Origin of the sequence: Streptomyces sp. NPDC006516, from assembly GCF_040611875.1 — a bacterium.
Classification (GTDB): Bacteria; Actinomycetota; Actinomycetes; order Streptomycetales; family Streptomycetaceae; genus Streptomyces.
In genome coordinates this window covers 114970-166077 of the sequence record NZ_JBEXPD010000015.1, presented here as the reverse complement: position 1 = coordinate 166077, position 51108 = coordinate 114970, and the positions used below count along the sequence as shown (strand labels likewise).

47 protein-coding genes and 2 pseudogenes (1 of these 49 only partly in view) are annotated in these 51108 nt (G+C 71.1%); 24 read left to right on the top strand and 25 right to left on the bottom strand.

Features of this window, described 5'->3' with window-relative positions; translation table 11 throughout:
- Nucleotides 1–121: 121 nt before the first annotated feature.
- Complete coding sequence (locus tag ABZY45_RS30635; protein ID WP_356745182.1) at nt 122–1069, bottom strand: serine hydrolase; 948 nt, start codon at nt 1067–1069, stop codon at nt 122–124.
- Between the two features lie 216 nt (nt 1070–1285).
- Nucleotides 1286–2185 carry a serine hydrolase gene (locus tag ABZY45_RS30630; RefSeq protein ID WP_356745180.1) on the bottom strand — a complete coding sequence of 300 codons (900 nt, stop codon included), beginning with the start codon at nt 2183–2185 and terminating at the stop codon, nt 1286–1288.
- A gap of 181 nt (nt 2186–2366) precedes the next feature.
- On the opposite strand from ABZY45_RS30630, the gene ABZY45_RS30625 reads away from it, so the two are divergent.
- Together ABZY45_RS30625 and ABZY45_RS30620 are read left to right on the top strand one after the other, a co-directional pair.
- The gene (locus ABZY45_RS30625) at nt 2367–3050 is read left to right on the top strand and encodes a GntR family transcriptional regulator (protein WP_356745178.1); all 684 of its coding nucleotides are present in this window, start codon (nt 2367–2369) and stop codon (nt 3048–3050) included.
- A complete protein-coding gene (locus ABZY45_RS30620) occupies nt 3047–4354 on the top strand; it encodes an MFS transporter (RefSeq protein WP_356745176.1) in 1308 nt (435 codons plus the stop codon). The genes ABZY45_RS30625 and ABZY45_RS30620 overlap by 4 nt, the downstream gene beginning before the upstream one ends.
- Before the next feature lie 113 nt (nt 4355–4467).
- Here the strand turns inward: ABZY45_RS30620 and ABZY45_RS30615 are convergent, their stop codons facing one another.
- Nucleotides 4468–5292, bottom strand: coding sequence for a maleylpyruvate isomerase family mycothiol-dependent enzyme (locus ABZY45_RS30615; protein WP_356745174.1), 825 nt, complete (start codon nt 5290–5292; stop codon nt 4468–4470).
- A gap of 200 nt (nt 5293–5492) precedes the next feature.
- Between ABZY45_RS30615 and ABZY45_RS30610 the strand changes: the two genes are divergently transcribed.
- A complete protein-coding gene (locus tag ABZY45_RS30610) occupies nt 5493–6284 on the top strand; it encodes a carbon-nitrogen family hydrolase (protein WP_356745171.1) in 792 nt (263 codons plus the stop codon).
- A 61-nt stretch (nt 6285–6345) separates the two neighbouring features.
- On the opposite strand, the gene ABZY45_RS30605 is transcribed toward ABZY45_RS30610, so the two are convergent.
- Nucleotides 6346–6852 (bottom strand): LURP-one-related family protein, encoded by a 507-nt coding sequence (locus ABZY45_RS30605; protein WP_356745169.1) that lies wholly within the window; start codon nt 6850–6852, stop codon nt 6346–6348.
- A gap of 64 nt (nt 6853–6916) precedes the next feature.
- Here ABZY45_RS30605 and ABZY45_RS30600 point away from each other — a divergent pair, with 64 nt between their 5' ends.
- On the top strand, nt 6917–8728 hold the full coding sequence (locus ABZY45_RS30600; protein ID WP_356745167.1) for an NHL domain-containing thioredoxin family protein: 1812 nt from the start codon (nt 6917–6919) through the stop codon (nt 8726–8728).
- 40 nt (nt 8729–8768) lie between these two features.
- Here ABZY45_RS30600 and ABZY45_RS30595 read toward each other — a convergent pair whose 3' ends face one another.
- From ABZY45_RS30595 to ABZY45_RS30585, 3 genes are all read right to left on the bottom strand, one after another.
- Nucleotides 8769–8990, bottom strand: coding sequence for a DUF6458 family protein (locus ABZY45_RS30595; protein WP_145810006.1), 222 nt, complete (start codon nt 8988–8990; stop codon nt 8769–8771).
- A 102-nt stretch (nt 8991–9092) separates the two neighbouring features.
- Nucleotides 9093–10391 (bottom strand): M18 family aminopeptidase, encoded by a 1299-nt coding sequence (locus ABZY45_RS30590; RefSeq protein WP_356745165.1) that lies wholly within the window; start codon nt 10389–10391, stop codon nt 9093–9095.
- 163 nt (nt 10392–10554) lie between these two features.
- Nucleotides 10555–12381, bottom strand: a complete 1827-nt coding sequence (locus ABZY45_RS30585; protein ID WP_356745163.1) for an acyl-CoA dehydrogenase — start codon at nt 12379–12381, stop codon at nt 10555–10557.
- Nucleotides 12382–12552: 171 nt separating this feature from the next.
- Here ABZY45_RS30585 and ABZY45_RS30580 point away from each other — a divergent pair, with 171 nt between their 5' ends.
- The 3 genes from ABZY45_RS30580 (at nt 12553) to ABZY45_RS30570 (ending at nt 15262) form a co-directional block, all read left to right on the top strand.
- Nucleotides 12553–12993 (top strand): SseB family protein, encoded by a 441-nt coding sequence (locus tag ABZY45_RS30580; protein WP_073750539.1) that lies wholly within the window; start codon nt 12553–12555, stop codon nt 12991–12993.
- 152 nt (nt 12994–13145) lie between these two features.
- Nucleotides 13146–14102: a pirin family protein gene (locus ABZY45_RS30575; protein ID WP_356745160.1), complete on the top strand. Its 957-nt coding sequence runs from the start codon at nt 13146–13148 to the stop codon at nt 14100–14102.
- An 89-nt stretch (nt 14103–14191) separates the two neighbouring features.
- The gene (locus ABZY45_RS30570; protein WP_356745158.1) at nt 14192–15262 is read left to right on the top strand and encodes an AI-2E family transporter; all 1071 of its coding nucleotides are present in this window, start codon (nt 14192–14194) and stop codon (nt 15260–15262) included.
- A gap of 73 nt (nt 15263–15335) precedes the next feature.
- On the opposite strand, the gene ABZY45_RS30565 is transcribed toward ABZY45_RS30570, so the two are convergent.
- A complete protein-coding gene (locus tag ABZY45_RS30565; RefSeq protein ID WP_356745156.1) occupies nt 15336–17456 on the bottom strand; it encodes a SpoIIE family protein phosphatase in 2121 nt (706 codons plus the stop codon).
- 184 nt (nt 17457–17640) lie between these two features.
- Here ABZY45_RS30565 and aspS point away from each other — a divergent pair, with 184 nt between their 5' ends.
- Nucleotides 17641–19458, top strand: coding sequence for an aspartate--tRNA ligase (gene aspS / locus ABZY45_RS30560; RefSeq protein WP_356745154.1), 1818 nt, complete (start codon nt 17641–17643; stop codon nt 19456–19458).
- A 276-nt stretch (nt 19459–19734) separates the two neighbouring features.
- Complete coding sequence (locus ABZY45_RS30555) at nt 19735–20490, top strand: hypothetical protein (RefSeq protein ID WP_356745152.1); 756 nt, start codon at nt 19735–19737, stop codon at nt 20488–20490.
- A 136-nt stretch (nt 20491–20626) separates the two neighbouring features.
- Here ABZY45_RS30555 and metG read toward each other — a convergent pair whose 3' ends face one another.
- A complete protein-coding gene (gene metG, locus ABZY45_RS30550; protein ID WP_356745150.1) occupies nt 20627–22231 on the bottom strand; it encodes a methionine--tRNA ligase in 1605 nt (534 codons plus the stop codon).
- Between the two features lie 69 nt (nt 22232–22300).
- Here metG and ABZY45_RS30545 point away from each other — a divergent pair, with 69 nt between their 5' ends.
- A complete protein-coding gene (locus ABZY45_RS30545) occupies nt 22301–22429 on the top strand; it encodes a helix-turn-helix domain-containing protein (RefSeq protein ID WP_356745148.1) in 129 nt (42 codons plus the stop codon).
- A 145-nt stretch (nt 22430–22574) separates the two neighbouring features.
- Nucleotides 22575–22743 (top strand): annotated as a pseudogene (locus ABZY45_RS30540) (two-component sensor histidine kinase); the annotation flags it as partial.
- Here ABZY45_RS30540 and ABZY45_RS30535 read toward each other — a convergent pair.
- Nucleotides 22677–24560, bottom strand: coding sequence for a VWA domain-containing protein (locus ABZY45_RS30535; protein WP_356745146.1), 1884 nt, complete (start codon nt 24558–24560; stop codon nt 22677–22679). The pseudogene ABZY45_RS30540 and the gene ABZY45_RS30535 overlap by 67 nt on opposite strands.
- Before the next feature lie 313 nt (nt 24561–24873).
- On the opposite strand from ABZY45_RS30535, the gene ABZY45_RS30530 reads away from it, so the two are divergent.
- Together ABZY45_RS30530 and ABZY45_RS30525 are read left to right on the top strand one after the other, a co-directional pair.
- Complete coding sequence (locus tag ABZY45_RS30530) at nt 24874–26934, top strand: PhoX family protein (protein ID WP_356745144.1); 2061 nt, start codon at nt 24874–24876, stop codon at nt 26932–26934.
- 90 nt (nt 26935–27024) lie between these two features.
- Complete coding sequence (locus ABZY45_RS30525) at nt 27025–27429, top strand: RNA-binding S4 domain-containing protein (RefSeq protein WP_356745142.1); 405 nt, start codon at nt 27025–27027, stop codon at nt 27427–27429.
- A gap of 67 nt (nt 27430–27496) precedes the next feature.
- Here ABZY45_RS30525 and ABZY45_RS30520 read toward each other — a convergent pair whose 3' ends face one another.
- From ABZY45_RS30520 to ABZY45_RS30510, 3 genes are all read right to left on the bottom strand, one after another.
- Nucleotides 27497–27742, bottom strand: coding sequence for a DUF2630 family protein (locus ABZY45_RS30520; protein ID WP_356745140.1), 246 nt, complete (start codon nt 27740–27742; stop codon nt 27497–27499).
- Between the two features lie 37 nt (nt 27743–27779).
- Entirely contained in the window at nt 27780–28718 is a 939-nt protein-coding gene (locus ABZY45_RS30515) for an NADP-dependent oxidoreductase (protein ID WP_356745138.1), read from the bottom strand.
- Nucleotides 28719–28924: 206 nt separating this feature from the next.
- Nucleotides 28925–29782: a hypothetical protein gene (locus ABZY45_RS30510; RefSeq protein WP_356745136.1), complete on the bottom strand. Its 858-nt coding sequence runs from the start codon at nt 29780–29782 to the stop codon at nt 28925–28927.
- Between the two features lie 127 nt (nt 29783–29909).
- Here ABZY45_RS30510 and ABZY45_RS30505 point away from each other — a divergent pair, with 127 nt between their 5' ends.
- The 4 genes from ABZY45_RS30505 to ABZY45_RS30490 all read left to right on the top strand — a co-directional run bounded on the left by ABZY45_RS30505 (nt 29910) and on the right by ABZY45_RS30490 (nt 32793).
- Nucleotides 29910–30320, top strand: coding sequence for a hypothetical protein (locus ABZY45_RS30505; RefSeq protein ID WP_356745134.1), 411 nt, complete (start codon nt 29910–29912; stop codon nt 30318–30320).
- A 172-nt stretch (nt 30321–30492) separates the two neighbouring features.
- Complete coding sequence (locus ABZY45_RS30500) at nt 30493–31464, top strand: ATP-binding cassette domain-containing protein (protein WP_356745132.1); 972 nt, start codon at nt 30493–30495, stop codon at nt 31462–31464.
- On the top strand, nt 31461–32318 hold the full coding sequence (locus ABZY45_RS30495) for an ABC transporter permease (RefSeq protein ID WP_356745130.1): 858 nt from the start codon (nt 31461–31463) through the stop codon (nt 32316–32318). The genes ABZY45_RS30500 and ABZY45_RS30495 overlap by 4 nt, the downstream gene beginning before the upstream one ends.
- A gap of 103 nt (nt 32319–32421) precedes the next feature.
- The gene (locus tag ABZY45_RS30490) at nt 32422–32793 is read left to right on the top strand and encodes a hypothetical protein (protein WP_356745128.1); all 372 of its coding nucleotides are present in this window, start codon (nt 32422–32424) and stop codon (nt 32791–32793) included.
- A 179-nt stretch (nt 32794–32972) separates the two neighbouring features.
- On the opposite strand, the gene ABZY45_RS30485 is transcribed toward ABZY45_RS30490, so the two are convergent.
- From ABZY45_RS30485 to ABZY45_RS30475, 3 genes are all read right to left on the bottom strand, one after another.
- Complete coding sequence (locus tag ABZY45_RS30485) at nt 32973–33395, bottom strand: universal stress protein (RefSeq protein WP_356745126.1); 423 nt, start codon at nt 33393–33395, stop codon at nt 32973–32975.
- 93 nt (nt 33396–33488) lie between these two features.
- Nucleotides 33489–34148, bottom strand: coding sequence for an FMN reductase (locus tag ABZY45_RS30480; protein ID WP_356745192.1), 660 nt, complete (start codon nt 34146–34148; stop codon nt 33489–33491).
- A 2-nt stretch (nt 34149–34150) separates the two neighbouring features.
- Nucleotides 34151–35248: an LLM class flavin-dependent oxidoreductase gene (locus ABZY45_RS30475; RefSeq protein ID WP_356745124.1), complete on the bottom strand. Its 1098-nt coding sequence runs from the start codon at nt 35246–35248 to the stop codon at nt 34151–34153.
- A 514-nt stretch (nt 35249–35762) separates the two neighbouring features.
- On the opposite strand from ABZY45_RS30475, the gene trpS reads away from it, so the two are divergent.
- Entirely contained in the window at nt 35763–36821 is a 1059-nt protein-coding gene (gene trpS, locus ABZY45_RS30470) for a tryptophan--tRNA ligase (protein ID WP_356745122.1), read from the top strand.
- 257 nt (nt 36822–37078) lie between these two features.
- Here the strand turns inward: trpS and ABZY45_RS30465 are convergent, their stop codons facing one another.
- Together ABZY45_RS30465 and ABZY45_RS30460 are read right to left on the bottom strand one after the other, a co-directional pair.
- Entirely contained in the window at nt 37079–39091 is a 2013-nt protein-coding gene (locus ABZY45_RS30465) for an NAD-binding protein (RefSeq protein ID WP_356745120.1), read from the bottom strand.
- 252 nt (nt 39092–39343) lie between these two features.
- Nucleotides 39344–39676, bottom strand: a pseudogene (locus tag ABZY45_RS30460) (hypothetical protein); the annotation flags it as partial.
- Between the two features lie 295 nt (nt 39677–39971).
- Between ABZY45_RS30460 and ABZY45_RS30455 the strand changes: the two are divergent.
- Nucleotides 39972–41045 carry a helix-turn-helix domain-containing protein gene (locus ABZY45_RS30455; protein ID WP_356745118.1) on the top strand — a complete coding sequence of 358 codons (1074 nt, stop codon included), beginning with the start codon at nt 39972–39974 and terminating at the stop codon, nt 41043–41045.
- Nucleotides 41046–41157: 112 nt separating this feature from the next.
- Here the strand turns inward: ABZY45_RS30455 and ABZY45_RS30450 are convergent, their stop codons facing one another.
- Complete coding sequence (locus ABZY45_RS30450; RefSeq protein ID WP_356745116.1) at nt 41158–41613, bottom strand: TerB family tellurite resistance protein; 456 nt, start codon at nt 41611–41613, stop codon at nt 41158–41160.
- Nucleotides 41614–41761: 148 nt separating this feature from the next.
- Here ABZY45_RS30450 and ABZY45_RS30445 point away from each other — a divergent pair, with 148 nt between their 5' ends.
- A complete protein-coding gene (locus tag ABZY45_RS30445; protein ID WP_356745114.1) occupies nt 41762–42322 on the top strand; it encodes a BlaI/MecI/CopY family transcriptional regulator in 561 nt (186 codons plus the stop codon).
- 11 nt (nt 42323–42333) lie between these two features.
- Nucleotides 42334–43278, top strand: a complete 945-nt coding sequence (locus tag ABZY45_RS30440) for a M56 family metallopeptidase (protein WP_356745112.1) — start codon at nt 42334–42336, stop codon at nt 43276–43278.
- Nucleotides 43279–43326: 48 nt separating this feature from the next.
- On the opposite strand, the gene ABZY45_RS30435 is transcribed toward ABZY45_RS30440, so the two are convergent.
- Nucleotides 43327–44574 carry a cation:proton antiporter gene (locus ABZY45_RS30435; protein WP_356745110.1) on the bottom strand — a complete coding sequence of 416 codons (1248 nt, stop codon included), beginning with the start codon at nt 44572–44574 and terminating at the stop codon, nt 43327–43329.
- A gap of 2 nt (nt 44575–44576) precedes the next feature.
- Entirely contained in the window at nt 44577–45047 is a 471-nt protein-coding gene (locus ABZY45_RS30430) for a TrkA C-terminal domain-containing protein (RefSeq protein WP_356745108.1), read from the bottom strand.
- A gap of 211 nt (nt 45048–45258) precedes the next feature.
- On the opposite strand from ABZY45_RS30430, the gene ABZY45_RS30425 reads away from it, so the two are divergent.
- Nucleotides 45259–45822: a Uma2 family endonuclease gene (locus ABZY45_RS30425; protein WP_356745106.1), complete on the top strand. Its 564-nt coding sequence runs from the start codon at nt 45259–45261 to the stop codon at nt 45820–45822.
- A 70-nt stretch (nt 45823–45892) separates the two neighbouring features.
- On the opposite strand, the gene ABZY45_RS30420 is transcribed toward ABZY45_RS30425, so the two are convergent.
- Nucleotides 45893–46660: a type 1 glutamine amidotransferase gene (locus ABZY45_RS30420; protein WP_356745104.1), complete on the bottom strand. Its 768-nt coding sequence runs from the start codon at nt 46658–46660 to the stop codon at nt 45893–45895.
- A 188-nt stretch (nt 46661–46848) separates the two neighbouring features.
- Here ABZY45_RS30420 and ABZY45_RS30415 point away from each other — a divergent pair, with 188 nt between their 5' ends.
- On the top strand, nt 46849–47940 hold the full coding sequence (locus ABZY45_RS30415) for a hypothetical protein (protein WP_356745102.1): 1092 nt from the start codon (nt 46849–46851) through the stop codon (nt 47938–47940).
- 33 nt (nt 47941–47973) lie between these two features.
- Here ABZY45_RS30415 and ABZY45_RS30410 read toward each other — a convergent pair whose 3' ends face one another.
- From ABZY45_RS30410 to ABZY45_RS30400, 3 genes are all read right to left on the bottom strand, one after another.
- Entirely contained in the window at nt 47974–49407 is a 1434-nt protein-coding gene (locus tag ABZY45_RS30410; RefSeq protein ID WP_356745100.1) for an SPFH domain-containing protein, read from the bottom strand.
- 83 nt (nt 49408–49490) lie between these two features.
- A complete protein-coding gene (locus ABZY45_RS30405) occupies nt 49491–50012 on the bottom strand; it encodes a hypothetical protein (protein ID WP_356745098.1) in 522 nt (173 codons plus the stop codon).
- 106 nt (nt 50013–50118) lie between these two features.
- Nucleotides 50119–50604 carry a peroxiredoxin gene (locus tag ABZY45_RS30400; protein ID WP_356745096.1) on the bottom strand — a complete coding sequence of 162 codons (486 nt, stop codon included), beginning with the start codon at nt 50602–50604 and terminating at the stop codon, nt 50119–50121.
- A 158-nt stretch (nt 50605–50762) separates the two neighbouring features.
- Here ABZY45_RS30400 and ABZY45_RS30395 point away from each other — a divergent pair, with 158 nt between their 5' ends.
- Nucleotides 50763–51108: the start of an alpha/beta hydrolase gene (locus ABZY45_RS30395; protein WP_356745094.1), read on the top strand. It continues 389 nt past the right edge of the window; 346 of the gene's 735 nt are visible here — the first part of the coding sequence; its start codon is at nt 50763–50765; its stop codon lies beyond the right edge, outside the window.

Sequence of the window (51108 nt, the reverse complement as noted above, 5' to 3'; positions counted from 1 at the left end):
CAGGAAAAGCAGTGCACGTCGCGTGCTACGCAAATGCTGTGGAGCGGGAAAGGTTTCTCGGGCCACCGATCGGTGGCCGCACCCCTCTGTTCGTGTCCAGCTGTGCGTGTCCGGTGCCGGATCAGTCGCGCTGTGCGCCCGGGGGCAGCGTACGCAGCTTCATGGTCGTCGCGGTGGTGGAACCGAAGCCGTAGTCCAGCAGCTTGGCCGCGTCGTTGTAGCGGTCGGTGCCGTTCAGGATGACGCCGACGTACGTCTTGTCGCCTCGGGTGGCGGCGAAGATGAGGCAGGGGCCTGCCGCGGTGCCGGTGCCGGTCTTGATGCCGACGGCGCCGCTGTAGGAACCGAGCAGCTTGTTGGTGTTGTACCAGGTGTACGTGCGCAGCGCGCCGGTGCTGGTCGTCACGGGGGTCACGTACTTGGTGGTGCTCATGATGCCGCGCAGCGTGGAGCCCCGCATCGCGTAGCTGGCGAGCTGCGCGAGGTCGCGCGGAGTCGAGTAGTTGTTCCCGCTCGACGAGATGCCGTCGAACGAGTCGAAGAGGGTGTTCGTCATCCCGAGCGAGGCGGCCTTCTTGTTCATCTGACCGATGAACTGCTTCGTCCGGGCTGCCCGGGTGGTGCCCACGCCGTAGGTGTCGGCCAGGGCGTACGCCGCGTCGCAGCCGGACGGCAGCATCAGGGCGTGGAGCAGCTGACGGACCGTGGCCTTGTCGCCGGTCTTCAGATCCGCCGTGCTGGCGCCCTGGGCCGTGACGTAGTCGCGGTAGGTCTGCGAGATGGTCACCTTGCGGGACAGATCGACGCCGGGCGTGTTGAGCACCACGGCGGCGGTCATGACCTTGGTGGTGCTGGCCATCTGCCGCTTGACGTCGGCGTTTTTGCCGTACTTCTTGACGCCCGTCGCCTTGTCCTGCAGGAACGCGCCCTTGGCGCTGAGTGTCGGCAGGGGGACGGCGGCCTCGGCGGAGGACATGAGGGGCGTGACCGCCAGCATCACGCCACCGGACACGACCGCTGCGACGACGGCGTTGCGCAGGCGCTTGCTGCGGGCCTTGTGGCCGGCCATGGGGCGGGTCTTGCGGCTCGATATCAATGAACGCTCCGAGTTCGCGAATGCGTAGAGGGGGCCGGGATATGGAGAGGCCCCGATACGAGACTCACGAGCGGCCCGCATGGATGTACGCCGATATGGAAAAGAAGCTGTCCGCGCACCCGTCCCGCGTGGGCCCGCGCGACGACCGCGCGGGCCCACCGGCCTTTTCCGCCTGCCCGGGGCGCGGGGTTACTTCTTGAAGCCGTAGTCCAGGAGCTTCTTGACGTCGGACGTCCGCGTCGTTTCGGACGTGGAGGCGAGGACCGCGCCGATCACCGTCCTGCCGCTGCGGGTCGCGGCGAAGACGAGGCAGTACTTGGCGTTCGCGCCGGAGCCCGTCTTCACGCCGATCATGCCGCTGTAGGTGCTGAGCAGCTTGTTGGTGTTGGTCCACGACATGTAGCGGTAGCCGCCGCTCTTCGTGGTCACCTTCTGCTTCGTCGACTTCGTCTTCACGATCGAGCGGAACGTGGAGTTCTTCATCGTGCTGCTGGCGATCTTCGTAAGATCGCGGGGCGTCGAGTAGTTCGAGCCATTGCTTATGCCGTCGAACGAGTCGAAGTGCGTGTTCTTCAGCCCGAGGGACTTGGCCGAGGCGTTCATCTTGCCGATGAACGACTTCACGCGTGCGGCACGGGTCGTGCCCGATCCGAACTTGTCCGCCAGCGCGTACGCGGCGTCGCAGCCGGACGGCAGCATCAGGCCGTAGAGCAGCTGACGCACGGTCACCTTGTCGCCGACGATCAGCCGGGCGGACGAGGCACCCTTGGAGACGATGTAGTCGCTGTACGCCTTCTGGATCGTGACCTTGGAATCCAGGTTGAGGTTCTTCTGCGCGAGCACCACCCGCGCGGTCATGATCTTGGCCGTGGAGCCCGTGGCGCGACGGGTGTCCGCCGCCTTGCTGTAAAGGGCCTTGGCCGTGCCGTCGTTCATCACGAAGCCGCCGGATGCGACGATCTTGGGAACGGCCGGAGTGGCGGCCTGCGCGGTGGAGGCGAATGCCGCGCTCGCGATGACGGCGCTCGCCGTCAGGGCGACCGTGGCCGCGACGGAAGCGCGGCGGGTGCCCGTAATGCCGTGTGTCAAAGTAGACGCTCCAAATGTCCCTGAGGGCTGTCGCACGGGAGTGCCGCCCTGACGTGAGACTCGCGAGAGCGGCGGATGGCTGTACACCCGAACGGGTGAGTTGGGGCGAGTTCGGGTGGTTCCGGCGTCCGGATCCCGGACGCGGCGACCGACGCACCCATCTTGTATCTATGCTGTGTGCATGCCTGCCGCACCCCCTGTCTCCCCAGCCGCCCGCAAGGCGGACCCCAAGCCCCCGCCCGCCGCCGAGCGCGTCTACACCCACATCAAGGAAGCGGTGCTCGACCGCCGTTACGAGGGCGGCACCCTGCTCACCGAAGGCGACCTGGCCGAGGCCGTCGGCGTCTCCCGGACCCCGGTGCGCGAGGCGCTGCTCCGTCTGGAGGTCGAGGGGCTGATCAAGCTCTATCCGAAGAAGGGTGCCCTGGTGCTCGCCGTCTCCGCCCAGGAGATCTCGGACGTGGTGGAGACCCGGCTGCTCGTCGAGGAGTTCGCCGCGCGCAAGGCGGTCCCCGCCCCGCCCCGGCTGATCGCCCGGCTCGAACAGCTCCTGGAGGAGCAGCGGGAACTCGCCGAGGCGGGAGACCTGGCCGCCGTGGCCGTCAAGGACCGCTGCTTCCACGCGGAGATCGTGAAGAACGCGGGCAACGAGATCCTCTCGCGCCTCTACGACCAGCTCCGCGACCGGCAGTTGCGGATGGGTGTCGCCGTGATGGAGGCGCACCCCGACAGGATCGCGGCCAACATCACGGAGCACAGCGAGCTGCTGGAAGCCATCAGGTCCGGGGACGCCGAGGAAGCCGCGCAGGTCGTACGGCGCCATGTCAGCCGGGTCAAGGTGCTGGTCCGGGGGGATGACCGATGAGCTCGGCCGCTCCCGCCCTCTCCCTGCCCGGAGACCCGCCCGGCGGCCGTCGCGCCGTGCGCGTCTGGGGCATCGGGGTCGCCGTCTACTTCGTCGCGATCATCTTCCGCACCAGCCTGGGTGTCGCGGGGCTCGACGCCGCCGACCGGTTCGACGTCAACGCCTCGGCCCTGTCGACGTTCTCCATCCTCCAGCTGCTGGTCTACGCGGGCATGCAGATACCCGTGGGCCTGATGGTCGACCGGCTCGGGACGAAGCGGGTCCTCACCATCGGGGCGGTGCTGTTCACGCTCGGACAGCTCGGCTTCGCACTCTCCCCCTCGTACGGGATGGCGCTCGCCTCCCGCGCGCTGCTCGGCTGTGGCGACGCGATGACGTTCATCAGCGTGCTGCGGCTCGGCGCCCGGTGGTTCCCCGCCCGGCGGGGGCCGATGATCGGGCAGGTGGCCGCGCTCTTCGGCATGGCGGGCAACCTCGTCTCGACACTCTTCATCGCCCGCGCGCTGCACGGGTTCGGCTGGACCACGACCTTCGTCGGCAGCTCGCTGGCGGGCGTGGTGGTGCTGGTCCTGCTGCTGCTCTTCCTCAAGGACCACCCGGAGGGCCACGAGCCGCCGCCCGCGGAGCACGCCGGAGCGACGTACGTACGTAAGCAGATCGCCGCGTCCTGGCGCGAACCGGGCACCCGGCTCGGGATGTGGGTGCACTTCACCACGCAGTTCCCGGGCATGGTCTTCCTGCTGCTCTGGGGCATGCCGTTCCTGGTGGAGGCGCAGGGGCTGAGCAGGGGCACCGCCGGCGAACTCCTCACCCTGGTGGTGCTCTCGAACATGGTGGTGGGCCTCGTCTACGGGCAGGTCATCGCCCGCCACCACGCGGCACGCGCGCCGCTCGCCCTCGGGACGGTCGCGATGACCGCGCTCGTCTGGGCGTGCGCGATCTTCTACCCCGGCGACCACGCGCCGATGTGGCTGCTGATCACGCTGTGCGTGGTGCTGGGTGCCTGTGGCCCCGCGTCGATGATCGGGTTCGACTTCGGCCGGCCGGCCAATCCGCCGGAGCGTCAGGGCACCGCCTCGGGCATCGTCAACATGGGAGGCTTCATCGCCTCGATGACCACGCTCTTCGCTGTCGGCGTGCTGCTGGACGCGACCGGTGACGACTACCGTGTCGCGTTCTCCTCGGTCTTCGTCCTGGAGACGATCGGCGTCGTGCAGATCCTGCGACTCTACGCCCGTGCCACGCACCGGGAACGCGACCACCATGTGGTCAGCAGGGTGGAAGCCGTGCACGTGCCCGCCTGAGCCGCTCCCTGCGGCGTGCCCGTCCCGGCCCCGCGGCGGGAGGGGCACGCCGGCCGGTGCTCGTGGCGCCGCGCGCCGTGCTCAGGGCGCCCCCTGCTCACCGGGCTTCCCGCTCAGGGGGTGACGGCGAAGTGGCGCAGGATCGCCCCGGCCAGCTCCTGATCACCATCGATCTTGATCCGGTCCTCCACGGCCGCCGCCCGGACCCTGCCGCACGCCAGCCGGTAGTACGTCTCCCAGTCCATCGCCAGCGTCGCCGCGGGGCCGAGCGAGGGGGCGCCGTCGACCGAACCGCGGCCCTCGGCGTCGACCCTGACGGTGCGCAGGAACTCCAGCGGGCCGTGCACGTCGAAGACCACGGCCGAGTTGGGCGGAGCGCCCGCGTCCTTGGCGACCACCTTCGGCAGTGCCAGCAGCAGGGTGTCGCGCACGATCAGGGCGCCGGGGGAATCCAGGTTGCCGGGCAGGCCCAGCGTCGTCCGCAGGTCCTGCTCGTGCACCCACACGTCGAAGGCCCGCATACGCAGCGCCAGTTCCAGCGTCTGCTCGGCGCCGAGGGGGGCCCGCACCATGGTCTCGGGGTCGCGTGTCTCGTTGCGCAGCTGCCGCATGCGCCGGATGAGCGTGTACTCCAGCTCGGAGGTCATCTCGGGCGCCGTGTGGTGGCGCCGGACGTCGACCTGCATCTCCATGTAGCGCTGGTGGTCGTTCTGCACGTGGTAGAGGTCGCGCGGCAGGGTGTGGATCGGGCGGGGGTCGCCGAGCTGTTCGCACTCCATGCCGATGACGTGCGAGACGATGTCGCGTATCGACCATCCCGGGCACGGCGTCCGGCCGTTCCACTGCCCCTCGGCGAGTGGCTTGACCAGCTCGGCTATCGACTCGACGGAGTGGGTCCAGGCATCGGCGTAGGTCTGGAGGCTGGGATGGACGGTCACGGGACCCCTCGTGCGGTTCTGCGGTGCATGGGCTGGAGAGCAGGGAGTGCGCCGGCTGGCGGCCGGCACCGACGGTGCTGTCTGCGGGCTGCGTGGGAGGTTCGCTCGCTAAGTTACGCTGCGAGCAGGCACCCCGGCAGTGCTTTCGTGTGACGATCGTAGGCCCGTGTTGACGGCTCTCATGCCAGGACGGTGGTAGTGTGCACGCCTCCCTCATCCAGATCGCAGTAAACCCGGATGAATCGGTCAATTCCCGTAGAGAGCGCGCGGCTTCACTGGTCGTGGCCCAGCGGGGTGCGGACCTGGTCGTCCTTCCGGAACTCTGGCCCGTCGGAGCGTTCGCCTACACCGCCTTCGCCGACGAGGCGGAGCCGCTGAGCGGCCTCACGCACGAGATCATGGCGAAGGCGGCTGCCGAAGCCGGGGTCTGGCTGCACGCCGGGTCCTTCGTCGAGCGGGCCGGGGACGGCACCCTCTACAACACCACGCTGGTGTTCTCCCCCGAGGGGGAGCGGGTCGCCGCCTATCGCAAGATCCACCGCTTCGGCTTCGACAAGGGCGAGGCGGTGATGATGGGGGCAGGAGAGGAACTCGTGACCGTCGCGCTCCCGGAGACCACCCTGGGGCTCGCCACCTGTTACGACCTCCGCTTCCCCGAGCAGTTCCGGGGCCTCGTCGACGCCGGGGCCGAGACCCTGGTCGTCTCGGCGGGCTGGCCGGAGCGCCGCCGCTCGCACTGGACGCTGCTCGCCCAGGCGCGGGCCGTGGAGAACCAGGCGTACGTCCTGGCGGTCGGCTCCGCCGGCACCCACGCGGGGGTCGAGCAGGCGGGCCACAGCATCGTCGTCGATCCCTGGGGCGAGGTGCTCGCCGAGGCGGGAGCGGGCGAGGAGGTGCTCACCGTGGAGTTCGATCCGGGGAGGACGGCCACCACGCGGGCACAGTTCCCGGCGTTGAAGGACCGGCGCCTGGGGCTCGCCGCACCCCGCTGAGCCCTGTGTCCGCCCAGCCTCCGGATGGCCCTGTTTCACGTGAAACAGGGCCATCGGCCTGTCAGTCCTCGCCGTGCTCCTTGTCGTGTTCGTTGTCGGCGAGGACGATGACGCAGACGGCCACCGCGAGCAGCAGCGGCACATCGGCGTCCTCTCGCACGACGTCGACGCCATAGGTGTCACGGACGGTCAGCCAGCGCCGGGAGATCTGGGCGAGCAGTTCGCCGTCGTAGTCGATGGCGAACTCGCGGTCCAGGATCTTCCCGCTGACGTCCAGCTCGGTGCCGTCGACCAAGGTCACCCGGTAGTGGTTGCGCAGCAGCGAGAGCCGCTTCCGCTTGATCCGGGCGAGCTCCCCGCCGTCGCGCTCGATGATCATCGTGTCGCGCAGGCTGATCAGCTTCTGGCGGATCTCCACCAGCACCCTGCCGCTCGTGTCCTTCAGCTCGAAGGTTTCGCGGAGCCGCATGGCCTTGCCGTCGACGAGGAAGAGCTTCCGCCCGTCGGCGTCCTCGATCCAGTAGTCGTCGCCGACGCCGAGCAGTCGCTCACGTACGAGAAGTCTCATGGATCACAGGTTCCCCGACGCCTGACCGGAATGCGTGCAGGCCACGGTGCTGTTGACTGGTGTCATGACAGCACGTGCACGCGTCCGCGCCCCCGAACTGATCGGCAAGGGCGGTTGGCTCAATACCGGCGACCGGCAGTACACCCTCGCTGATCTGCGAGGGCGCATTGTGATCCTGGATTTCTGGACATTCTGCTGTGTGAACTGTCTGCACGTGCTCGACGAGCTGCGTGAGCTGGAGGAGAAACACCGCGACACCGTGGTGATCATCGGGGTCCACTCGCCGAAGTTCGTGCACGAGGCCGAGCACCAGGCCGTGGTGGACGCCGTCGAGCGCTACGAGGTGCACCACCCCGTCCTCGACGACCCCGAGCTCGCCACCTGGAAGCAGTACGCCGTACGCGCCTGGCCGACGCTCGTCGTGGTGGACCCGGAGGGGTACGTCGTCGCCCAGCACGCCGGCGAGGGGCACGCGCACGCCATCGAGAAGCTGGTCGAGGAGCTGGAGGCCGAGCACGGCGCCAAGGGCACGCTCCGGCGCGGGGACGGCCCTTACGTGGCCCCCGAGCCGGTCGCCACGCACCTGCGCTTCCCGGGCAAGGCGCTCGCCCTGCCGGACGGCGGTTTCCTGGTCTCCGACACGACCCGTCACCGCCTTGTCGAACTGGAGGCGGACGGTGAGACCGTGCGCGGCCACTTCGGTACGGGTGAGCGTGGATTCGCGGACGGCGGAGCCGGTCAGGCCCGGTTCAGCGAGCCGCAGGGGCTCGCCTTCCTGCCCGACGGCCGGGTCGCCGTCGCCGACACGGTCAACCACGCGATCAGGGCCCTCGACCTCGCCACGGGGGTGACCAGCACCCTCGCCGGGACCGGCCGCCAGTGGTGGCAGGGCTCGGCCACCAGCGGTCCGGCCACCGAGGTGGACCTGTCGTCGCCGTGGGACATCGCCTGGTTCGGCGACCGGCTGTGGATCGCCATGGCCGGGGTCCACCAGCTGTGGACCTACGACCCGGAGCAGGGCACGGTGCGGGTCGCCGCGGGGACGACCAACGAGGGGCTCGTCGACGGGCCCGGGGACGAGGCTTGGTTCGCGCAGCCGTCCGGCCTCTCCGCGGCCGGGGACCGGCTCTGGGTGGCCGACTCGGAGACCTCCGCGCTGCGCTACGTGGACCTGGAAGGCGGCGTCCACACCGCCGTCGGGACCGGCCTCTTCGACTTCGGCCACCGCGACGGCCCGGCCGCCCAGGCGCTCTTCCAGCACCCGCTGGGCGTCACGGCCCTCCCGGACGGCTCGGTCGCCGTCAGCGACACGTACAACCACGCGCTGCGGAGGTACGACCCGGAGAGCGGCGAGGTCACCACGCTGGCCACCGATCTCCGGGAGCCGAGCGACGCGGTGCTCGTGGAGGGCGATCTGGTCGTCGTCGAGTCCGCACGGCACCGGCTGACCCGGCTTCGGCTCCCCGAAGAGGCTGTGCGCGTGGCCGACACGGCCCACCGCACGCAGCGGGCGGCCACCGAGATCGCTCCGGGCACGCTGCGGCTCGACGTGGTCTTCCAGGCCCCCGCCGGGCAGAAGCTGGACACCCGCTACGGCCCCTCGACCCGCCTGCTGGTCTCGTCGACCCCGCCGGAACTGCTGGCCGAGGGCGCGGGGCAGGGTACGGACCTGAGCCGTGACCTGGTCCTGGCGGACGGCCACGGCGAGGGCGTCCTGCACGTGTCCGCGATGGCGGCGTCCTGCGACGACGACCCGGAGAACGAGTACCCGGCCTGTCACGTGCACCAGCAGGACTGGGGCGTGCCGGTCAGTGTCACCGCCGGTGGCGCGTCCAGGCTCCCGCTGGTGCTGGCCGGGATGGACGAGCAGGCCTGAGCCCGTGGCGTTCCGGGGCGGCGTGTGCCGCCCCGGACGGTCACTGGTAGCGGCGCTCGTCCTCCGCCACCACCGTGGTGGTGGGCGGGACGACCATGCGCCGGCGGCGCGCGATGCTCACGTAGACGAAGACCCCGACGAGGCCGACGAGCATCATGATCCAGCCGACCAGGTCGACGTTGACGGTGTCCATCTCCCAGTCGGTGGCGAACGCCAGAATCGCCCCGGCACCGATCAGGAGAATGCATCCTCCGAGTCCCATGATTTCCGCCTCCTCGACGGCCCGGTGACTCCGGGCCGGTGTACGAGTCGCGTACCCGGTGAGGCAACAACCATGTCCATGAGGACGGTTGGGGCGGTGAGTTCAGCCCGCCATGAACGCGGCGAGGGCGTTGGCCAGGAGGTACGGGTCGTCGGCGCCGCAGAGTTCGCGCGCGCTGTGCATCGACAGGATCGCCACACCGACGTCGACGGTCTGGATGCCGTGCCGGGCCGCGGTGATCGGGCCGATGGTCGTCCCGCACGGCATCGCGTTGTTGGAGACGAACGTCTGCCAGGGCACGCCCGCCTTCTCGCAGGCCGCGGCGAACAGCGCCCGGCCGCCGCCGTCGGTCGCGTACCGCATGTTGACGTTGACCTTGAGGATCGGCCCGCCGTTGGCCACCGGGTGGTGCGTCGGGTCGTGCTTCTCCGCGTAGTTCGGGTGGACCGAGTGGCCTGTGTCCGAGGAGAGGCAGACGGTCCCGGCGAAGGCTCGCGCGCGGTCCTCGTACGTGCCGCCGCGGGCGAACACGGACCGCTCCAGGACCGTGCCGAGCAGGGGGCCGTCGGCGCCGGTGTCGGACTGCGAGCCGTTCTCCTCGTGGTCGAAGGCGGCGAGCACGGGGATGTACGGGACCTGGTCGTCCGGCTGCCCGGCCACGGCGGTCAGAGCGGCCGTCGCGGCGTGCACCGAGAGCAGGTTGTCCATACGCGGACCGGCGAGCAGCTCACGGTCGCGGCCCAGATAGGCGGGCGGCTCGACGGGGTGCGGCATGAGGTCCCAGCCGGTCACGTCCTCGGGGTCGACGCCCGCCTCCTCGGCGACGAAGCGGATGAGGTCGCCCTCCTGGACCTCGCCCAGGCCCCAGATCGGCTGCATGTGCCGCTGCCGGTCGAGCTTGAGGCCTTCGGGGTTGGCGGACCGGTCCAGGTGCACGGCCAGCTGGGGTACCCGCAGCAGGGGCCGGTCGATGTCGACCAGCCGGTGCGTGCCGTCGCGCAGCGAGAGCCGCCCGGCCAGCCCGAGATCGCGGTCGAGCCAGGTGTTGAGGAGCGTGCCTCCGTAGATCTCGACGGCGACCTGGCGCCAGCCGTACGCCCCCGTGTCCGGAAGGGGCTTGACGCGCAGGTTGGGGGAATCGGTGTGAGCCCCCACGATCCGGAACGGCGTGTGGGCCGAGGCGCCCTCCGGCACGTACCAGGCGACGATCGCGCCGCCGCGCAGGACGTACTTCCCGCCCGTGGAGCCGTCCCACGCGTCCGTCTCCTCGACCTGGCGGAAACCAGCCTTCTCCAGACGCGCGGCGGCGGTGGCCACAGCGTGGTAGGGGGAGGGGGAGGCCATCAGGAAGGCCATCAGATCGTCGGTGTGCCCGCGGTCGAAGCGGAGGGGAGAGCTCATGTTCTTCACTTTAACGACGGCGGACGGGGACGCCTCACCACGGACGGCGGCCGCCGTCCGGGGGTGTCCGGAAAGCAGCCCTGGCCTGTGCCGAAGGAGGCCCGGCGTACGACGACGCCGCCGCCCGGAGAGGCCCGGGCGGCGGCGTCGGGGGCGGGCGCTGCTAGAACGCGGCCTCGTCCAGCTCCATCAGCGAGTTGTCGACGGTCTCGGCGAGCGCGCGCTCGGTGGAGACGCCCGGCAGGATGTTCGCGGCGAAGAACTTCGCAGCGGCGATCTTGCCCTGGTAGAACGCCGCGTCCTTCGCGGAGGCGTTGCGCAGCTTCTCGGAGGCCACGGCTGCGCCCTTGAGGAGCAGGTAGCCCACGACGACGTCGCCGGAGGCCATCAGCAGGCGGGTGGTGTTGAGGCCCACCTTGTAGATGTTCTTGACGTCCTCGCCGGTCGCGGTGAGGTCGGTGATCATCGTGCCGACGATCGCCTCGAGGTCCACGGCGGCCTTGGCGAGGTTGTCCAGCGCACCGGCCAGCTCCTCGTTGCCCTGGGCGCCCGCGAGGAACTTCTTGATCTCCTCGGAGAGGGCGTTGAGCGAGGCGCCCTGGTCGCGGACGATCTTCCGGAAGAAGAAGTCCTGGCCCTGGATCGCCGTCGTGCCCTCGTACAGGGTGTCGATCTTGGCGTCACGGATGTACTGCTCGACCGGGTACTCCTGGAGGTACCCGGAGCCACCGAAGGTCTGGAGCGACTGGGCGAGCTGCTCGTAGGACTTCTCGGAGCCGTAGCCCTTCACGATCGGCAGCAGCAGGTCGTTGAGGCCGTTGAGCGCCTTGGCGTCCTCGCCGGCCGCCTCCTTGACCTGGATCGCGTCCTGGACGGAGGCGGTGTACAGCACGAGGGAGCGCATGCCCTCGGCGTACGCCTTCTGCGTCATGAGCGAGCGGCGCACGTCGGGGTGGTGCGTGATGGTGACCTTGGGGGCCGTCTTGTCCATGAACTGCGACAGGTCGGTGCCCTGGACGCGCTCCTTGGCGTACTCCAGCGCGTTGAGGTAGCCCGTGGACAGCGTCGCGATGGCCTTCGTGCCGACCATCATGCGCGCGAACTCGATGATGCGGAACATCTGGCGGATGCCGTCGTGCTTGTCGCCGATCAGCCAGCCCTTGGCGGGGTGCTGGTCGCCGAAGGTCATCTCGCAGGTGTTGGACGCCTTGAGGCCCATCTTGTGCTCGACGTTCGTCGCGTACACGCCGTTGCGCGCACCGAGCTCGCCGGTGGTCCAGTCGAAGTGGAACTTCGGGACCATGAAGAGGGAGAGGCCCTTGGTGCCGGGGCCGGCACCCTCGGGACGCGCCAGCACGTAGTGGATGATGTTCTCGGACATGTCGTGCTCGCCCGAGGTGATGAAGCGCTTCACACCCTCGATGTGCCAGGAGCCGTCCTCCTGCTCGACCGCCTTCGTGCGGCCGGCGCCCACGTCCGAGCCGGCGTCCGGCTCGGTCAGCACCATCGTCGAGCCCCACTGCTTCTCGACGGCGATCTCGGCGATCTTCTTCTGCGCGTCGTTGCCCTCGTCGAAGAGGATGCCGGCGAACGCGGGGCCGGAGCTGTACATCCAGACCGCCGGGTTGGCGCCGAGCAGCAGCTCCGCGTAGCCCCAGATCAGGGAGCGCGGGGAGGTCGTGCCGCCGATCTCCTCGGGCAGGCCCAGGCGCCAGTACTCCGAGTCCATGAAGGCCTGGTAGGACTTCTTGAAGGACGCGGGGACCGGCGCGGTGTTCGTCTCGGGGTCGAAGACCGGCGGGTTGCGGTCGGCGTCGGCGTACGAATCGGCGAGCTCGTTCTCCGCGAGGCGGGTCACCTCGTCCAGGATGCTCTTCGCGGTGTCGACGTCCATCTCCGCGAACGGGCCCGTGCCGTACAGCTTGTCGCGCCCGAGCACCTCGAAGAGGTTGAACTCGATGTCGCGGAGATTCGACTTGTAGTGCCCCATGGGAAGGCTCCGTAATCAATAGCAGTGGCGCGCAGCGCCCCGTGGAGGAGTGAGGTTCGGGCGACGGACGGCCTGGCGTGGGTATACCACCTGACCCCTACGATGATGCTACCCGCCAGTAATAAGACGCAACCCCTCGAGGCACAGATGTGTCCGATTACTCTTTGCGGCATGTATGGCTACGACCAGAACCCAGGCGCACAGCAGCAGATGGGCGGCGGCTACGGCGAGCAGCCGTTGTACCCCGAGCCCTCGCCGCCGTCCCTGGCCGACGCGGTACGGGCCTTCACGACCGGTTCGCTGTCCGCGGAGGACTTCCAGCAGATCTTCGCCACGGCCAAGGTCTACTGCCCGCGTGGCGACAACCCGGGATTCCTGGCGCTGCACAACACGCAGCAGCCGGTGATCCCCATGTTCACCACGCTCAAGGAGCTGCGGAGCTATGCGGGCAAGGAGTCCAAGTACTTCGTGATCACCGGGGCCGAGGTGATCGACCTCCTGCCGACGGGCTACGGCTTCGTCCTGGACATGGAGGGTGATCACCGCATGGTCTTCGACGCCAAGGCGGTCGAGCAGATGGTGGACTTCGCGATGCGCCGCATGTACGGCTGAGACGCCTCCCCCGCCAGGGCACTCCGAGGGCCCGCACCGATCCCGGTGCGGGCCCTCGGCGCTGTCCCGGTGCGGGCGGGAATGGATGCGGCCTTGCAAGATGTTCACCGTTCAACTAAATTGGGATCAGAAGACTCCCGGAGGTGGCTCCCATGCCCGCAGTGACCGTCGAAAACCCGCTGACCCTGCCCAAGGTCGCGGCCCCGGCCGACGCACAGGCACGTCCCGTGCTCACCGTCACGACCGCGCCCAGCGGTTTCGAGGGCGAGGGATTCCCTGTGCGGCGCGCCTTCGCCGGGATCAACTACCGGCACCTCGACCCGTTCATCATGATGGACCAGATGGGTGAGGTGGAGTACGCGGCGGGCGAGCCGAAGGGGACCCCCTGGCACCCGCACCGCGGCTTCGAGACCGTCACGTACATCATCGACGGCAGCTTCATCCACCAGGACAGCCACGGCGGCGGCGGTGCCATCGAGAACGGCGACACCCAGTGGATGACGGCCGGCTCCGGCCTGCTGCACATCGAGACGCCGCCGGAGGCCCTCGTCATGTCCGGAGGCCTCTTCCACGGCCTCCAGCTCTGGGTGAACCTGCCCAGGGCGGACAAGATGATGGCCCCCCGCTACCAGGACATCCGAGGCGGACAGGTCCAGCTGCTCACCTCCCCCGACGGCGGCGCGCTGCTGCGCGTCATCGCCGGTGACCTGGACGGGCACGAGGGCCCGGGCATCACGCACACCCCGATCACCATGGTCCACGCGACGATCCGGCCGGGTGCCGAGGTGACGCTCCCCTGGCGTGAGGACTTCAACGGCCTCGCGTACGTCCTCGCCGGGCGCGGCAGTGTCGGCGAGGGGCGGCGCCCCGTCCACACCGGCCAGACCGCGGTCTTCGGCAAGGGGTCCTCGCTGACCGTCCGCGCCGACGAGACGCAGGACGGCAACACCCCGGACCTGGAGGTCGTGCTGCTCGGCGGACGTCCGATCCGTGAGCCGATGGCGCACTACGGGCCGTTCGTCATGAACACCCAGGACGAGCTCAAGCAGGCCTTCGAGGACTTCCAGGCCGGCCGTCTCGGCAAGGTCCCCGCCGTCCACGGCATGTGACCGGACCCTGGGGGCGTACGGGTGACGGACCGTCACCCGTACGCCCGTGCGGGAAGGACACCGGTCCTTGCCCGTGATCGGGTGGGAGAGTGCCTACCCGCAAGCCCCTCCTGCCCGATGTCGCGCGGCGGACGGCCGCCTGGTGCGGCGTTCTGCTCCTCGTGGCGGGTGTCGCGGCGGTGGCCATCTGGCTGTGCGTCGCGCTCAAGACCGCGGTCACGCCGGTTCTGCTGGCGCTGCTGGGGACGGCACTGCTCGGGCCCGTGCACCGCTGGCTGACCGCGCGGAAGGTGAACAGGTCGGTCGCGGCCGGCCTCACCTGCGCCCTGCTCGTCGCTGTGGGCGGGGGCGCCGGGTACATCGTCGTCACCGCCCTCGTCGACACGGGCGACCAGATCGTGGCCTCGCTGAAGGACACCGCGCAGTGGGTCGTCGACCACTTCGAGATCGAGGGCGTCGCGAATGTCGACGACCTGGCGGACAACGCGAAGGGCCTGATCGAGAAGTTCGGCGCGAGCGCGGCGGGCGGGCTGCTCACGGGGATCAGCCTGATCGGCTCACTGGTGACCACGGGCGTCCTCGCCCTGCTGCTGACCTTCTTCTTCCTGCGCGACTCCGACCGCGCGGTGAGCCTCGCCCACACCATCGCCCCGCGTGGCACGGGAGATCTCGTGGAGGCCATGGGGCGCAGGGCCTTCGAGGCAGTCGAGGGCTTCATGCGCGGCACCACCTTCATCGCCCTGATCGACGCGCTGTGCATCACGGTGGGGCTGCTGATCCTGCGGGTGCCGGGGGCGGTGGGGCTGGGGGCGCTGGTCTTCGTCGGCGCCTACATCCCGTATCTCGGGGCCTTCATCTCCGGGGCGGTCGCCGTGCTGGTCGCGCTCGCCGACCGGGGCTTCGTGATCGCGCTCTGGGCGGTGGGCGTGGTGCTCGCCGTGCAGGTGCTGGAGGGGCACGTGCTCCAGCCCGTCATCCAGAGCCGTACGGTGCAGATGCACCCAGCCATGATCATGATCGCGCTGACCGCGGGAGCGAGCGTCGCCGGGCTGATGGGCATGCTGCTCGCGGTGCCGGTGTGCGCCGCGGCGTTCGGAGTGATCGGCGAACTGCGCAAGGGGTACGAGGCGGAGCACGACGGGGTGCCCGAGGGGTCTTGAAGCGGAGCCGGGGGCCCGAGGGATCAGGAGCCGTCGGCCACGCGAGGCTCAGGAGCCGTCGGCCACCCGGCGGTCAGGAGACCCCGGCCGCCGCGAACTCCGCGGGCTCGGCCGACTCGTACAGCTCGAACCAGATCGACTTCCCCTCGCCCCGTGGGTCGACCCCCCAGGCGTCGGCGAGCATCTCCATAAGCACCAGACCCCGGCCGCTGGACGCCATCTCGCCAGGCCGCCGCTTGTGCGGCAGTTCGTCGCTCGTGTCGGCCACCTCGACGCGGAGCCGTCGCTCGCCGCGCTCGCCCCTCACCTCCGCCACGAGCAGCGCGTCGCCGTCCGTGTGGACCAGTACGTTCGTGGCCATCTCGGAGACCATCAGCTCAGCGGAGTCGATCTGCTCCGAGTCCGCCCAGTCGTGCAGCAGCTCCCGGAGCTGCTGCCTGGCCGCGGCGACCCGCTCGGGCTCCGCCTGGGCGATGGTCATGGCCGAGCGCCGGCCCGGGCTCCTGCGGGTACGTGCGCCGTCGCGGCGCAGCACCAGGACCGCGATGTCGTCCTCACGGCGATCCACCAGCGGCCCCGTCGTGTAGTGCGAGCCCGGACCGTGCACGGCCTGGACCAGGGCGTCGGCGAGCCTCTCCAGGTCCGCGACCGGCTCTTCGAGGACCGGTCGCAGCCTCGTCCAGCCGGTGGCCATGTCGTGGCCGCCGGTCTCGATGAGCCCGTCCGTGCACAGCATGATCGTTTCGCCTGGTCCGAGCACGACCCGGGTCGTCGGGTAGTCGGCGTCCTTGTCGATGCCCAGCGGCAGCCCGCCCGCCGTCTGCCGGATCACGGCGGTGCCGTCCACGCTGATGACCACCGGGTCGGGGTGGCCCGCCCGTGCGATGTCGAGGGTGCCGGTCTCCGGGTCGGCCTCCGCGTACAGGCAGGTGGCGAACCGCATCGCGTCGGACGCGTCCTCCCCGTCGGCGAGACCGTAGGCGTCGGTGAGCCCGGACAGGAACCGCGAGGCCCGGGAGAGCACCGCGTCGGGGCGGTGCCCCTCGGTGGCGTAGGCCCGCAGGGCGATCCTCAGCTGGCCCATCAGGCCCGCTGCCCGAACGTCGTGGCCCTGTACGTCACCGATCACGAGGGCGATACGGCCGTTGGGGAGCGGGATCATGTCGTACCAGTCACCGCCGACCTGGAGGCCGCCGCCCGTGGGGATGTAGCGCGCCGCCACCGTCAGGCCGGGCACGCCGGGGCCGAGCGAGGGCATCATCGCCTTCTGCAGGCCCAGCGACAGCTCGCGCTCGGTCTCCGCGGCCCCGGCGCGGGTCAGTGCCTGCGCCAGCATCCGCGCGACCGTCGTCAGCACGGAGCGCTCGTCGGGGGAGAAGGCCACGCTGTGCCGGAAGCCGGCCATCCAGGCGCCCATGGTGCGCCCCGAGGAGATCAGGGGCAGGAAGGCCCAGGACTGGCGGCCGAAGCCCTCGGCGAGGGGCCAGGTGGTCGGGAAGCGTTTCCGGTACTCCTCGGGCGACGAGAGGTAGATCGCCTGGCCGGTCCGCGCGACCTCGGCCGCCGGATAGTCGGTCTCCAGCAGCATGTCGGTGAACGGTTCCTCGTCGCCGGCGTTGTGTCCGTGGTGCCCGATGACCGTCAGCCGGTCCCCCGCCACCCCGAAGAGGGCGAGCCCGTCCGGGGAGAACCCGGGCATGGAGAGCGACCCCGCGACCCGCAGTACCTCCTCCGTGGACCCCGCCTCGGCCAGCGCCCGGCCCGCGTCCAGCAGGAAGGCCTCGCGCGAGCGGCGCCAGTCACCGGTGAGGGGTGTGGAGGCCGAGCCCGCCGAGGGCTCCGCGACCTCCTGGAGGGTGCCCATCAGTACGTACACATGGCGGCCGGGTGACTTGACCGGGACCGGCTTCGAGCGGCTGCGCACCGTCCGGAGGACCTCGCCGTTCTCGTCCAGGATCCGCATCCTCGCCTCGGCCACGGTGTCCTCGGCGATCGCGAAGTTGACCACGCCGTCGATCTCGTTCCAGTCGGCGGGGTGGAAGCGGGGGCGCACCTCGTCGCCGGGGCGGACCGTGGGCTCGGGGGGCAGTCCGAGCAGCCGGGCCGCCTCGGCGTCGAGCGTGACCGTCCCCGCCGAGCTGTCCCAGCTCCACAGACCGGTCCCGATCGCAGCCAGGATCTCCTCGGTGCGCATTGCCCCACTTTAGGAAGATGTTCTCCATCGTCGCCACCGAGGGACGGCCGCCCGGAAGCACCCGGCGGGGCCCGTGCGGGCGTCCCGGGCGGGTGCGCGGCGTCAATGGCAATGAAGTGGTGCCCCTACGGGCGGTAGCCTGGGGTGTCAATCCACCCCGACCGCGAAGACTGGATGAACGACGATGCATCGGTACAGGTCCCACACCTGCGGCGAGCTCCGCGCCTCTGACGTCGGTACCGACGTCCGGCTGAGCGGCTGGCTGCACAATCGCCGAGACCTGGGCGGCATCCTCTTCATCGATCTGCGCGACCACTACGGTCTGGTGCAGCTCGTCGCGCGCCCCGGCACCCCCGGGAACGACGCCCTGGCGAAGCTGACCAAGGAGACCGTCGTCCGCATCGACGGCAAGGTCTCCGCGCGTGGCGCCGACAACGTCAACCCGGAGCTCCCGACGGGTGAGATCGAGATCGAGGTCACCGAGGTCGAGGTGCTGGGCGAGGCCGCCCCGCTGCCCTTCACGATCAACGCCGAGGACGGGGTCAACGAGGAGCGGCGCCTGGAGTACCGCTTCCTCGACCTGCGCCGCGAGCGCATGCACCGCAACATCATGCTGCGTTCGTCCGTGATCGCGTCCATCCGCTCCAAGATGGTGGCTCTCGGCTTCAACGAGATGGCGACCCCGATCCTCGCCGCGACCTCCCCCGAGGGCGCCCGCGACTTCGTCGTCCCGTCCCGCCTGAACCCGGGCAAGTTCTACGCCCTTCCGCAGGCGCCGCAGCAGTTCAAGCAGCTGCTGATGATCTCCGGCTTCGACCGCTACTTCCAGATCGCGCCCTGCTTCCGCGACGAGGACGCACGCGCCGACCGGTCACCCGGCGAGTTCTACCAGCTCGACGTCGAGATGTCGTTCGTCGAGCAGGAGGACGTCTTCCAGCCGATCGAGAAGCTGATGACCGAGCTCTTCACCGAGTTCGGCAACGGCCGCGAGGTCACCTCGCCCTTCCCGCGCATCCCGTTCCGCGAGTCGATGCTGAAGTACGGCAACGACAAGCCGGACCTCCGGGCCAAGCTGGAGCTCGTCGACATCTCGGACGTCTTCGCCGACTCGGGGTTCAAGGCGTTCGCCGGCAAGCACGTCCGCGCCCTGCCGGTGCCGGACACCGCCGGCCAGTCCCGGAAGTTCTTCGACGGCCTGGGTGAGTACGCCGTCGAGCACGGCGCCAAGGGCCTCGCCTGGGTCCGCGTGGGCGAGGACGGGACGCTGGCCGGACCGATCGCGAAGTTCCTCACCGAGACGGACGTCAAGACGCTCACCGAGCGGCTGTCCCTCGTCCCCGGCCACGCGGTCTTCTTCGGCGCGGGTGAGTTCGACGAGGTCTCGAAGATCATGTCCGCGGTCCGCGTCGAGGCCGCGAAGCGCGCCGGCCACTTCGAGGAAGGCGTCTTCCGGTTCTGCTGGATCGTCGACTTCCCGATGTACGAGAAGGACGAGGACACCGGAAAGATCGACTTCTCGCACAACCCGTTCTCCATGCCCCAGGGCGGCATGAAGGACCTGGAGGAGAAGGACCCGCTCGACATCCTCGCGTGGCAGTACGACATCGTCTGCAACGGCATCGAGCTGTCCTCCGGCGCCATCCGTAACCACGAGCCCGAGGTCATGCTGAAGGCCTTCGCGATCGCCGGTTACGAGGCGGAGACGGTCGAGCGGGAGTTCGCCGGCATGCTGCGCGCGTTCCGTCTCGGTGCCCCGCCGCACGGTGGCATCGCCCCGGGCGTCGACCGCATCGTGATGCTGCTCGCCGACGAGCCCAACATCCGCGAGACGATCGCCTTCCCGCTCAACGGCAACGCCCAGGACCTGATGATGGGGGCCCCGAGCGAGCTGGACGAGACCCGCCTGCGTGAGCTGAACATCCAGCTGCGCAAGCCCGTCGCGGCGGCGAAGGAGAAGGCGGAGGCCAAGGACTCGGTCGCGAGGGACACCGGCGCCAAGTAGGCGTCAGCGGTTCCGCTTCTGTTCCACGTGAAACAGCCCCCGGTCGCCCGGGGGCTGTTTCCGTAGGTGCTGCCGGTCTGCACCGGAGTCGCACAGGAACACACAGGCGGGCGCCGGACCCTCTGCGCGCGTACGGGGGACAGGCAGAAGTTTCCGGACTCCGGGTACACGGAGCGGGTACATCCGGATGGCCCCGGTTCGGGTTCGGCGTCGCCGGGCCCGGCAAAGACTGGCACCGGAAGCGCCCGTCGTCCCGTCACCGAGGAGCCCCGCACCGTGACCGCCCCGCGTCGCCCCTACGTCATGCTCGTCACCCTGTTCCTGCTGGTCATCGGCTGTTCCGCCGGGGCCGTGCAGACCGCCTCCACGACCCGCGGCGCGGCCGGCCCCGGGTCCCCGGCCGCGTCGCCCTTTCCGGTGGAACCCGCCGTCCCTCCCGCGGAGATCCCCGGACTCGGCCCGCAGACCCGCGGGCAGATCCCCGCCTCCGCACGGCAGGCGGTCGTGGTGACCGGCCAGGGCCGTGACTCCAACCGCTCCACCGTCGTGATCTACAGCCGCGAGGACTCCGCCCGCGGCTGGAGACCCGGGGCGGGACCCTGGCCGGCCCACAACGGTATGGAGGGCTGGACCGACCACCACCTGGCGAACGACCTGCGGTCACCCGTCGGGGTCTTCGGACTGACCGACGCCGGAGGGCTGCTGCCCGACCCCGGGTCGCTGCTCCCGTACGACCAGGAGTCCCGGTTCGCGGTGAGTGGTGAGGGCTTCCTCGGGGAGCCGCTGGAGGGATCCTTCGACCACGTCGTCGCCATCAACTACAACCGCACCCCGGGCACGAGCCCGCTGGACCGCACCCGGCCGCTCGGCGAGGAAAGGGGCGGAGGTATCTGGATCCATGTGGACCACGACGGCCCCACGCAGGCCTGCGTATCGGTGACCGAGGACCGGATGGTGGAACTGCTGCGCACTCTCGATCCCGCGAAGTACCCCGTGATCGTGATGGGGGACGCCGCATCGCTGGCCCGGTGAGAAGCACAGCGCGACGTGATCCGTCCGGGCGCCGGTGGCGGCGCCGGGCCGCAAACCCTGCGGTACGAACGGGTACAGCGAAGGAGCCCGGCCCCCGATGCGCTCGGGGGCCGGGCTCCTTCGTCGTGCACACCGCCTACGCGGGCTTCTCCTCCAGGCGCGGGAACAGCACCGCGCCCTTCGTCACCGTCGCGCCGACCGGGAGCAGGCCCCAGTCGCCCGCGTCCTGCACCCGCTGGTCGGCAAGGGCGCCCAGCGACGCCTCGGCGCCCAGGGAGTCCCACAGCTTCTGCGAGGTGTCCGGCATCACGGAGTTCAGCAGGACCGCGACACCGCGCAGCGACTCGGCCGCCGTGTACAGGATGGTCGCGAGCCGGGCCTGGCCCTCCGGCGACTCGTCCTTGGCGACCTTCCACGGCTCCTGCTCCGTGATGTAGCCGTTGACCTGCTTCACGAAGTCGAAGATCGCCAGGATGCCGCCCTGGAAGTCCAGCTCCTCGCCGATCTTCGCGTCGGCCGTGGCCACCGCCTTCGCCAGACCCTCCTGGACCGCGCGCTCCGCGTCACCGGCGGCCGTGGCCTCCGGGAGCGCGCCGCCGAAGTACTTGCCGACCATGGCCGCGACGCGCGAGGCGAGGTTGCCGTAGTCGTTGGCGAGCTCGGAGGTGTAGCGGGCGGTGAAGTCCTCCCAGGAGAACGAGCCGTCGCTGCCGAACGCGATGGCGCGCAGGAAGTACCAGCGGTAGGCGTCCACGCCGAAGTGCGAGGTCAGGTCCTGCGGCTTGATGCCCGTCAGGTTCGACTTGGACATCTTCTCGCCGCCGACCATCAGCCAGCCGTTCGCCGCGACCTTGCCGGGCAGCGGCAGGCCCTGCGCCATCAGCATGGCCGGCCAGATCACCGCGTGGAAGCGCAGGATGTCCTTGCCGACCAGGTGGACGTTCGCCGGGAAGGTGCCGTCGAACTTCTCCTGGTTGGCGCCGTAGCCGACCGCGGTCGCGTAGTTGAGCAGCGCGTCGACCCACACGTAGATGACGTGCTTCTCGTCCCACGGCACGGGGACGCCCCAGTCGAAGGTGGAGCGCGAGATCGACAGGTCCTGCAGGCCCTGGGTGACGAAGTTGACGACCTCGTTGCGGGCCGACTCCGGCTGGATGAAGCCGGGGTTGGCCGCGTAGAACTCGAGCAGCTTCGGGCCGTACTCGCTCAGCTTGAAGAAGTAGTTCTCCTCCTTGAGGAGTTCCACCGGCTTCTTGTGGATCGGGCAGAGCTTCGTGCCGTCCTCGGCCTCGATCAGGTCACCGGGGAGTTTGTACTCCTCGCAGCCCACGCAGTACGGGCCTTCGTACCCGCCCTTGTAGATCTGCTCCTTGTCGTACAGGTCCTGCACGAACTCCTGCACACGGTCCGTGTGCCGCTTCTCCGTCGTCCGGATGAAGTCGTCGTTCGCGATGTTCAGGTGCTCCCAGAGGGGCTTCCAGGCCTCCTCGACGAGCTTGTCGCACCAGGCCTGGGGAGTGACGTTGTTCGCCTCGGCCGTGCGCATGATCTTCTGACCGTGCTCGTCCGTGCCGGTGAGGTACCACACCTTCTCGCCGCGCTGGCGGTGCCAGCGCGTGAGCACGTCGCCTGCGACGGTCGTGTAGGCGTGGCCCAGGTGAGGAGCGTCGTTGACGTAGTAAATGGGGGTCGAGACGTAAAACGCCGTCGCCCCCTGCTTCTCGGATCCAGTGGCCGCCATGGTCGAAATCCTAACGGCCCGTGGGAGATCCACTCACATCGATAACGGCCGCCCCGCCCGTGGAGAGCTTTGCGGAACATCCCTACCCGTACCAAAGACGTGTCCTGGGAGGAGTGGGCACGCGTGAGCAAGCTCCGCGCCAAGCTGGGTGAGCCCGCCCCGATCCGTACGGCGCGGGGCGTCGGTTACGCCCTGTGAGCCGGCTGCTGAGGCTCGTGTGCGCCCGCTGCCCGCCCGGGGCCGCCTCGGTCCGCCGACGGTCTACGACGTCACCGACGACGTGAGTGACGCCGTGAGCCGGGAACCCCTGTACTGGTCGGCCGCGCCGCCCTGCTCGTCATGCGGCCCGTCGATCGTGCGGTCCATCGCGTCGGCTCACGGCGGCACGGCCACGGCGGAACCCCGCCGGGGGCGGGCTCGCCGTGACCGTACGGCTGCCGGTCGCTCAGTCCTGCGTGAGGGCTCCTCGGGCGGCGGCCCACGCGGGCAGTCCGGCGAGGACCTCCCGGTAGAACGTCGCGTCGGGCACCTCGCGTGGGGCGGGGCCGGCGTGGAAGAAGCCGGCGTTCGCCGTGTCCAGCCTGCGGAGGAAGTCGAAGCCCTTCGCGTCCTCGTCGCCGAACGCGACGAACTGGAAGAACAGCGGCAGCCGCGCCGCGTCCGCGAGGGCCTGCTTGGCCGCCACCTTCGCGTCAGGAGCGCCGTCCGTCTGGAAGATCACCAGAGCCGGGCCGGTGGCACCGGACTTCTCGTAGTGCGTCACGACCTCCTCGACGGCCCGGTGGTAGTTCGTACGGCCCAGGCGGCCGAGGCCGGCGTGCAGCTCGTCGATCCTGCCCTCGTGCGCGGTGAGGTCGATCGCCCCGGTGCCGTCGATGTCGGTCGAGAAGAAGACGACGGGCACGGTGGCGTCCGCGTCCAGGTGGGCCGCGAGCGCGAGGGTGCGGTCACCCAGGTGCTGGGCGCTGCCGTCCTTGTAGAACGGCCGCATGGAACCGGAGCGGTCGAGCACCAGGTAGACGTCGGCCCGCAGACCCGTCAGTCCGTGCGCCTTGAGCGCGGCCTGAGCGGCCTTGTACGGGGTGACGAGCTCGGGGGCGGCGGCCTTCACGCGGGCGAGGGCGACGGCGGGCTTGCCGACGGGGACGTCAGCGGAATCGGCGGCGGAATCGGCGGCGGATTCGGCGGCGGATTCGGCGGCGGATTCGGCGGGGGCTCCGGTCTCCGGTGCGGGGACGGCCGTGGCGGTGGCCAGCTCGGGAGTGATCTTGATGACCGGCTCCGGGGGGACCTCGGCGACCGGCGCGACCGCGACGGGCTCGGCCTCGGCCACGGGCTCGGGGGCCGTGACGGGCTCGGCCTCCGTGACAGCCTCCGGCTCCGTGGCGACGGGCTCGGGGGCCGTGACCGGCTTTTGCTGGGCGGCGGCCTCGGGCTCGACGACCGGTGCCGGGTCGGCCTCCGGGGCGGAGTCGCCGGCGGGCTCCTCGGCGGCGACCCCGGCCTTCGGCCCGGCAGCGGACGCTGCGGCCACAGGCTTCTCGACGGCGGGCTCCGCTGCCGCGGTCTCCTCCGCAGCGGGTGCCTCGGCCGCAGGGGTCTCGACGACGGGTGCATCGACGGCCGGCGCCTCGGCGGCGGGAGCGGCAGGCTCGGCCTCGACTGCCGTGGCAGCGGCCTTCGGCTCCGGCGACACGGTGGGTGCCGCGATCTCCGCCTCCGGGTCGACGTCGTTCGCGGTCGGCGCTTGTGCGACCGGCTCGTCCTCGGCCTCCGCGACAGGCGTGACAGGCGCGTCGGAAGCCTCGGGCTCGACCGCGTCGGAAGCCTCGGGCTCGACAGGCGCGTCGGAAGCCTCCGCTTCGACAGGCGCCTCGGAGGCGGCAGGGACGACCGAGGCGTCCGAGGCCACAGGCGCGACAGGCGCGGCAGGGACGTCCGAGGCGACAGGCGCGGCAGGGGCAGCCGTGGCGTCCGTGGCGTCGGAGGTGCCCGCCTCCGTCGTCGCCCGGGTCTCCGGGTCGGTCGCCTGGGCGGGCACCTTCGGCGTGGTGGCCGGGGAAGGAGCGGCAGCCGCCTTGTCGAAGGCCGCTGCCACCAGGTCCGACGCCCGTCCGCTGTCATGCTCGGCGTCCGTGGACCGGCCGCCCGGCAAGGGGGAGGACGGTGCCGGTACCGAGGCCTTCACGGTCTCGGGCGCCGAAGTCGTGGGCTCCGCCTCCGGTTCCGTGGGCTGGGTGCGCTCGGCCTGGGGCGGGACGGTGGCCGTGGACGGCTCATCCTGCTCCGTGCGGCCGAACACCTTGCGCAGCAAGCTCCGAATGCCCATGGGCGAGGCCTTTCGCATGAGTTGGGTGCGATAAATGTCCGTACTGCGGGAATTGATCCCTGGCCAGGGCGGATACGTAAGGTTAGCGGCCGGATCCGGCCGTTCGGTGGCGCGGCCCGCCCCCGCGTCGGCCGAGCCCCGACCGGGCCCGGAGCGGGAGCAGGGAAAGGGCCTGAACAGGGCCTGGGTGAGGGGTGATCCGCCCGGCGGACAGCGGTGTCCTGGACTTCACCCTCCGTTCACCAGTAGTCCCACGTATGGCGCGTATGCGCTCCTACCGTCACGTGCGACACACAGACGGAGGGACGAAAACGTGCGCAACCTGCTGCCGCTCATCGGCTCGCACCCGGGCGGGCGTTCTGCGCTGACCTGCCGCTACCGCTGCGGTGACGCCTGCTTCCAGGACATCCCGAACACCAGCGACAACGAGTACGCCGGCGACATCATCGCCGGTGCCCTGTCACGCCGGTCGATGATGCGCGCCGCCGCCGTGGTGACCGTCGCCACGGCCGCCGGAACCGCCGCTCTCGCCGGTCCGGCGGCGCCCGGCGCCGAGGCGGCGCCGCTCGTGGGCCGCCACAACGACAGGCCGAAGCCCGGCGCGTCGGGCGCCCGTGGCCTGCGCTTCGCGGCCGTGGCTCCCAACAAGGCCGACGTGGTGACGGTCCCCGAGGGCTACGGCCAGAACGTCGTGATCCGCTGGGGCGAACCGATCCTGCGCGGAGCCCCCGCCTTCGATCCGGACAAGCAGTCCGCGAAGGCCCAGGCGGGCCAGTTCGGTTACAACAACGACTTCCTCTCCCTGCTCCCGCTGCGTGGTGAGCGGGGCCGTCAGGTGCTGGTCGCCAACCACGAGTACACGGACGAAGTCCTGATGTTCCGTGGATACGATCCGGCCGACCCGACGCGTGAGCAGGTGGAGATCGCCTGGGCCGCGCACGGGCTCTCCGTGGTCGTCGTCCAGGAGGAGAACCGCACCGGCAGGCTCAGCCCGGTCAGCCGCCACCCGCTGAACCGCCGCCTCACCGCCACCAGCGAGTTCAGGGTCACCGGCCCGGCCGCGGGCAGCCCTCTGCTGCGCACCTCGGCCGACCGCACCGGACGCAAGGTGCTCGGTACGCTCAACAACTGCGCGGGCGGTACCACCCCCTGGGGCACCACGCTGCACGGCGAGGAGAACTTCAACCAGTACTTCGCCAACGGCTCCAGCGACACCGACAAGCGCTACGGCATCGGAACGGCCGCCACGGAGCGTAAGTGGGAGCGGTTCGACAAGCGCTTCGACCTGGCGCAGGAACCCAACGAGGCGCACCGCTTCGGCTGGGTCGTCGAGCTCGATCCGTACGACCCCGACTCGACGCCGCGCAAGCGGACCGCGCTCGGCCGCTTCAAGCACGAGGCGGCGCAGCCGCGGCTGACCGCCGACGGCCGTCCCGTGGTCTACATGGGCGACGACGAACGGTTCGACTACTTCTACAAGTTCGTCTCCAGCAAGCGGATGAAGAAGGGCAACTCCCGGGCCGCCCGTGAGCACAACCTCACGCTGCTCGACGAGGGCACGCTGTACGTCGCCAAGCTGACCGGCGACTCCCCCACGGCGGAGTTCGACGGCACGGGCAAGCTCCCCGCCGACGGCGAGTTCGACGGCAGCGGCGTCTGGATCCCGCTCGCCACCGGCACCACCTCGCACGTCCCGGGCATGACGGCCGAGGAGGTCTACGTCTTCACCCGGCTGGCCGGTGACAAGGTCGGCGCCACCAAGATGGACCGTCCCGAGGACGTCGAGCCCTCCCCGCGCACCGGCCGGGTCTACGTCGCCCTCACCAACAACACCGACCGCGGCAAGGCGGGCAAGCCCGGCGCGGACGAGGCCAACCCGCGCAACGCCAACAAGCACGGCCAGATCCTGGAGCTCGCCGAGCACTGGGACGACCCGGCCGGCGACGGCTTCGCCTGGCGGCTCTTCCTCGTCGCGGGCGACCCGGAGGATCCGGCGACGTACTTCTCCGGGTTCCCGAAGGAGAAGGTCAGCCCCATCTCCTGCCCGGACAACGTCGCCTTCGACGACCACGGCAACCTGTGGATCTCCACGGACGGCAACCAGCTAGGTTCGCACGACGGGCTGTTCGGGGTCGCCACGCAGGGCGAGCGGCGCGGTGAGCTGAAGCAGTTCCTGACCGTGCCGAACGGTGCCGAGACCTGCGGCCCGCTGATCCAGGACCGCCGGGTCCTGGTCGCCGTGCAGCACCCGGGCGAGGTCGACGGTGCGTCCGTCGAGAAGCCGGCGAGCACCTGGCCTGACGGTCCCGGCAAGATCGTGCGCCCTTCGGTGGTCGCCGTGTGGCGCAAGGACGGCAGCGACATCGGCGTCTGAGACGGGAGCACGCCTGCGACAGGGGTGAGGCCGTGAGTGCTTTCGGCTCCCGGCCCCACCGCGCCGCCTCACCGGATTAGAGTCGGTCCCATGGTTTCCGGTGAGGCGCCGCAGGCGGATGGAAGTGTCCGGGTCGATGCCTGGATCTGGGCGGTCCGGCTGACGAAGACCCGGTCGCAGGCCGCTGCCGCCTGCCGGGCGGGACATGTGCGGGTCAACGGTGAGCGGGCCAAGCCCGCGCAGTCCCTGCGCGCGGGTGACGAGGTGCGGCTGCGGCACGCGGGCCGGGACCGGATCGTGGTGGTGTCCAAGATCGTGAAGAAGCGCGTGGGCCCGCCGGTCGCGGTGGAGTGCTTCGTCGACAACAGCCCGCCCCCGCCGCCGCGTGAGGCCGCGGTCCAGGTGCCGGTCCGCGACCGGGGTGCGGGGCGTCCGACCAAGCGGGACCGCCGTGAGATGGAGCGCCTCCAGGGGCGCGGTCCGAACCCGGGCTGAGCCTGATCAGACCGGGTCAGGCGGGGTCGGAGGAGGATCCGCAGCGGTCCGGTCCGGGTGAGCGGCTTCAGCTCCGGTATCCCTCCACCTCGTCGGCGGGGCGCACTTTCGCCGTCGAGGGATCCCCTCCGTATTCGGCGAGCGCACGCCGTTGCCGCAGCAGGTCCCAGCACTGGTCGAGCTGGACCTCCACCTCGTGCAGCCGCGACCGCTCCTCGGCGGAGAGGCCCAGCGACGCGGTGGGGCGCGAGCGCAGCGCCCGCTCCTCGGTGACCAGCCCGTCTATGCGCTCGAATATGTCCTGGTCGGCCATGACCCTCTCCTGCTGTGTCTCGGGTGACGGGCGCGCGTCAGACGGCGAAGACCGTCTTGCCCCGCGCCCCGCCCGCGCGGTTCTGGGTGAGTGCCTGTGGTGCCTTCTCCAGGGGGAGTTCCATGTCGACGGGGACCTCCAGCGCCCCGTCCGCCACCGCGGAGGTCAGTTCGCCGAGCAGCGCGGCCGTCGGGGCGAGGCGGAAGTCGGTCCAGGCGATGCCCGCCGGGGCCGCCACGCCCCTGGTGGTGACCGCGACCCCACCGTCCGCCAGCAGCGCGGCGTACGAGGCGAACGAGTCGGCGTCCGTGGAGACGAGGTCCACGAGCGCGTCCACCCCGCCCGGATACAGCTCCCGCACCCTCGCCTCCAGCGCGACCGGGTCGGTCGTGTCCACGGTGGCGGTGGCGCCCAGCGCCCCCATCCGCCGCCCTTCGTCGCCCCGCACGGCCGCGACGACACCTATGCCGCGTGCCGCCGCGAGCTGGGTCAGGAAACTGCCGACGCCGCCCGTGGCACCGACGACGAGCAGGCTCACCCCGCTGCGGACCGCCGAGCTCGACAGGATCTGCGCGGCGGTCGCCCCCGCGGTGGGGAGGGCCGCCGCTGTCCGGAGCGGCAGATCGCGCGGGACGAGTGCGATCGGCGAGTCCTGGGGGACGCACACGTACTCGCCGTAGGCTCCGCAGCGCCCGACGGGCGGCGCCGTCACCCTGCCGAGGACGGGGTCGCCGACCCGGAAACGGTTGTCGCCGCTGCCGACCATGTCGACCCGGCCCGCGAAGTCCGTGCCCAGCACCAGCGGGAAGACGTGCGGGGCGACTCCGTCGAGTGCTCCGTCGGCGGTCTGCCAGTCGAGAGGGTTGAGCGCCGCGTACTCGACCTTCACCCGGACCTCTCCCGCTCCGGGGTCGGGCTTGGGCAGTTCGACGAGACACGGCTCCGCACGGAAAGCGCTGACAGCGATGGCTCGCATACGGCAGACCTCTCAGTCGACCCCCTGCTCTCACGAATCCCACTCTCGCCCGGCCCACACGCCCGCGCATGTCGGGCCCGGGCCGCGTGACCGAAACCGGTCCGTGCGCCCTCGCCCCTGCGGGCGGTGCCCGCAGGCGACCACCGCCGCGCGCCGAGGGCGCCCCCCGAAGCCGGCTCGGCGGCGTTGCTGCTCACCCCACCGCCCTACCGCCGGCGGGCCGCCGTCACCCGTCCCACCAGGCCGGCGACGGCCAGGACCGCCCCCGCCAGGAGCACGATCCACACGGTCGTCCGCAGGGAGGCGGTCAGCGCGTCGTACACCGCCGCCGCCGCGCCCCGGTCGGTGCCCGGCACCTCGTCCAGCACCCGGTCGCGGCCCACGGCGACGGCGATCCTGAGCAGGGCCGCACCGAGCACCAGCCCGCCTCCCGCCACGGCCGCCGTCACGAACCCGGCCCGGAGGCCACCCCGAGCCGGCGTGAGGCCCAGCACGAGGACGAGCAGCACCACCGTCCCGACGGCCGGCCAGACGCTGCAGTGGCGCAGCCACCCGAACGAGGAGCGCAGATCGTCGGCGCGGTCGGAGGGGAGCACGGTGATCGACGTCTCCCGGACGGGGATCAGGTCGGCGAACGGCACTCCCCTGCTGGTCAGCTCCTGTTTGACCTCCTTGATCACGGGCGCCAGGTCGATGGTCACGGCCTGGCCGTCCTCGCCGTGCAGGGCGGCGGTCACGTCCTGGTGCGCCGCGCGGTTGGCGCTGTCCCAGGCGCGCCGGAAGGTCTCGGTGGCGGTGAACGACAGGGCGGCCTCGTGCAGGAACTCCTCCACGGTGTCCTGGAGCGGCCCCACGTCGATGCTCTTCATGGCCTCATCCGTGACCAGGGCCGCCACGGTCTCCCGGACGTCCTCGTCGGAGGCCAGTGGGGACACGGCGGCGAGGTAGCGGTCGGTGTCGTCCAGTTCCAGGTCGACCCACGCGGAGAGAGCGCTCACGGGCACCAGCACGGTGAGCAGCACGAGCAGTACCGCCGAGAGCGCCGCTGAGAGAGTGGTCCGCACGGGACCAGCCAATCCCGCGTGGCGGCGGCGCGCCCCGGACCGTAGGCCGTTCGAGTTGCCGAGGGCCCCGGCCGGGTGTGCGCTGGAGGGACACAGGGACGGGGGCGACGGAAGGAGCTGTGCCGTCATGGCCACACACGCAACGATGCCGACGCGCCGCCGTACGCACGCCCGCACCCCTGCCCGGCGGGAGCCCACCGCGCTCGCCTGGGCGGTGCCCGTCGTGCTCGGCGTGATCGTCGGATTCTGGGCCTTCTTCATCAACCGGGACGGAGGGGCCACGACGGCCGGGCAGATCTGGCTGGGCGTCGTCTCCGGAGTCGCCTTCGCCGTGCTCTGCTACGCGCTGCTGCGGGTCAGGTGGGCCCTGCCCCGGGAGCTGCGCGCCGCGGCCTACGGAGTGCTGGCCGGCGGCACGGTCGGATTCCTCTCCAGCCTGAACGGCAACAGCGTGCTGACGTCCGCCGTGATCGGCCTGGTGGTCGCCGCAGGGATGTTCTGCACGATGTTCTACAGCTACTACACGCGCGAGAACTGACCTACGGGCCCGATCCAGCGCACCGGCCGTACGGCCGCCGGAGCAGCACCGGCGGCCGTACGAGTCCATTTCGTGCGATACGCCCCGCGCCCGGGCGAGCCGTGTCATCGTGTCCCCGTGTCCGCCCTCGACACCGCCGACACGGCTCGACGCCGCCGACAAGGAGGGGCACATGAGCAGCGAACTGGCCATCGAGACCACGGGGCTGGTGAAGGTCTTCGGTGAGAACCGCGCGGTGGACGGCGTCGATCTCGCAGTCCCCGCCGGCACCGTCTACGGGGTCCTGGGGCCCAACGGAGCCGGTAAGACCACCACCGTGCGGATGCTCGCGACCCTGCTGCGGCCGGACGCGGGCCGGGCCAGGGTCTTCGGGCACGATGTCGTGCGGGACGCCGACGCGGTCCGCGGCAGGGTCAGTCTCACCGGCCAGTACGCCTCGGTCGACGAGGACCTGACCGGCACGGAGAACCTCGTGCTGCTGGCCCGGCTCCTCGGCCACTCCAAGCCCGCCGCCGGGGGACGGGCGGCCCAGCTGCTGGAGGCGTTCGGGCTGAGCGAGGCGGCGGGCAAGCAGGTGAAGAACTACTCCGGGGGCATGCGGCGCCGGATCGACATCGCGGCCTCCATCCTGAACACGCCGGACCTGCTCTTCCTCGACGAGCCGACGACGGGCCTCGACCCGCGCAGCCGCAATCAGGTGTGGGACATCGTGCGTGCCGTCGTGGCCCAGGGCACGACGGTCATGCTGACCACGCAGTACCTCGACGAGGCCGACCACCTGGCCTCCCGTATCGCCGTGATCGACCACGGCAAGGTGATCGCCGAGGGCACCAAGGGCGAGCTCAAGGCCTCCGTCGGCGCGGGCTCCGTCCATCTGCGCCTGCGCGATCCCGCCCAGCGACCCGAGGCCGAGCGGGTGCTGGCGCTCGTGCTGGACGCGACGGTGCAGCTGGACCACGACCCGGTGGCGCTGACCGCCGCGGTCAGCGGGCACGGAACCGAGAAGGGGGCGGCCGAGCAGGCCGCACGCGCCCTCGCCGAGCTGGCCAGGTGCGGGATCCACGTCGACAACTTCGCGCTGGGCCAGCCCAGTCTCGACGAGGTCTTCCTCGCGCTCACGGACAAGAAGGGAGCCGCGGCATGAGCACCGCGCCCGCCGGAACGCAACGGGACGACACCGAACTCACCGCGCCGGACGCCGAGACCCTCGCCTCCCTGCTGGTCGGCCAGGAGCGCCCGGCCCGGCCCAGCGCGCTCTCGGCGTCCTTCACCTTCGGGTGGCGGGCCATGCTGAAGATCAAGCACGTGCCCGAGCAGCTCTTCGACGTGACGGTCTTCCCGATCATGATGGTGCTGATGTTCACGTACCTCTTCGGTGGTGCGCTGGCCGGGTCGACCGAGGGGTACATCCAGTTCCTGCTGCCGGGCATCCTCGTCATGAGCGTCGTGATGATCACGATGTACACGGGTGTCGCGGTCAACACCGACATCGCCAAAGGCGTGTTCGACCGGTTCCGTACGCTCCCGATCTGGCGGCCGGCGCCGATGGTCGGCTATCTGCTCGGCGACGTGGTGCGCTACCTCCTGGCCTCGGTGGTGATGCTCACGGTCGGCATCGTCATCGGTTACCGGCCGGACGGGGGCGTGCTGGGGGTGCTGGCGGGTGTCGCGCTGCTGCTGGTGTTCTCGTTCGCCTTCTCCTGGATCTGGACGATGTTCGGGCTGATGCTGCGCTCCGAGAAGTCGGTGATGGGCGTCAGCATGATGGTGATCTTCCCGCTCACCTTCCTGAGCAACGTCTTCGTCGATCCCAGGACCATGCCCGGCTGGCTCCAGGTGTTCGTGAACAACAGCCCCGTCACGCATCTCGCCGCAGCGGTCCGTGAGTTGATGGCAGGGAACTGGCCCGCGACGGACATCGCCTGGTCGCTGGGCTGGTCCGCGCTGTTCGTGGTCGTGTTCGGCTCGGTGACGATGCGGCTCTACAACCGGAAGTGATGGCGCGGTCCTTCTCGTCGGCCGTCGACGCCCTCTGCCGTCGCGCCTCTCCCGGGCCGGTACCAGACTGGTGGGGGGAACGGAGTACGGCTCTGGAGGAGCCATGACGGCAACGACAAGGAACGAGACGCCGGTTGCGATGCAGACCGCCGACGCGGAGCTGCGCAAGAAGGAGATCGGCGGCGATCTGATGGTCGCCTTCATCCGGCTCGTCAAGGGCGCGGACATGGGCCCTGCGCTCAAGGGCCTTCCCGACGACATGTGCCCCTGTCCGCACTGGGGTTATGTGCTCAAGGGCCGGCTGAAGCTGCGGACCGGCGCCGACGCGGAGGCGTACGAGGTCTACGAGGAGGGCCAGGCGTTCTACTGGCCACCGGGGCACGTGCCCGAGGCGCTGGAGGACTGCGATTTCGTGGACTTCTCGCCCACGAAGGAATTCGACCGGGTGATCAGCCACATCACCTCTCAGGCCTGACGCACGGCGACACCCGCGCGTCGCGCCCGCGGGGGCACCCCACCGGCGCTCGGGCACCGTGCATCGCGCGTGCGTGGGCGCTGACGCACCGCGACACCGCATTGCCCCGCGCCTCTCCAGGCACGGGGCACGGAGCGCGGGCAGGGGCCAGATCCTTCGGCGTACGGGCCCCGCCCGGCTCAGTCGCGTACGACAGTGACCGGGCAGGTGGCGTGCTGGGTGACGTGGAGGCTGACCGAGCCCAGCAGCGTCGCCTTGAAGCCGCTGTAGCCGCGGGCCCCGACGACCAGCAGGTTCGCGCCCTTCGAGCGGTCCAGCAGGGACTGGGCGGGGTTGCCGATCACCACGATCTTCTCGACCGCCGCCGCACCCTCGGCGCCGAGGGCCTCCTCCAGGGCCTCGTTGAGGGCCACCGTGGCCACGGCCTGCGGGTCGAAGTCCTCGGGCATGCCCGGCATCATGGACGCCCAGCTGGTCGAGGGGTACTCCCAGCTGTTGACGGCCTCGACCGTGTCACCGGTCAGCTCCGCCTGGCGTACCGCCCAGCGCAGCGCCTTGACCGACGCGTCCGATCCGTCCACGCCCACGACGATCCTGCCCATGTCTGCCTCCGATGTTCGAACTTCTACGGGATGCATCGGCAACTCTAGTCAAATCGGGCATCGGGGGCTCTTTCGGGCCCCCGATGCCCACCGTCAGCCGATCCTGAGTTCCGCGAGCTGCTGCGCGAACGGAACGACCGCGTCCTCGCCGTCGTCGAGCGTCAGGGCCCGGGAGGCGCCGGAGACGGTCCGCCCGGTGACGGCGGAGGCGAGCTCGCCTCCCGCGCGCCGGATCCGGGACGGCAGTCCCTCGGTGTACTCGTCACCCTGGGAGCCCCAGTCCTCCGACGCCGCGTACACGGAGGTCGGCAGGACCACGGCCCGCAGATAGGCGAAGAGCGGGCGCATCGCGTGCTCCAGTACCAGCGAGTGGCGGGGGGTTCCGCCGGTCGCCGCGATGACGACGGGCTTCCCGGTCAGCGCCGTGTTGTCGATCAGGTCGAAGAACGACTTGAACAGTCCGCTGTACGAGGCGGTGAAGACGGGCGTCACGGCGATCAGCCCGTCCGCGCCGGTCACCGCGTCGATCGCCTTCTTCAGGCCGGCCGGCGGGAAGCCGGTGACCAGGTGGTTGGCGATGTCGACGGCCAGATCGCGCAGCTCGACGACCTCGACCTCGACCCGGCGGTCCTGATCGTCGGCCAGTCTCTCGCGGGTGGCCTCGGCGAGCCGGTCGGCCAGCAGCCGGGTGGACGAGGGGCTGCTGAGCCCGGCCGCGACGGCGACGATCCTCAGGGGGGCCGTGGCGGGCATGGTCATCGGATCTCCTTCGGGTCGGCGGCGGCACGGGCGGCGGCGACCGCCGGGTGGACGGGGGCGTCCGGCACTCCGGCCGGGCGCAGACGGGCGAACTCCTTGCGCAGTACGGGCACGACCTCCTCGCCGAGGATGTCGAGCTGCTCCAGGACCGTCTTCAGCGGGAGTCCCGCGTGGTCCATCAGGAAGAGCTGGCGCTGGTAGTCGCCGACGTCCTCGCGGAAGGACAGGGTCCGCTCGATGACCTCCTGCGGGGAACCGACGGTCAGCGGGGTCTGCTGGGTGAAGTCCTCCAGCGAGGGTCCGTGTCCGTAGACCGGCGCGTTGTCGAAGTACGGGCGGAACTCCCGGACCGCGTCCTGCGAGTTCTTCCGCATGAACACCTGGCCGCCGAGGCCCACGATGGCCTGCTCGGCGGTGCCGTGCCCGTAGTGGGCGTAGCGGCGCCGGTAGAGGTCGACCATCTTCTTCGTGTGCTCCATGGGCCAGAAGATGTTGTTGTGGAAGAAGCCGTCGCCGTAGTAGGCGGCCTGCTCGGCGATCTCCGGGGAGCGGATCGAGCCGTGCCAGACGAACGGCGGTACGCCGTCCAGCGGGCGCGGGGTCGAGGTGAAGGACTGCAGCGGGGTGCGGAACTTCCCCTCCCAGTCGACGACGTCCTCGCGCCACAGCTTGTGGAGCAGCGCGTAGTTCTCGATCGCGAGCGGGATGCCCTGGCGGATGTCCTTGCCGAACCAGGGGTAGACCGGCCCGGTGTTGCCGCGGCCCATCATCAGGTCGACGCGGCCGTCGGCGAGGTGCTGGAGCGTGGCGTAGTCCTCGGCGATCTTCACCGGGTCGTTGGTGGTGATCAGCGTGGTGGAGGTGGAGAGGATCAGCTTCTCGGTGCGGGCGGCGATGTAGCCGAGCGTGGTCGTCGGCGACGACGGGACGAACGGCGGGTTGTGGTGCTCGCCGGTCGCGAAGACGTCCAGGCCCACTTCCTCGGCCTTGAGCGCGATCGCGAGGGTCGCCTTGATCCGCTCGTTCTCGCTCGGTGTCGTACCGGTCGTGGGGTCGGTGGTGACATCCCCGACGGTGAAGATCCCGAACTGCATGGCGCCCGCCTCCAAGCGAGAGTTGGTTGAACGTTGAACTATCTGGACACACCCTACAACGGAGTGGCCCCCTCACCTATTCCGCCCGCTGCCGAGGGCCCGCGCGACCGCGCCGCCCACCCTGTTCTACGTGGCGTGGACCCCGGCCGACAGCGATCGCGCGCCCCGGTCCTTGTCCCTGCGTGCACGGTTGGAGGCCGCGCCGCCTGTGCGCCCCACCGCGCCGCCTGCGCCCCACCGCGCCGCCTCCGGGCGCCGGACGCGCGCCGGGCCCGCTCGCCTGCGCCGCCACCGCGCCGGCACCGGCCGCCGGTTCTCCGGGCCCGGAGAACCGGTGCCCGCTACACTCGGAGCCATGACCTCCGTGCCGTGCCGAAACTGGTGGCGCTCCTCCTAGGAGCGGCCACTCATCTGCACGGAACCAGGGCCGTTCGACAAGGACGGCCCTTTCTGCTGCCCCGGCACCCTCCGGCGGGCCGTCCTCCACGCGTAGACCACCAGCGAGGAGAGCCACGTGACCATCACCGCCGACCTGCCCGTCAGCCCCGCCCAGCGCCGCAGTGCCGAACTGGAGCGGCAGCTCGCCGGCGATCCGGGCTGTTTCCGCGTCCTCACGGGGGACCGGCCCACCGGCGCCCTGCACCTGGGGCACTACTTCGGCACCCTCCACAACCGGGTGCGCCTCCAGGACCTCGGTGTGGACGTCTTCGTCCTCATCGCCGACTACCAGGTCCTCACCGACCGGGACGTCGCCGAGCGCCTCACCGAGCATGTGGAGGGGCTGCTCCTGGACTATCTCGCCATCGGCATCGACCCCGCCCGCGCGACGGTCTTCAACCACAGCGCGGTTCCCGCGCTCAATCAGCTGATGCTGCCGTTCCTGTCCCTGGTCTCCGTCGCCGAACTCGGGCGCAACCCCACCGTGAAGGACGAGATCGCGCACTCACGCCAGGCCGCGGTCAGCGGGCTCATGTACACCTACCCGGTGCACCAGGCGGCCGACATCCTGTTCTGCAAGGGCAATCTCGTGCCCGTGGGCCAGGACCAGCTGCCGCACCTGGAGATCACCCGCACCGTCGCCCGGCGCTTCAACGAGCGGTATGGAGCCGTCTTCCCCGAACCGGACGCCCTGCTCTCCGCGGCGCCCCTGCTGCTGGGCACCGACGCCACCAAGATGAGCAAGAGCCGGGGCAACGCCATCGCCCTCGGGGCCGACGCGGACGAGACCGCCCGGCTGATCAAGGGCGCGACCACCGACGCGGAACGGCACATCACCTACGAACCCGAGCGACGGCCCGGAGTGTCCAGCCTGGTGCTGCTCGCCGCGCTCTGCCTCGACCGCGACCCGTCCGAGCTCGCCGAGGAGATCGGGAACGGCGGCGCGTCAGGGCTCAAGCGGACCGTGACCGACGCCGTCAACACGCGGATGGCCCCGATCCGCGCCCGCCGGGCGGAGTACGCGCGGGACATGGAGTACGTCCGTGAGGTGCTGCGCGCCGGGAACGAGCGGGCGAACGCCGTGGCCGAGGCGACCCTGCGGGAGGTGCGGGAAGCCATGGGGATGTTCCGCTGAGGCATGGACGGGCGGCGCCTCCGCCAACGGGCAGAGCGGCGACGAGTCGCGGACGGTGCCGGCCGATCCGGAGGGCGACGAGTTCTGCGTGGTCCGCCCCCAGGCGACCCTCATCGGCCAGGGCGGGACCACGCGCGGCCTCCCCGCCCCGAGCCGACCCCGTGCCGAGCCGCCGGCACGCGGCCCGCCCGCGCCGCCGGTCCGCGACCGCCCCGCGTTCCTCCGGGGTGCGCCGCCGGTCCGTGACCGCCGCCCGTTCAGCGCCGGGCCACTGAGTGCTGTCCGCGCAGCAGCTCGGCCAGGCCGCGCCGGGTCGCCGCGATCACCACCCGGTCCTCCGCCCGCAGCACGTAGCCCGGGTGCAGGTCCCAGACGAGACCGGCGGGGCGGTCCGGGCCGCCGGGTCCCGAGGGGCCGAGGGGGTCGTACGGCGGTACGGCGGCCAGATCGGGGACGCGGTCGGCGGGCGGGGTGGCGTCCAGGGCCAGGACCCGCCAGGCGCCCGCCCGGAAGGCCTGGTCGACGGTCCTGCCCTCCAGCTGGGGGTGGCCGGCCACCTCCAGGGCGGCGAACAGCATCACCTTGCGCTCGACCGGGACCGCGCCCAGGATCTGCCGGCCCATCATGGCGACCGCGAAGGCCGGGGCCGCCAGATGGGACACCGATCGCGAACGGGTCAGGGCCTGCGGGTGCGCGGTGCGCAGGGTGCGGTAGACGGCGGTGGCGAACTCGTCGTCGTACAGGCGCAATGCCACCCGCAGGTCGGGCTTCACCGAGCGGGCGTACAGCGCGGCTTCGAGGTTCGTCGTGTCGACGCTGGTCAGGGCGAGCAGCGCGCGGGCCCGGCGGATCTTGGCTGCCTCCAGCACGCCTTCCTGGGTCACGTCGCCCAGAACCGTCGGTACGTGCAGGCTGCGGGCCAGCGGGATGCCGCGCGCCTCCGGGTCCTCCTCGACGACCACCACGGGGATGTCCAGCTCGCGCAGCCGCACCAGGACACGCGTACCGATCTTGCCGAGACCGAGCAGCACCACGTGTCCGGACAGGCCGCGCGGGGGCCGGCGCAGCGAGGAGGCGGTGCGCAGGGTGCCGAAGGCCTCCAGGACCGCGGCGACCAGCAGCGGCAGCAGCAGGAGCCCGGCGGTCCCGGAGAGCAGCTGGATGATCTGGCGGGACAGCGTGTCGGCGTCCTCCACAGCCGGGTCGCCCATCGCCAGCAGGTCGAGCAGGGTCATGTGGGCGGCGTGCAGCGGGCTGTCGCCCGTGGTGATCACCGAGGCCACGGCGAGGGCGACCACGGCCGCCGCCACCCCCAGGGCGGACCAGCGCAGCCGGCGCGAGAAGACCTGGCCGAGCGGGGCGCCCCTGCCTCCCATCCGGCTGGGTCCCCGGTCGGGTCCGGCCTGGCTGATCGCTTCCAGGACCACGGTGCCCCGGCCCGTCGCGGCGTTCACGGTCTCCCGGTCGGGCAGCAGCTGCGGGCCCTCGGCCCCGCTGCTGTCGGACCCCTCGGTTCCCGCCGGGTTCTGGCTGGTGGAGGAGAGCAGGGCCAGTGTGCACAGACCGGGGTCGGCGAGCTCGCCCGGCCGGGGCGGGGTGCGCTCGACGGCGCGCAGGAGCAGGCCCTCGGCCTGGATGACCTTGCTGCTGCCCGTCAGCGCGGTGGCAGCGAGGGCCGGGGCCGCGGTGTCGGCGTCGGACAGGACGGTGGTGGAGGCGTCCAGGACGGCGGGGTCGATACCGGGCATCGAGACGGCCGCCGCCTGGTCGAGCAGGGTCTCCAGGTGCTGGCCGAGCTTGCGGTTGTAGAGCCGGATGACCAGACGCAGACGCGGGTTGAGCCGACGGGCCGTCAGGGCGGCACGGATGTTGAGCTCGTCGTCGTCGTAGACGAGCGCGAGCGCGGCGGCGCGGTCGACCCCCGCCTCCTCCAGCACCTCGTCGGAGGGCTCGTGCGCCTCCATGATGCGCACGGCCTCGACCCCGGCGTTCGTGTCGCCCACGCCGTTTCCGCCGCCCGCCCCGTTGCGGTTCATCGCGGCCGACATCCTGCCGAACAGGGCGGTCGCGCGCGCCCGTTGGGTCAGCGGGAGGTCCGGCCTGGAGGTGTCACGGCCCGGCGGGAGCAGGAGCGTGACGCGCTCCCCGTACACGTAGCGCAGTTCGACGGCGAGCCGCCGGGCGAGGGTGTCGTCGCCGCAGACCACCATGTGGCCCCTGCTCGGCGGGTGTTGGGGCTGCTGCGGGAGGGGAGGCACGAAACCCAGCATGCCTTGTCCTGCCCTTCGTACGTCTTCCCGGTGGGTGTCCCGGGCGCGGTGGTCCGTCGTCGCGGACGTCTGCGGCGGTCGGTCGGTGAGGGTGGCCGGCGGTCGTCGCAGCCGGTCGTCGCGATTGTCGGGCGGGTGCCGACACGGATCGTCGCGGCGGTCGGCGTCGCCGCCTCCAGGCCGCGTACGGGGTCAGCCGGCCTCGGCGTCGTACGCGTACGGCTCCGTCGGTGCCCGCCCGCGGACGAGCCGGACGAACAGCCGGACCGCGCGCCAGGCGATCAGCAGGGCCCCTGTGAGTACGGCGATGTGCAGCACGGCCCGCACGGTTCCGGTGACGCCGCTGTGGATCACCAGGGCCGACCCCGCCAGGGCCGCGAGCCAGGACACCACCACGACCAGCGAGACCGACAGGGCGACCGGCACCCCCGCGAAGCCCACCGCCTCGGCGTCCAGGTCGGTGTCGAAGGAGCCCGGCCCGGCCGCCCCGACCAGGACCAGGAGCCAGAAGCAGACGACGACCACCAGAGCCGCACCGAAGATCACTGCGGGAAAGGAGAGTGCTGCGGAAAGGAACTGGGACATGCGGTCCACCCCCGAGGACACCGCGCGCGCCTGTACGGGCCGGGAGGTGCCGCGGCGGCGGGAACGGGGCGCCGGCGCCGCGAGACCGCGAACGGTCCCCCAGCCGCCGGGCCCTTTCCCCCGTGATCCCCCGTGCTTCCCCCGTGCGTTGCTGAACAGATCATGTCAGCCGGGGCCGTGAGGGCGCACTGCCGGAACCCGGCAGAGTTCGCCGGACCCTGCTGCCGGGCACCAGCACCCGCCCTCGCACGTTGGGGTGTTGACAGTGCCGGTCGGTGTGGAGGAGGAGTGTGCCGTGGCGGAGCCGGAGATCCCCGGGCGATTTCTGGAGGGCTATGCCCCGATGTTGTCCGAGGTCGCGGACACCGGTCGCCGGCTCACCCGGGACGAGCTGGACACGAGGCGCGCGCTGGGCAGGGAGGCCGCGGAGGCCGGGCACCAGCTGAGGGCCCTGGTCAATCGCCACCTCGCCGCCACCCGCACCGCCTGGCCGTCCGCCGCCTCCCGGGGTGGGCCGGCCGCCACGGATGCCGTGCTGGCCGCGGTGGAGCAGGTTGTCGATGCCTTCGCGGAGGGCTTCGAGCGCGCGCAGCGCCTGACCGTGCGGCGTGAGGAGGCGGCGCGGCGGGAGTTCATCGACGACCTCCTGTACGGACGCAGCGACCTGGGCCGGCTCGCGGAGCGCGCCACCCGGTTCGGGCTGAGGCTGTCCCGGGCCCACGCGGTCGCGGTGGCGGCGGGCCCCGAGGCGTACACCGAGTCCGACGGAGTGCCCCGCAGCGTGGAATCCGCACTCCTCGCGCGCTTCAGCGGACGCAAGATCCTGCTGACCACCAAGGACGGGCGTCTTGTCTGTATAGCCCCCGGCAGTCAGCCGGACGTCCTGCGGTACTTCGCGAAGCAGGCCCACGCCGCGACGGACGGCGGGCAGGTCGCGGTCGGCCGCCCCCACCGCGGCCCCGGCGGGGTGGTCCACTCGTACGACGAGGCGCTCGAAGCCCTCGATCTGGCGCGGCGGATGGAGCTCGACGACCCTGTGCTGTACGCCGCCGACCTCCTCGTCTACCCGGTGCTGACCAGGGACCGGCAGGCGATGGCGGACCTCGTGCGCAGTGAGCTCGGCCCGCTCCGGCAGGCGCGTGGCGGCGCGGAACCGCTGCTGCGGACGCTGTCGGTGTACTTCGACGCGGGCTGCGTCGCGGCGGAGACGGCCCGCAGGCTGTCGCTGAGCGTGCGCGCGCTGACGTACAGGCTGGAGCGGATACACAAGCTCACCGGCTCGGACCCTTCCGACCCGATGCACCGGTACACCCTCCAGACCGCGGTGATCGGCGCCAGGCTGCTGGACTGGCCGGCGAAGGACCTCTGAAGCAGGCGGCGCGCGGCCCGGCGAGAGGGCGCACGGACCGGTGAGAGCGCACGGCGCGCGGCCCCGCGAGGGCGCACGGCCCGGTGCTCCGGGCCGCACGCGCGGGGGCTGCCTACAGGTCGAACTCGTGCGGCGGGAGGTCGAGTGCGAAGCACGCCTCCCGCACGACGGCCTGCTCGGACTTGTCGAAGTCGCCGTCGGCGCCGCCGATGACGATGCCGATCTGGATGACGGCGCGCGCCTCGGCGGGCTTCTTCTTCGCCTTGGCGATCTCCTGGAGCACGCTGACCTTGCCGAAGGCGAAGTCGGCGGTCAGCTTGTCCACGTAGGCGTTGAAGCGGCGCTGGAGGTCGTCCGCGGGGAAGTTCTGGAGCACGTCGTTGGTGGCGATCAACGTGGCGACGCGCTGCCGCTCGGACGGGTCGATGGAACCGTCGGCCGCGGAGACCAGGGCGCACATGGCCATGCTCGCGTCCCGGAACGCCCCGCTCTTGAGGTCGTTCTTCTTCGCCTCCAACTGCGTCTGCATCGTCGACGCGGATTCCTTGATCCGATCCCAGAGGGCCATGTCGTCTCCATACGTTGCGGTGCGGGTGGTGCGGGAACGCGTCAAACTCTACAGCGTTGTAGAAGAACCGTGGGTGGACCCCGGCAGCACGGTGGCCGACATACGCGTGTTCGGACGATCGGTGCGGGCACTCAGTAGGATGCGGCGGATGAACAGGAGCGGAGCCAGGGACGACGGCACCACCCCGGACGGCCCCCGGCTGCCCAGGCGTGGCCAGGGGCAGCTGGAGTCACAGGTCCTCACCGTGCTGCGGTCGGCGGGCGGCCCCGCCACGGCGGGCTGGGTGCAGGAACACCTCGACGGCGACCTCGCCTACACCACCGTGATCACGATCCTCTCCCGCCTCTACGCGAAGAACGCGGTGACCCGCACCCGACAGGGCCGCTCCTACGTCTGGACCTCCGCCTCCGACGAGGCGGGCCTCGCAGCCCTGCGGATGCGCCGGGTCCTGGACGGCGAGCGCGACAGGGAGGCCGTCCTCGCCCGCTTCGTCTCCGCGCTCTCCCCGGGTGACGAGGCCCAGCTGCGCGAGCTGCTCTCCCGCGCGGCCGACGAAACCGCCGCAGCGGACGAACCTGCCGCGCCCGGTGCAGAAGACCCCGCCGCGCCCGGGAGCCCCGCCGCGCCCGGGAGCCCCGCCGCGCCCGGGAGCCCCGCCGCGCCCGGCGGTCCCGCGCGGCCCGGCGACCCTGACGCTCCGGAAGGCTGAGAGCCACCACGATGGGCGTCTTCGTCTACCTGCCCCTGGTCCTGCCGCTGACCGCGCTGCCCATGGCGCGCCTCGCCGAACAACACCTGCACCCCAGGAGCGCCACCCGCCTGCTGGCCGCCGTCGGGACGACGCTGGCGCTGTGCAGCACCCTGTGCCTGGCCCTGCTCGTGGTGGTGGGCACGGCGCAGCTCCCCGGCAACCCGCTGCCCGACGGCTGGTCCGACCCCGAGGTGCGCGCGGCTCTGCCCTACGAGGAGAGGACCGGCCCGGTCGCCATCGGTGTCCTGGCGGTGGTGCTCGTGGCCTGCGGCAGCACCCTGCTGCGGCACATCAGGACCCGGATACGTGCCGCCCGGGCCCTGCCGTCCTCCACCGGCCCCGATGACCTCGCGGTGGTGCAGTCCCCGGACCCGTACGCCTACGCCCTGCCGGGAACGCGCGGTCGTGAGGGCCGGGTCGTCGTCTCCACCGGGATGCTGGACTGCCTCGACGCCCGTGAGCGTCAGGCGCTCGTCGCGCACGAACGTGCGCATCTGACGGCCGGGCACCACCGCCACCTGCTGGCGACGCAGCTCGCGGCGCGGGCCAACCCGTTCCTCGTGCCCCTGCGCACGGCGGTGGCGTACAGCACCGAACGCTGGGCGGACGAGGAGGCGGCCTACGCGGTCCGCAGCCGACGGGCGGTCGCCACGGCTGTCGGCAAGGCGGCGCTGTTCTCGCGACGCCCGCCGGGCCCCGGCGCGCTCCCCGCCTTCGCGACGGCCGGCCCCGTCCCCCGCAGGGTCGCGGCGCTGCTCGACCCCGAGCCCCCGTCCGGACTCTGGCCACCGGCCTCGGCGCACCTGGGCCTCGCGGCGCTGGTCGCGACCGTGGGTACGGCGGCCTCGGCGGTGTCGTCGCTCAACGCGACGGTGACGCTCGTGCGCATCCTGCACGCGGCGACACCGCTCTGACCCCTGCCCGGCGCCCCGTCAGCCGGACTCGCGCCCCGGCGCGCCCCGTCAGTCGGAGTCGCGCCCGGCGTGCTCCGGGGTGAGGTCGTCGTGCGACGGCATCGGCCCCTCGGCCACCGCAACGGGCTTCTTCCGCCTGGCGGCCAGTGCGGCCTGGAGCCTGGAGGCGACCGGCTCCGTCCACCGGGCGGTGAGCGGCCCGGCGATCACGAGGATCAGTACGTAGGCGGTCGCGATGGGCCCGATACGGGGTTCCGTCGCCACGGCGAGCCCGGCGATGACGATCGAGAACTCCCCGCGCGCCACCAGGGTGCCGCCCGCGCGCCAGCGGCCCCGCGGGCCGATGCCCGCACGGCGCGAGGCGTACCATCCGGTGCCGATCTTCGTGAAGACCGTGACGATCGCCAGCAGTGCCGCGGGAAGCAGCACCGGAGGGATCTCGGCCGGGTCGGTCGACAGTCCGAAGAACACGAAGAACACGGCCGCGAACAGGTCCCGCAGCGGCGTCAGCAGCTTGCGTGCGCCCTCGGCCACCTCACCGGAGAGCGCGATACCCACGAGGAACGCGCCGACGGCCGCGGACACCTGGAGCTGCTGGGCGATTCCCGCCACCAGGACGGTGAGCCCCAGCACGACGAGCAGCAGCATCTCCGGGTTGTCGGACGACACGGCACGGCTGATGAGCCGCCCGTGACGCAGCGCCAGGTAGAGCACGAAGCCCACGGTCCCGAGCGCGATCAGGAGTGCGATGCTGCCGCCGGCCAGACCGACCCCGGCCAGCATCGCGGTGAGCAGCGGCAGATAGACGGCCATCGCGAGGTCCTCGATGACGAGGACGCCGAGGATGACGGGCGTCTCGCGATTGCCGAGCCGTCCCATGTCGGTCATCACCTTGGCGATCACACCGGACGACGAGATCCAGGTGACCCCCGCCAGCGCGACGGCCCCCACGGGCCCCCAGCCGAGCATCAGACCGGCGGCTGCGCCCGGTGTCGCGTTGAGGACGAAGTCGACGACTCCGGACGGATACTGCGTCTTGAGACTGGTGACGAGCTCCGAGGCGCTGTACTCCAGCCCGAGCAGGAGCAGCAGCAGGATGACGCCGATCTCCGCCCCGATGGCGGTGAACTCCTCGCTGGCGCCGAGCGGCAGCAGCCCGCCCTCACCGAAGGCGAGCCCGGCCAGCAGATAGAGGGGGATCGGCGAGAGCCCTATTCGCCCGGCGAATCTTCCGATGATGCCGAGCCCGAGGATGACGGAGCCCAGCTCCACCAGCAGTGCGGTCGTGTCGTGCACGATCAGCCCTCCGCGATGATCTCGGAGAGCGTGTCGACGCCCTCACGCGTACCTACGACGACGAGCGTGTCCCCGATGGCCAGCCGGAAGTCCGGCCCGGGCGACGGATGCGCGCTGTGCGTGCGCAGCACTGCCACGATCGAGGCGCCCGTCCGTGTCCGTGCCCGGGTGTCCCCGAGCAGCCGGCCGCCGTACGGAGACCGGGTGCCGAGCGGAATGTGCTCGGTGACCAGGTCGATCCCCTCGGTCCGCACCGCGTCGATCGGCGCCGCGTCTATGAGGTGCGCGAGCCCGGTGGCCTCGGCGGTCGTCAGGGGCACGGAGAGTACGCATGAATCTGGGTCGTCCTTCTCGTAGAACCCGAGAAACCTCCGCCCGTCGTGGTGCACGACCACGGAGATGTGCTGCCCCGACTCGGTGGTGTAGTCGTACTGCACGCCGACTCCTGGCAGCGATGTGCGGTGGGTTCCCATGGCTTCCTCCGGAGGCACGCGCGGCGGCAGGGCGACGCTTTTGATCAACTCTTTATCCGCTCATTACCCTAACCGGAGGCCGGATCCGGCAGTCCGGCAGCGCGGGGACGACGGGACGGGCTCACACCGGCGACGGATGGCGTCAGGGGCGGTACCGGACGGGCATGATGTGGGAACAGCCACACCGTGGACCCGGACGGGAGCGGAGCCCATGACGAGCGCGCCTGACTACAGCCAGGGCGTCGATGCCGAGCGTGCCCTCAAGTTCGCCGTACAACATGTGCGTGGCGATCGCGTCCAGATCATCGAGGGGATCATCGAGCCGGTGTCACCGACCTGGGACCACGAGCGTGCCGCCAGACTCGTTCGCCGTCAGATCGAGGGCCGGGTCGATGAGCTGGGCTGTGTCGAGGGCTCAGGCAACCTCGACCTGCCGGGCTCGTCCAACTGGTACGTCCCGGACATCGCCGTTGTGCCGGAGGCGCTCGCGAAGGGCGGGGGCGCGCTGCTCCCGGAACAGACTCTGCTGGTCGTGGAGGTCACCTCGGAGTCGAACGCGGAGACCGACCGGGTGGTGAAGCGCCGTCGATACGCGGAGTACGGGGCGCCTCTGTACCTCCTCGTCGACCGGATGGAGGGCAGCGTGACGCTGTTCTCCGAGCCGGGCCGGCTGGGATACACCCGCGTCGACGGACCGCATCCCTTCGGCGCGGTGGTGCGCCTGCCCGCCCCGTTCGAGGTGGACATCGACACGAGCGACCTGCCGTCCGCCTGACGACGCCTCCGGCGGTGTCAGGGCCCCCGGTGCGGGAAGGCGGACCCGATCGGGCGCCGGTGCCTCCGCGCTACCGCAGGCCCGCGCGGCCGGCCGTCGCGGTCACCACGTCGGCGAAGCGGTGGGCGACGGTGCGCCAGGTGCCGGTGGCCGCCGGTTCGTCCCGCAGGGCCAGAGCGTGCAGCGTCTCCGGGGCGGGTGCGCCGTGTCGGTCCAGCCGGTCGCGGTTCCAGCCGAGGATGCGCTCGGCCGTCGTCTCGGGGTGGAACTGCACACCCCACGCCGCGGAACCGACGCGGAAGCCCTGGTACGGGCAGTGTTCGCTGCGGACCAGCCAGTGGGCGCCGACAGGGAGCGCGGTGATGGCGTCGACGTGGTTCGCGATGGCCGCGGGGTGCGCGGGCAGGCCCTGGAACACCGGGTCCGTGGCGGCTTCGGGGCGCAGGCTGAGCCGGGTGCTGCCGAACTCGGGCGTCCCGTGGTTCCCGCGCACCTCGCCCCCGGCGACCTGGGCGAGCATTTGGCCGCCGAGACAGATGCCGAACATCGGTGTCTCCTCGGCGAGGGCCTGGCGTACGAGCTTCCGAGTCGCGGGCAGCCAGGGCGCGTTGACGTCGTCGTCGGGCAGGTAGGCGCCGCCGAGGACGATGAGGGCTGCGTGTTCCAGCCGGTCCGGGACGGGTTCGCCCGCGTGCGCGCGGACCACGCGGGGCGTCACCCCCCGTTCCGCCAGCCACTCCGCCCACCGGCCCAGCCCGCCTTCGGGCTGGTGCTGGACCACCAGCGCTGCGTCCGTCGTGCCGGTGACGCTCATGGGCTGCTCCTGCCCGTCGTCCATGTCTGGAATATGCCCCCGTCACTCCCTGGTGTGAACGTCACGCCGTAGGTCAGGTACCGGGGTTCGGCTGCGGTAGCGTGATCGCGTCATCACGCTGTGTGCACGCGCACATGGCGCGGTCCCCGGACGTGTGTAGCAGCACAGCCCGAGGACCTTCACCGCCAGTGACTTCGAAGGAGTCAACCGGGATGCTCTGGCATGCTATCGCGCCCTCTCGTGGCTACACGAAGGCCGCGAACGAATTGGTCCGCACTCAGCGTCTGAGCAGTGACGCGAAGATCCTCCTTCTGTATGTGCAAGGGCTCCCCGAAGACCGGCGCGATGTGGCACTCAGTGAGCACGCGCGAGCCCTCGGGATCACCGGGCGGGCCTATCAGAAGGCCAAGAAGTTGCTGGTCGTGCACGGTTATCTGTACGAGTGGCGCCGGCAGGGCGGGCGGGGATTCTGGACGACCGAGCAGCTCCTCGCGAATGTGGTGCTCGGCCCGGAGGAGGCGCTGGCGGCCCGGGAAGGGTGCGCGGTGCCGGTCGGGGGTTCTCCGGGTGAGCGGATTCCGACGGTCGGTCAGCCGGAGGCTCGCGTCGTCGGTGGCTATGAACCGGTTGATGAAGAACGGGAGAAGAACTCTCCCCACCCACCCACCGAACCTGCCCCGCAGGCCGATGAGCTGACGGACGGGCCGCACGCGGCCGAGGCGGAGCGGGTGCTCCTGTCGCTGCGACATGTGCACCGGTCGCTGCACCTGGGTGTGGCGGAGGCCCGCAAGCTGGTGCGGCTGGCCGTGGTGTGGCTGCGGCACGGGGTCACGGCCGCCGAGATGCGCAGGGTGCTGACCAGCGACCTGCCGGTGGGCGGAGTGCGGTCCGCCATCGGGTTCCTGCGGCACAGGCTGGTGCAGAAACTTCCCGAGGGCCCGTCCGGCCTGCCTGCCCGGGAAGGGGCGGCCGTACCCGCGCTTCCGCAGCAGCGGCAGCAGCCCGAAGCCGTCCGTCCCACAGCTCCGTTGAGGGTCTGTACCGGGCCGGGGGACGAACACGTCTTCCGCCCGGAACCCGGCGAGGAGGGCGAGGACGGCGAGACGCGGTGCGGGCCGTGCAGGCGGGAGGCCGCGTGGGCGGCGTGGTCCGAGGCCCGGGCCGCGCAGCTCGCCGCGGAGGCCGCCGCCCAGGCGGCCGACGACTCCGATCCGTACGCCCAGATCCCCTGGCGGGAGAGATTCGCGGCCGTTCAGGCGGCCGAGGCCGAGACGGTGCCGGACGCGACCGTGCCCGGCCGGTGAACCGCGACCGGCCGGGCACAGGGGCGGGCGGGGTCAGTCCCTGATCTCGATCTTCTCGCCGTTCGCGGCGGGTGAGGGCACGGCGGGTGCGGTGGCGCCCGACCTGGCCTGGAGGCTGCGGAGCAGCGCCGCCAGGTCGACGCCCGTGGTGGAGTTGAGGAGTTCGATGCCCTGGGTGACGTTGTCCGTGACCGTGCGGGACAGCTGGGTGGCGCCGTCCGTCGAGATGACGGTCAGCTTGTCGATGGCGCTCAGCGGCTCGGATGCCTTGGCGACGACCTGGGGCAGCACCTCCACCAGCATCTGGAGGACGGCCGCGTCGCCGTACCGGTCGAAGGCGTCGGCCTTCTTGTGCATGGCCTCGGCCTCGGCGGCACCCTTCGCGGCGATCGCGGCGGCCTCGGCCTCACCCTCGATGCGTACGGCGTCGGCGAGGGCCGAGCGGTGGAGCTTCTCGCCCTGACCGGTCAGACGGGAGCGCTCGGCGTCCGCCTCGGCCTCCTTGACCTGGGCGATACGGCGGGCCTCGGCCTCCTGCTCCGCGCGGTAGCGGGCGGCGTCGGCGGGCTTGCGGACCTTGGTGTCGAGCTCGCGGTCGGTCAGGGCCGCCTGGCGCTGGGCGACCTTCTCCTGCTCGGCGAGGACCTCCTGCTGGCGGGCCGCCTCGGCGAGCGGCCCCGCGGCGTTGGCCTTGGCGGCCGCCGCCTCGGTCTCGGCCTTGATCTCGGCCTGCTTGAGGTAGAACGTCCGTTCGGCGATGGCGATCTCCTCGGCCGCCTTCAGCCGGGCCTGCTCGGAGGCGCGCCGGGCGATGGCCTCCGCGATGTCGGCCTCCTGCTTGGCGCGTGCGGCCTCGGGGCGGCCCAGGTCCTCCAGGTAGGAGCCCTCGGTCGTGATGTCCTGGATCTGGAAGGCGTCCAGGATGAGGCCCTGCCCGGAGAGGCTGGCCTCGGCCTCCTCGGCGACCTGCCCCGCGAAGGCGGCCCGGTCGCGGATGATGTCCTCCACGGACATGCGCCCGACGATGGCGCGGAGGGCGCCGGAGAGCACCTCCTGGGTGAAACCGACGATGCCGTTCTGCTGCTGGAGGAAGCGCTGGGCCGCCGCGCGGATGGCGTCCTCGCTGCCGCCGACCTTGACGATCGCGACGCCTTCGAGGTTCGACTTCACACCGCGCAGGGTGACGGCTCCGCGGACCGCGACGGGGATGTGCCGGCTGGAGAGGTCCAGGGTGAACTTCTGCTGTACGAACGGCACGACGAACACACCGCCGCCGACGACGACCTTCTGGCCGCTGTTGTCGATGCTGGTGCGCCCGGTCACCGGATCGACGGACTTCTTGCCGCGGCGGCCGGTGATGATGAAGGCCTGGCTGGGGCCCGCGACCTTGTAACGCGTGATCACGGCGAGGGCCAGGAGCACGACGAGGACGACGATGCCGATGATGGCGATCACTACTGGACTCATGAGAGGTGTCCCCCCTGCCCTCCCGACGGGACGGCAGCTGTTCGGCTGTACGGGTATCGCACAGACGTGTGGCTCGGTGGTGGTCAGCGCTCGACGGGGCGGACCGTGACCGAGGTCGTCGAGAGAGTGGCCTCGACCCAGACCTCGGCGCCGCGCTCGACCGGAACGGCGCTCTTCGCGGCGAACTTCACGGTCTGGCCCGCGAGTCGCAGCAGGACCTCGCCGTAACCGTCGGCCGGGATCGGCGTGACGACGGATCCCGAGGTGCCGACGAGGTCCTCGCCGCGCGGTGTGGCCGTGGTCTGATCCCGCATCAGTGCCTGGCTGAACTTCCAGGTCAGCCAGGCAGCGACGATCCCCGCCCCGGCCCCAGCGACGACGGCCACCGGGGTGCCCGCGTCCGTGGTGCCGAGGACGATCGCGCCGCCGAAGCCGAGCATCGACAGGAAGCCGGCGATGACGGGCAGGGAGAGCAGGCCGTCGAAGAAACCGTTCAGCAACCCGCCCAGCGCGTCACCGAGCAGCCCTTCGAGGATTCCGTCGAAGATCAGGGAGAGGATCAGCAGCACGATTCCCGCAATGCCGAGACCGAGAAGGACGGTCACGCGATCACTCCCCCAGCGTTCGCAATTCCCCCGAGATGTTTCCGTCGAACTGGCTGAATGGTCCCATACGGTGCCCGCCACGGGTACTGCCGGAGTCCGGCAGTTTCTAGGCCGACTTGATGCCGGAGAGCTGCTCGGCGAGCGTGTCGAGCGACTGGAACGTGGCACCGAGCAGGGCGACGTGCTTCCAGCGCAGCACACCGTCCGGCCCGATCAGGAAGACCGAACGGCGTACGCCGATGCCGGGGGCGGTGACCCCGTAGGCCCGGGCGGTCTCGCGTCCCGTGTCGGCCAGGAGCGGCATGCGCAGGCCGTGCCCCAGGGCGAAGGACTCATGACTGTCCACACCCTGTGGACTGATTCCCCAGACCTCGGCGTCGAGCCCCTCGAAGGTCTCGAAGCCCGAGGAGTAGGAGCAGAGCTGCTTGGTGCAGACAGTCGTGTTGTCGCCCGGGTAGAAGGCGAGGACGACGCTGCGGCCGCGCGCGGCGGAAAGGGTGTAGTCGCCCCGGTCGAAGGTGCCGTCGGTGAGTATGCCGCCGGGGAGCGTGAAGTCCGGTGCGGGCGAGCCGATCTGGGGTCCTGACGCCATGGGAGCGCCTCCTTGGGTCGCGTACGGATGGAGTCGTGCCTCGTACAGTGAACGGCACTTTCCACGCATCGACACGTTCGGCCCATCCCTACGCCGTCCGGGACCGAACATGGGGTGTGCGGGGCAGCTGCCCCGCACTCCGAACCGGAGGTACACGTGTGACCGCAAGACCGCCGTCGGCAGCAGTGCTCGTCCTCCACGGCGGCTACGAGACGGGCCTCGCCGCTCCCGCGCCCGGACCTCTCAATCTGCCGGGCCTGCGGATGCTGCCCGTCTCGCGCGCGGTGTCCCGTGCGGTGCGCGACGACTCCGAGGTGCGTGTGCAGAGGGTCCGTTACACCCACCGCGGCTGGAACGGCCCCCGCGAGGACCCCCTGCACGACGCCTTACGGGTACTGGACGACCTGCGGCACGAGGCGGGGGACGTGCCCGTGGTGCTGGTCGGGCACTCCATGGGCGCCCGCGCCGCTCTTCACGCCGCCGGGCACCCGCTCGTGCGCGCGG

Excerpts from the sequence above, each read along its gene's own strand:
- ABZY45_RS30635 (WP_356745182.1), bottom strand. The coding sequence starts at position 1,069 with ATGGCCGGCCACAAGGCCCGCAGCAAGCGCCTGCGCAACGCCGTCGTC.
- ABZY45_RS30625 (WP_356745178.1), top strand. The coding sequence starts at position 2,367 with ATGCCTGCCGCACCCCCTGTCTCCCCAGCCGCCCGCAAGGCGGACCCC.
- ABZY45_RS30620 (WP_356745176.1), top strand. The coding sequence starts at position 3,047 with ATGAGCTCGGCCGCTCCCGCCCTCTCCCTGCCCGGAGACCCGCCCGGC.
- ABZY45_RS30605 (WP_356745169.1), bottom strand. The coding sequence starts at position 6,852 with ATGAGACTTCTCGTACGTGAGCGACTGCTCGGCGTCGGCGACGACTAC.
- ABZY45_RS30600 (WP_356745167.1), top strand. The coding sequence starts at position 6,917 with ATGACAGCACGTGCACGCGTCCGCGCCCCCGAACTGATCGGCAAGGGC.
- ABZY45_RS30595 (WP_145810006.1), bottom strand. The coding sequence starts at position 8,990 with ATGGGACTCGGAGGATGCATTCTCCTGATCGGTGCCGGGGCGATTCTG.
- ABZY45_RS30590 (WP_356745165.1), bottom strand. The coding sequence starts at position 10,391 with ATGAGCTCTCCCCTCCGCTTCGACCGCGGGCACACCGACGATCTGATG.
- ABZY45_RS30585 (WP_356745163.1), bottom strand. The coding sequence starts at position 12,381 with ATGGGGCACTACAAGTCGAATCTCCGCGACATCGAGTTCAACCTCTTC.
- ABZY45_RS30580 (WP_073750539.1), top strand. The coding sequence starts at position 12,553 with ATGTATGGCTACGACCAGAACCCAGGCGCACAGCAGCAGATGGGCGGC.
- ABZY45_RS30575 (WP_356745160.1), top strand. The coding sequence starts at position 13,146 with ATGCCCGCAGTGACCGTCGAAAACCCGCTGACCCTGCCCAAGGTCGCG.
- ABZY45_RS30565 (WP_356745156.1), bottom strand. The coding sequence starts at position 17,456 with ATGCGCACCGAGGAGATCCTGGCTGCGATCGGGACCGGTCTGTGGAGC.
- aspS (WP_356745154.1), top strand. The coding sequence starts at position 17,641 with ATGCATCGGTACAGGTCCCACACCTGCGGCGAGCTCCGCGCCTCTGAC.
- metG (WP_356745150.1), bottom strand. The coding sequence starts at position 22,231 with ATGGCGGCCACTGGATCCGAGAAGCAGGGGGCGACGGCGTTTTACGTC.
- ABZY45_RS30535 (WP_356745146.1), bottom strand. The coding sequence starts at position 24,560 with ATGGGCATTCGGAGCTTGCTGCGCAAGGTGTTCGGCCGCACGGAGCAG.
- ABZY45_RS30525 (WP_356745142.1), top strand. The coding sequence starts at position 27,025 with ATGGTTTCCGGTGAGGCGCCGCAGGCGGATGGAAGTGTCCGGGTCGAT.
- ABZY45_RS30520 (WP_356745140.1), bottom strand. The coding sequence starts at position 27,742 with ATGGCCGACCAGGACATATTCGAGCGCATAGACGGGCTGGTCACCGAG.
- ABZY45_RS30515 (WP_356745138.1), bottom strand. The coding sequence starts at position 28,718 with ATGCGAGCCATCGCTGTCAGCGCTTTCCGTGCGGAGCCGTGTCTCGTC.
- ABZY45_RS30505 (WP_356745134.1), top strand. The coding sequence starts at position 29,910 with ATGGCCACACACGCAACGATGCCGACGCGCCGCCGTACGCACGCCCGC.
- ABZY45_RS30500 (WP_356745132.1), top strand. The coding sequence starts at position 30,493 with ATGAGCAGCGAACTGGCCATCGAGACCACGGGGCTGGTGAAGGTCTTC.
- ABZY45_RS30495 (WP_356745130.1), top strand. The coding sequence starts at position 31,461 with ATGAGCACCGCGCCCGCCGGAACGCAACGGGACGACACCGAACTCACC.
- ABZY45_RS30490 (WP_356745128.1), top strand. The coding sequence starts at position 32,422 with ATGACGGCAACGACAAGGAACGAGACGCCGGTTGCGATGCAGACCGCC.
- ABZY45_RS30485 (WP_356745126.1), bottom strand. The coding sequence starts at position 33,395 with ATGGGCAGGATCGTCGTGGGCGTGGACGGATCGGACGCGTCGGTCAAG.
- ABZY45_RS30480 (WP_356745192.1), bottom strand. The coding sequence starts at position 34,148 with ATGCCCGCCACGGCCCCCCTGAGGATCGTCGCCGTCGCGGCCGGGCTC.
- ABZY45_RS30475 (WP_356745124.1), bottom strand. The coding sequence starts at position 35,248 with ATGCAGTTCGGGATCTTCACCGTCGGGGATGTCACCACCGACCCCACG.
- ABZY45_RS30465 (WP_356745120.1), bottom strand. The coding sequence starts at position 39,091 with ATGCTGGGTTTCGTGCCTCCCCTCCCGCAGCAGCCCCAACACCCGCCG.
- ABZY45_RS30450 (WP_356745116.1), bottom strand. The coding sequence starts at position 41,613 with ATGGCCCTCTGGGATCGGATCAAGGAATCCGCGTCGACGATGCAGACG.
- ABZY45_RS30445 (WP_356745114.1), top strand. The coding sequence starts at position 41,762 with ATGAACAGGAGCGGAGCCAGGGACGACGGCACCACCCCGGACGGCCCC.
- ABZY45_RS30440 (WP_356745112.1), top strand. The coding sequence starts at position 42,334 with ATGGGCGTCTTCGTCTACCTGCCCCTGGTCCTGCCGCTGACCGCGCTG.
- ABZY45_RS30430 (WP_356745108.1), bottom strand. The coding sequence starts at position 45,047 with ATGGGAACCCACCGCACATCGCTGCCAGGAGTCGGCGTGCAGTACGAC.
- ABZY45_RS30425 (WP_356745106.1), top strand. The coding sequence starts at position 45,259 with ATGACGAGCGCGCCTGACTACAGCCAGGGCGTCGATGCCGAGCGTGCC.
- ABZY45_RS30420 (WP_356745104.1), bottom strand. The coding sequence starts at position 46,660 with ATGGACGACGGGCAGGAGCAGCCCATGAGCGTCACCGGCACGACGGAC.
- ABZY45_RS30415 (WP_356745102.1), top strand. The coding sequence starts at position 46,849 with ATGCTCTGGCATGCTATCGCGCCCTCTCGTGGCTACACGAAGGCCGCG.
- ABZY45_RS30410 (WP_356745100.1), bottom strand. The coding sequence starts at position 49,407 with ATGAGTCCAGTAGTGATCGCCATCATCGGCATCGTCGTCCTCGTCGTG.
- ABZY45_RS30400 (WP_356745096.1), bottom strand. The coding sequence starts at position 50,604 with ATGGCGTCAGGACCCCAGATCGGCTCGCCCGCACCGGACTTCACGCTC.